Annotated in this window: 48 protein-coding genes (2 of these 48 cut by a window edge); 27 read left to right on the forward strand and 21 right to left on the reverse strand. The window is 70.1% G+C overall.

Features of this window, described 5'->3' with window-relative positions:
• The 5 genes from ACX80N_RS13285 to ACX80N_RS13305 form a co-directional block, all read left to right on the forward strand.
• Positions 1–306: the 3' portion of an ArsR/SmtB family transcription factor gene (locus tag ACX80N_RS13285; protein ID WP_459339861.1), read on the forward strand. 21 nt of this gene lie to the left of the window's left edge; 306 of the gene's 327 nt are visible here — the last part of the coding sequence; its start codon lies beyond the left edge, outside the window; the stop codon is at positions 304–306.
• Positions 307–430: 124 nt separating this feature from the next.
• Positions 431–1087 carry an ANTAR domain-containing protein gene (locus ACX80N_RS13290; RefSeq protein ID WP_459339780.1) on the forward strand — a complete coding sequence of 219 codons (657 nt, stop codon included), beginning with the start codon at positions 431–433 and terminating at the stop codon, positions 1085–1087.
• A 236-nt stretch (positions 1088–1323) separates the two neighbouring features.
• Positions 1324–2850 carry a SulP family inorganic anion transporter gene (locus ACX80N_RS13295; protein ID WP_459339781.1) on the forward strand — a complete coding sequence of 509 codons (1527 nt, stop codon included), beginning with the start codon at positions 1324–1326 and terminating at the stop codon, positions 2848–2850.
• 162 nt (positions 2851–3012) lie between these two features.
• Positions 3013–4356: a Na+/H+ antiporter NhaA gene (gene nhaA / locus ACX80N_RS13300; RefSeq protein ID WP_459339782.1), complete on the forward strand. Its 1344-nt coding sequence runs from the start codon at positions 3013–3015 to the stop codon at positions 4354–4356.
• A 135-nt stretch (positions 4357–4491) separates the two neighbouring features.
• Positions 4492–4656 (forward strand): hypothetical protein, encoded by a 165-nt coding sequence (locus ACX80N_RS13305; RefSeq protein ID WP_459339783.1) that lies wholly within the window; start codon positions 4492–4494, stop codon positions 4654–4656.
• A 119-nt stretch (positions 4657–4775) separates the two neighbouring features.
• Here ACX80N_RS13305 and ACX80N_RS13310 read toward each other — a convergent pair whose 3' ends face one another.
• Positions 4776–6191: an LCP family protein gene (locus ACX80N_RS13310; RefSeq protein ID WP_459339784.1), complete on the reverse strand. Its 1416-nt coding sequence runs from the start codon at positions 6189–6191 to the stop codon at positions 4776–4778.
• 528 nt (positions 6192–6719) lie between these two features.
• On the opposite strand from ACX80N_RS13310, the gene ACX80N_RS13315 reads away from it, so the two are divergent.
• A complete protein-coding gene (locus ACX80N_RS13315) occupies positions 6720–7919 on the forward strand; it encodes an AI-2E family transporter (RefSeq protein ID WP_459339785.1) in 1200 nt (399 codons plus the stop codon).
• An 83-nt stretch (positions 7920–8002) separates the two neighbouring features.
• Here ACX80N_RS13315 and ACX80N_RS13320 read toward each other — a convergent pair whose 3' ends face one another.
• Positions 8003–9565, reverse strand: coding sequence for an alanine/glycine:cation symporter family protein (locus ACX80N_RS13320; RefSeq protein ID WP_459339786.1), 1563 nt, complete (start codon positions 9563–9565; stop codon positions 8003–8005).
• Between the two features lie 336 nt (positions 9566–9901).
• Between ACX80N_RS13320 and ACX80N_RS13325 the strand changes: the two genes are divergently transcribed.
• Both ACX80N_RS13325 and ACX80N_RS13330 read left to right on the forward strand, forming a co-directional pair.
• Positions 9902–10426, forward strand: coding sequence for a DUF421 domain-containing protein (locus tag ACX80N_RS13325; protein WP_459339787.1), 525 nt, complete (start codon positions 9902–9904; stop codon positions 10424–10426).
• Between the two features lie 24 nt (positions 10427–10450).
• Positions 10451–11167 (forward strand): hypothetical protein, encoded by a 717-nt coding sequence (locus tag ACX80N_RS13330; protein WP_459339788.1) that lies wholly within the window; start codon positions 10451–10453, stop codon positions 11165–11167.
• A 68-nt stretch (positions 11168–11235) separates the two neighbouring features.
• Here the strand turns inward: ACX80N_RS13330 and ACX80N_RS13335 are convergent, their stop codons facing one another.
• Together ACX80N_RS13335 and ACX80N_RS13340 are read right to left on the reverse strand one after the other, a co-directional pair.
• The gene (locus tag ACX80N_RS13335; RefSeq protein ID WP_459339789.1) at positions 11236–12567 is read right to left on the reverse strand and encodes a DUF2254 domain-containing protein; all 1332 of its coding nucleotides are present in this window, start codon (positions 12565–12567) and stop codon (positions 11236–11238) included.
• Positions 12568–12745: 178 nt separating this feature from the next.
• Positions 12746–14506 (reverse strand): BCCT family transporter, encoded by a 1761-nt coding sequence (locus tag ACX80N_RS13340; protein WP_459339790.1) that lies wholly within the window; start codon positions 14504–14506, stop codon positions 12746–12748.
• Between the two features lie 372 nt (positions 14507–14878).
• Here ACX80N_RS13340 and ACX80N_RS13345 point away from each other — a divergent pair, with 372 nt between their 5' ends.
• Positions 14879–16078 carry an MFS transporter gene (locus ACX80N_RS13345; RefSeq protein ID WP_459339791.1) on the forward strand — a complete coding sequence of 400 codons (1200 nt, stop codon included), beginning with the start codon at positions 14879–14881 and terminating at the stop codon, positions 16076–16078.
• 34 nt (positions 16079–16112) lie between these two features.
• Here the strand turns inward: ACX80N_RS13345 and ACX80N_RS13350 are convergent, their stop codons facing one another.
• From ACX80N_RS13350 to ACX80N_RS13360, 3 genes are all read right to left on the reverse strand, one after another.
• Positions 16113–17660 (reverse strand): arsenic transporter, encoded by a 1548-nt coding sequence (locus ACX80N_RS13350; protein WP_459339792.1) that lies wholly within the window; start codon positions 17658–17660, stop codon positions 16113–16115.
• 111 nt (positions 17661–17771) lie between these two features.
• On the reverse strand, positions 17772–18194 hold the full coding sequence (locus ACX80N_RS13355) for an arsenate-mycothiol transferase ArsC (protein ID WP_459339793.1): 423 nt from the start codon (positions 18192–18194) through the stop codon (positions 17772–17774).
• Between the two features lie 55 nt (positions 18195–18249).
• On the reverse strand, positions 18250–18612 hold the full coding sequence (locus ACX80N_RS13360; protein ID WP_459339794.1) for an ArsR/SmtB family transcription factor: 363 nt from the start codon (positions 18610–18612) through the stop codon (positions 18250–18252).
• A gap of 175 nt (positions 18613–18787) precedes the next feature.
• Between ACX80N_RS13360 and ACX80N_RS13365 the strand changes: the two genes are divergently transcribed.
• Together ACX80N_RS13365 and ACX80N_RS13370 are read left to right on the forward strand one after the other, a co-directional pair.
• The gene (locus tag ACX80N_RS13365; protein WP_459339795.1) at positions 18788–19255 is read left to right on the forward strand and encodes an arsenate reductase ArsC; all 468 of its coding nucleotides are present in this window, start codon (positions 18788–18790) and stop codon (positions 19253–19255) included.
• A 46-nt stretch (positions 19256–19301) separates the two neighbouring features.
• Entirely contained in the window at positions 19302–20804 is a 1503-nt protein-coding gene (locus tag ACX80N_RS13370) for an NAD(P)-binding protein (RefSeq protein WP_459339796.1), read from the forward strand.
• A gap of 230 nt (positions 20805–21034) precedes the next feature.
• On the opposite strand, the gene ACX80N_RS13375 is transcribed toward ACX80N_RS13370, so the two are convergent.
• From ACX80N_RS13375 to ACX80N_RS13385, 3 genes are read right to left on the reverse strand one after another with little or no spacing between them, the layout of a single operon-like run.
• Complete coding sequence (locus ACX80N_RS13375) at positions 21035–22708, reverse strand: sensor histidine kinase (protein WP_459339797.1); 1674 nt, start codon at positions 22706–22708, stop codon at positions 21035–21037.
• A 30-nt stretch (positions 22709–22738) separates the two neighbouring features.
• The gene (locus ACX80N_RS13380; RefSeq protein WP_459339798.1) at positions 22739–22960 is read right to left on the reverse strand and encodes an SCO4848 family membrane protein; all 222 of its coding nucleotides are present in this window, start codon (positions 22958–22960) and stop codon (positions 22739–22741) included.
• A 49-nt stretch (positions 22961–23009) separates the two neighbouring features.
• Positions 23010–23507 (reverse strand): DUF2505 domain-containing protein, encoded by a 498-nt coding sequence (locus ACX80N_RS13385; RefSeq protein WP_459339799.1) that lies wholly within the window; start codon positions 23505–23507, stop codon positions 23010–23012.
• A gap of 257 nt (positions 23508–23764) precedes the next feature.
• Here ACX80N_RS13385 and mfd point away from each other — a divergent pair, with 257 nt between their 5' ends.
• Positions 23765–27364, forward strand: coding sequence for a transcription-repair coupling factor (gene mfd / locus ACX80N_RS13390; protein ID WP_459339800.1), 3600 nt, complete (start codon positions 23765–23767; stop codon positions 27362–27364).
• 118 nt (positions 27365–27482) lie between these two features.
• On the opposite strand, the gene ACX80N_RS13395 is transcribed toward mfd, so the two are convergent.
• From ACX80N_RS13395 to ACX80N_RS13410, 4 genes are all read right to left on the reverse strand, one after another.
• On the reverse strand, positions 27483–27770 hold the full coding sequence (locus ACX80N_RS13395; protein ID WP_105031451.1) for a hypothetical protein: 288 nt from the start codon (positions 27768–27770) through the stop codon (positions 27483–27485).
• A 35-nt stretch (positions 27771–27805) separates the two neighbouring features.
• A complete protein-coding gene (gene deoC / locus ACX80N_RS13400; protein WP_459339801.1) occupies positions 27806–28486 on the reverse strand; it encodes a deoxyribose-phosphate aldolase in 681 nt (226 codons plus the stop codon).
• 77 nt (positions 28487–28563) lie between these two features.
• Positions 28564–30303 carry a phospho-sugar mutase gene (locus ACX80N_RS13405; RefSeq protein WP_459339802.1) on the reverse strand — a complete coding sequence of 580 codons (1740 nt, stop codon included), beginning with the start codon at positions 30301–30303 and terminating at the stop codon, positions 28564–28566.
• Between the two features lie 127 nt (positions 30304–30430).
• Positions 30431–31231, reverse strand: a complete 801-nt coding sequence (locus tag ACX80N_RS13410) for a purine-nucleoside phosphorylase (protein WP_459339803.1) — start codon at positions 31229–31231, stop codon at positions 30431–30433.
• A gap of 191 nt (positions 31232–31422) precedes the next feature.
• On the opposite strand from ACX80N_RS13410, the gene ACX80N_RS13415 reads away from it, so the two are divergent.
• The 4 genes from ACX80N_RS13415 (at position 31423) to ACX80N_RS13430 (ending at position 36812) form a co-directional block, all read left to right on the forward strand.
• The gene (locus tag ACX80N_RS13415) at positions 31423–32823 is read left to right on the forward strand and encodes an NAD(P)H-quinone dehydrogenase (protein ID WP_105031455.1); all 1401 of its coding nucleotides are present in this window, start codon (positions 31423–31425) and stop codon (positions 32821–32823) included.
• 164 nt (positions 32824–32987) lie between these two features.
• The gene (locus ACX80N_RS13420; protein ID WP_105031456.1) at positions 32988–34400 is read left to right on the forward strand and encodes an MFS transporter; all 1413 of its coding nucleotides are present in this window, start codon (positions 32988–32990) and stop codon (positions 34398–34400) included.
• 217 nt (positions 34401–34617) lie between these two features.
• Positions 34618–36141: a serine/threonine-protein kinase gene (locus ACX80N_RS13425; RefSeq protein WP_459339804.1), complete on the forward strand. Its 1524-nt coding sequence runs from the start codon at positions 34618–34620 to the stop codon at positions 36139–36141.
• Positions 36138–36812, forward strand: coding sequence for a hypothetical protein (locus tag ACX80N_RS13430; RefSeq protein ID WP_459339805.1), 675 nt, complete (start codon positions 36138–36140; stop codon positions 36810–36812). The genes ACX80N_RS13425 and ACX80N_RS13430 overlap by 4 nt, the downstream gene beginning before the upstream one ends.
• An 89-nt stretch (positions 36813–36901) precedes the next feature.
• Here ACX80N_RS13430 and ACX80N_RS13435 read toward each other — a convergent pair whose 3' ends face one another.
• The 5 genes from ACX80N_RS13435 to ACX80N_RS13455 form a co-directional block, all read right to left on the reverse strand.
• On the reverse strand, positions 36902–38746 hold the full coding sequence (locus ACX80N_RS13435) for an acetyl/propionyl/methylcrotonyl-CoA carboxylase subunit alpha (protein ID WP_105031459.1): 1845 nt from the start codon (positions 38744–38746) through the stop codon (positions 36902–36904).
• A 107-nt stretch (positions 38747–38853) separates the two neighbouring features.
• Positions 38854–39486, reverse strand: coding sequence for a Maf family protein (locus tag ACX80N_RS13440; protein ID WP_459339806.1), 633 nt, complete (start codon positions 39484–39486; stop codon positions 38854–38856).
• Positions 39487–39562: 76 nt separating this feature from the next.
• Positions 39563–40105, reverse strand: coding sequence for an AMIN-like domain-containing (lipo)protein (locus ACX80N_RS13445; protein WP_459339862.1), 543 nt, complete (start codon positions 40103–40105; stop codon positions 39563–39565).
• Between the two features lie 174 nt (positions 40106–40279).
• On the reverse strand, positions 40280–41692 hold the full coding sequence (locus ACX80N_RS13450; RefSeq protein WP_459339807.1) for a dicarboxylate/amino acid:cation symporter: 1413 nt from the start codon (positions 41690–41692) through the stop codon (positions 40280–40282).
• A gap of 261 nt (positions 41693–41953) precedes the next feature.
• Positions 41954–43669: a DUF885 domain-containing protein gene (locus ACX80N_RS13455; protein WP_459339808.1), complete on the reverse strand. Its 1716-nt coding sequence runs from the start codon at positions 43667–43669 to the stop codon at positions 41954–41956.
• A 372-nt stretch (positions 43670–44041) separates the two neighbouring features.
• On the opposite strand from ACX80N_RS13455, the gene ACX80N_RS13460 reads away from it, so the two are divergent.
• On the forward strand, positions 44042–44464 hold the full coding sequence (locus ACX80N_RS13460) for a hotdog fold thioesterase (protein ID WP_459339809.1): 423 nt from the start codon (positions 44042–44044) through the stop codon (positions 44462–44464).
• 108 nt (positions 44465–44572) lie between these two features.
• Positions 44573–45841: a serpin family protein gene (locus ACX80N_RS13465; RefSeq protein WP_459339810.1), complete on the forward strand. Its 1269-nt coding sequence runs from the start codon at positions 44573–44575 to the stop codon at positions 45839–45841.
• 16 nt (positions 45842–45857) lie between these two features.
• On the opposite strand, the gene ACX80N_RS13470 is transcribed toward ACX80N_RS13465, so the two are convergent.
• On the reverse strand, positions 45858–46127 hold the full coding sequence (locus ACX80N_RS13470; protein ID WP_459339811.1) for an acyl-CoA carboxylase subunit epsilon: 270 nt from the start codon (positions 46125–46127) through the stop codon (positions 45858–45860).
• A gap of 14 nt (positions 46128–46141) precedes the next feature.
• On the reverse strand, positions 46142–47725 hold the full coding sequence (locus tag ACX80N_RS13475) for an acyl-CoA carboxylase subunit beta (RefSeq protein WP_105031661.1): 1584 nt from the start codon (positions 47723–47725) through the stop codon (positions 46142–46144).
• Between the two features lie 234 nt (positions 47726–47959).
• Between ACX80N_RS13475 and ACX80N_RS13480 the strand changes: the two genes are divergently transcribed.
• The 9 genes from ACX80N_RS13480 to ligA all read left to right on the forward strand — a co-directional run.
• Positions 47960–48826 carry an SDR family oxidoreductase gene (locus tag ACX80N_RS13480; protein WP_459339812.1) on the forward strand — a complete coding sequence of 289 codons (867 nt, stop codon included), beginning with the start codon at positions 47960–47962 and terminating at the stop codon, positions 48824–48826.
• A gap of 47 nt (positions 48827–48873) precedes the next feature.
• A complete protein-coding gene (locus ACX80N_RS13485) occupies positions 48874–49755 on the forward strand; it encodes a biotin--[acetyl-CoA-carboxylase] ligase (RefSeq protein WP_459339813.1) in 882 nt (293 codons plus the stop codon).
• Between the two features lie 3 nt (positions 49756–49758).
• Complete coding sequence (locus ACX80N_RS13490) at positions 49759–50364, forward strand: PH domain-containing protein (RefSeq protein WP_105031466.1); 606 nt, start codon at positions 49759–49761, stop codon at positions 50362–50364.
• Positions 50361–51719, forward strand: coding sequence for an adenylate/guanylate cyclase domain-containing protein (locus ACX80N_RS13495; protein ID WP_459339814.1), 1359 nt, complete (start codon positions 50361–50363; stop codon positions 51717–51719). Before ACX80N_RS13490 ends, ACX80N_RS13495 begins: the two co-directional genes overlap by 4 nt.
• Positions 51720–52110: 391 nt before the next feature.
• Complete coding sequence (locus tag ACX80N_RS13500; RefSeq protein WP_459339815.1) at positions 52111–53100, forward strand: PP2C family protein-serine/threonine phosphatase; 990 nt, start codon at positions 52111–52113, stop codon at positions 53098–53100.
• Entirely contained in the window at positions 53097–53951 is an 855-nt protein-coding gene (locus ACX80N_RS13505) for a hypothetical protein (protein WP_459339816.1), read from the forward strand. Before ACX80N_RS13500 ends, ACX80N_RS13505 begins: the two co-directional genes overlap by 4 nt.
• Positions 53932–55257 (forward strand): AAA family ATPase, encoded by a 1326-nt coding sequence (locus ACX80N_RS13510; RefSeq protein WP_459339817.1) that lies wholly within the window; start codon positions 53932–53934, stop codon positions 55255–55257. Before ACX80N_RS13505 ends, ACX80N_RS13510 begins: the two co-directional genes overlap by 20 nt.
• Complete coding sequence (locus ACX80N_RS13515) at positions 55254–56723, forward strand: hypothetical protein (protein WP_459339818.1); 1470 nt, start codon at positions 55254–55256, stop codon at positions 56721–56723. The genes ACX80N_RS13510 and ACX80N_RS13515 overlap by 4 nt, the downstream gene beginning before the upstream one ends.
• A gap of 53 nt (positions 56724–56776) precedes the next feature.
• Positions 56777–57671, forward strand: partial view of an NAD-dependent DNA ligase LigA gene (gene ligA, locus ACX80N_RS13520; protein WP_459339819.1) — the 5' portion only. 1418 nt of this gene lie beyond the right edge of the window; the window shows 895 of its 2313 coding nt (coding positions 1–895); its start codon is at positions 56777–56779; its stop codon lies beyond the right edge, outside the window.

Genomic DNA, 57671 nt, shown 5'->3' on the forward strand with positions numbered 1-57671 from the left:
GACGCACGCCGCCTCGAGGCGGGCGCGGCGACCTTCCGCATGCTCGCCGATCCCACCCGGCTCCATCTCCTCTGGCTGCTCACGCGCGGACCGGCCGACGTCGGCACCCTGGTCGGGGCGACGGGCGCGAACCGCACCGCCGTCAGCCAGCACCTGGCCAAGCTCCGGCTCTCGGGCCTGGTGTCCACGCGCAAGGAGGCCCGCAACGTGGTGTACAGCATCATCGACGGGCACCTGGCCCGGCTCGTCCTCGAGGGCATGAACCACGCGGACCACCGCGTGACGGGCGAGCCGGTCCACGAGTAGGACCCCAGGCGGCGGGCGACCGGGCGCAAGCGGAATCTGTGGGGCCTTCTTGCTATTCTTTCCAGCTGAACGGTGTTAAGAAGCCAGCGCCGTCCCAGCACGCTACGAATGGGTGCCGCCGCAGATGCATACACCCCCCGAGGAAGATTCCCCCACGGACCGACGGTTCGTCCCGCCGGTCGAGCTCTTCGAGCACTCGCCCACCGGCACGTTCCAGTACTACTTCGACACCGACGCCTTCCACTGGTCCGACGAGATGTTCGCCATCCACGGCTACGAGCCGGGCGAAGTGGTTCCTACCCTCGAACTCGGCATGAGCCACTTCCTGCCCGAGCTGCGCGAGCAGGCTGCCGCATACTGGGCGGAGGCCCAGCTGATCAGCGGCCCCCGGTCCACCTACCTCACCCTGCGCGACGCGCGCGGAGCCCAGCGTCAGGTGCTGATCGTGGGAGACCAGATCCAGCACGAGGACGCCGTGATCGGTGTGTGGGGGATCATGATCGACGTGACCAGTTCCGTCCGTGTGGACTCCCACCGGCTCGCCAACGAGGCCGTGGCGGCGTCGGTGCTGGGACGCGGTGTGATCGAGCAGGCCAAGGGCATCCTCATCGGGCAGACCGGTGTCACCGCCGACCAGGCCTTCCACCTCATCAGCCAGCGCAGCCAGGACACCAACCGCAAGGTCACCGCCCTGGCCCGGGAGATCGTCGACCGCGCGTCGAGCATCGCCGGCGACGACCAGGCCCTCCGGACCGCCCGGACGATCGTCGAATCCTTCTGACCCGGACGGACACCGCTGATCCCGGTGTATCGCGGTGTCGTCGATGTCCGGCGATCTGCCGGCCCCGGCGATCCCTGCGTGACGACATAGACTGAGGCGACTCCCGGAGCGTCCCGAAGTGTACGATCGCCGCGCTCCTGCGCGGATCCGAGGTACGACGGCGTACGTGCGAGTCCGTCCCCATGGGCCCCCACCCCGTCGTCTCCTGCACCCCCACTGCACGAAGGAACCCCACCATGTCTGCAGCCGTACCTCCCGCGACCCTCCGGGCGCCCACCCCCGTCGAACGCCAGTCCGTCGCCCGCACGCTGCGCAACCCCCGCCTGCTGAAGACCGAGGTCCTCGCCGGGCTCGTCGTCGCGCTCGCCCTGATTCCCGAGGCGATCGCGTTCTCGATCATCGCGGGCGTCGATCCGCGCCTGGGCCTGTTCGCCTCGTTCACGATGGCGGTCTCCATCGCCTTCCTGGGCGGCCGCCCGGCCATGATCTCCGCTGCGACCGGCGCGGTCGCTCTCGTGATCGCGCCCCTGGTCGCCAGTCACGGGGTGGACTACTTCATCGCCGCGGTCATCCTCGGGGGCATCTTCCAGGTCATCCTCGGCCTGGCCGGGATAGCGAGGCTCATGCGGTTCATCCCCCGCTCCGTGATGGTGGGCTTCGTCAACGCTCTGGCGATCCTGATCTTCATGTCGCAGGTACCGGAGCTCATCGGGGTTCCCTCACTGGTGTACCCGATGGTCGCCGTGGGACTCCTCATCGTCTTCGGGCTCCCGCGCCTGACCAGGGCGGTCCCCGCGCCCCTGGTCGCGATCGTCGTCCTCACCGTGTTCGCCGTCCTGGCCGACATCCTCGTGCCCACCGTCGGCGACAAGGGCGAGCTGCCCGAGAGCCTGCCGTCCCTGTTCTTCCCGAACGTCCCGCTCAACCCCGAGACCCTACGGATCATCGCCCCGTTCGCCCTGGCCCTCGCCGCCGTGGGCCTGCTCGAGTCCCTGATGACCGCGAAGCTCGTCGACGACATCACCGATACCCGCTCGAACAAGACCCGTGAATCCTGGGGCCAGGGAGCCGCCAACATCATCACGGGATTCTTCGGCGGCATGGGTGGCTGCGCGATGATCGGCCAGACCATGATCAACGTCAAGGCCTCGGGCGCCCGCACCCGGATCTCCACGTTCCTCGCCGGGATCTTCCTGCTCATCCTCGTCGTGGCCCTCGGCGACGTCGTAGCCCTCATCCCCATGGCAGCCCTGGTCGCGGTGATGATCTTCGTCTCCATCGCGACCTTCGACTGGCACAGCATCAAGCCCTCCACCCTCAAGCGCATGCCCAGGAGCGAGACCACCGTGATGCTCGCCACCGTGATCGTCACCGTCTGGACACACAACCTCGCGATCGGCGTGGGTGTCGGCGTGCTCGTCGCGATGATCGCCTTCGCCCGCCGGGTCGCCCACCTCGTGACCGTCGAGCGGACCGAGGACATCGTGGACGGAGACCGGCACGCGACCTACACCGTGAATGGCGAGCTCTTCTTCGCGTCCTCCAACGACCTCTATGCCCAGTTCGAGTACGCCACGGACCCGCACCGGGTCACCATCGACATGCACGGCTCCCACCTGTGGGACGCCTCGACCATCGCGGCCCTCGACGGCGTCCAGGAGAAGTACCGCACCCACGGCACCGACGTGGAGATCGTCGGCCTCAACGAGGCCTCCACGATGATGCGCGAACGCCTCGGCGGGAAGCTCGGCGCCGGTCACTGAGGCGGCACACCTCGGGTCTCACGTCCACTCCTCGCAGCGCGGTGTCCGACATCGGTCCGTCCCTCCTGGGCGGCTCGAGGTGGGTAGAGTAGGGAGAGGTGAGCCGGGAAGTCTGGTCGGCAGGTTCTGTCGTCGACCCCGATTCCCCCTAGGAGTTCCCCCATGACCGATAAAGCACCCGACCGCCCCGCCGCGCCTGCCGGGATCCTCGGCCGCGGCACCTACCCGGAAGCCCTGCGCATCGGCGAGATCCTGCGCAAGGAGACCGTGGGCGGGATCCTGCTCGTCATCGCCGCAGCCGTGGCGATCATCTGGGCCAACTCGCCCGCCGCCGAGAGCTACTTCGCCCTGCGGGACTTCCGCATCGGCTACGCGCCGTGGCACCTGGAGCTGAGCCTCGGCGCATGGGCGGCGGACGGTCTGCTCGCCGTCTTCTTCTTCCTCGTCGGTCTGGAACTCAAGCGCGAGTTCGTCGCCGGGGACCTGCGCAAGTTCTCCAAGGCGATCGTCCCCGTGGCGGCTGCCTTCGGCGGCGTCGCCGTGCCGGCGATCATCTACGCGGCCATCAACCTGACCAGCCCCGAGACCCTGCAGGGCTGGGCGATACCCACGGCCACGGACATCGCGTTCGCCGTCGCCGTGCTGGCCATCGTCGGTTCCCATCTGCCCAGCGCGCTGCGGATCTTCCTGCTCACCCTCGCCGTGGTCGACGACCTCCTGGCCATCACCATCATCGCGGTGTTCTACTCCGACGATCTGCATCTCACTCCGCTGCTGCTGGCCCTGATCCCGCTGGCACTGTTCACCGTGCTCGCACAGGTGTACCGGCGCTTCTTCGGGCTCAAGCCCGCCGCCGCCTGGTTCATCCTGCTCCCGCTCGGCTTCGCCACCTGGGCGCTCGTGCACGCCGGCGGCATCCATGCGACGGTCGCGGGCGTCCTGCTCGGTTTCGCCGTCCCCGTCATCCGCAGCCAGGCGAGCGGTGGACCCGGTGCGGGTCCCGGACTGTCCGAGATCTTCGAGCACCGCTTCCGCCCCCTCTCCGCAGGCTTCGCCGTCCCGGTCTTCGCGTTCTTCTCCGCCGGCGTCGCCATCGGCGGGTGGACCGGCTTCCTGTCGGCTCTGTCCGATCCCGTCACCCTGGGCATCATCGCCGGACTCGTGTTGGGCAAGCCCATCGGGATCGTGGGGACCACCTGGCTGCTGACCCGCCTCACCCGGGTCAACCTCGACGCCTCCCTGAAATGGGTCGACCTCATCGGGGTGGCCCTGCTGGCCGGCATCGGCTTCACCGTGTCCCTGCTGATCGCGGATCTCAGCTTCGGTGACGGTGGGACCACCAACGACCACGCCAAGGTCGGCATCCTCACCGCATCCCTGACCGCGGCCCTCCTGGCCTCCGTCATCCTGCGCATGCGCAACCGGCACTACCGCGTCCTCGAAGCCGAGGAGCGGGTCGACGCCGACGACGACGGCACCCCCGACGTCTACCAGGGCCGGTCATAGCCCGGCCCCGGCCCGCCCCACTCATCGAGCCGGACGATGTGGAGTCCGTCACTCTCTTGCCCCGGCCTGCTCCTAATGGGGCCTCGCGCCTGACCGGATGTACGAGAAGCCGGTGATCACGGACATACTGGACAGATGAAACCCCTGTTGATTGCCCTGGCCCTTGTCGCCCTCGTTCTCCTGATCGTCGGCATCGCCGTCGAGACCCTGAAGTTCCTGCTCTACATAGGACTCGTCGTCCTGGTTGCGTCGGCCGTCCTGCTTCTGCTGCAGCGCGTCCGGTCCCGAGCACACCGATAGGGGACAGCCCGCCCACGGCGTCGACGCGCACGTCGGGCTGCGGGTCCGACGATGATCGGAGGTTGCATCCCCTGGGGATGCAGCCTCCGATCTGCTGTCTGCTTCCTCCCGGATGAGACCTAACCGAAGGGGTTGGTGTCCTGGCAGGACACCTGGTCCGCCGTCTGGTTGACGGTGCCGGTCACGTCCGGCGCGGCCAGCTGGTCGAGACCGTCCTCGGCGTCGGTTCCGACGTAGATCTGAACTCCGTAGATCGAGTCGTCCGAGGAGACGGTCGTCACGGGTACCCCCAGTGCTGCGGCGACGGCTGCGGCCGCATCGGCGAAACCCTCGCTGTAGTAGATGCCGGTCACCGGGGTGGCTGGAGCGGGCATCGCCTGGGCGCCTGTGAAACCGGCATCGCGGAGCGCCTCGACCGCTGCAGGGACGAGCGCCGGGTCCGCCGTGCCGTCGGCGACGGTCACGGGTACATCACTCGCACTCGTGTCCTGGGGTGCTCCGGTGCTACCGTCCTCGTCCCCCGTGGGGGAGTGGTCTTCCCGCTCGTCCGAAACCGGGGTGGTGAGGTCGGCGCTCTCCCGCAGGACGGCGAAGAGCGCCGAGGCGGTCTGTCCGTCCAGTTGCAGGCGGTTCGGGTCCGCCGCGGGGACGGTCGGGACGGCGATGAAGTTGACGTCCGCAGGGTCGATGTCCTTGAGCCTGTCGGCGATGGTGACCATCGCGGGGATGGAAGCGAGGCCACTGTCGACCGTGAGATTGCGCGTCAACGCGTCGGCGATGCGAAGGATCCGTTGAGGATTGCGCAGCGTGCCTTCGTCCGTGACCTTGCGCGCCAGTGAACCGAGGAACGCCTGCTGGGCCTGGATCCGCCCGAGGTCGCCGCCGTCCCCGAAGGCTGCCCGTGCACGGAGGAAGGCCAGGGCCTGCTCGCCCTGCACGCTGGAGGTGCCGGCCGGCAGCTTCAGGCCTGACTTCGGTTCATCGACGGCCTCGGTGACGCACACGTCGACGCCCCCGACAGCGTTGGAGAGCTCTGTCACGGCGTGGAAATCGGCGAGCATGAAGTGATCCACCTCGAGTCCGGTCACCGCGTTGACGGTGTCGACCGCGCACCCCGGGCCCGCGTCCCGCATGGCGCTGTTGATCATGGCCCCGGGCCGGGCATCGAAGGCCTGCCCGCTCTGCTTGTCGGTGCAGGACGGGATGTCCACCAGGAGGTCCCGCGGGAAGCTCAGGACGTTGATCGTGTCATTGTCCTCGGAGATGTCGACGAGCATCATCACGTCCGATTGACCGTATCCCTCGGAGTCCTTCTCCGCGCCGTAACCATCGTTCGACCCGCTCCTCGTATCGGATCCCAGGACCAGGATCTGAAGGCGGTCCGTCCTGTCGTCCGTGACCCCCTCGGAGCGCTCGCCGCCTGCACTGAGGTCGAAGGAATCGACATTGGTGATCAACCGCACGGCCCAGAAACCACCGAACGCGACGACGGCGGCCACGGCCGTGATGACGACCAGCGACACCAGGCGCAGCATCCTGGGCCGCCTCGGAGGTCCAGGGACGGAACTTGCAGCGACGAGGGTTCCTTCTCCGGGATAGATCGGTGGGCGGGCGGCGTTGTGCACTGGCTCGCGGGTCAAACGGAGGTCCCTTCATCAAGTGGCAGCCCTGCACCAGGGAGTCGGCTGCAACCGGTCGCAGCCGAGCCCCTGGTGCAGGTGCGTACTCGGGCACGGTCCCCGGGGATACGGGCTCGACGGCCACGACCCGGTTGCGGCGTGGCCATCGGTGCCCCGGAGCAGTCGGCGGTCGGCCTGTCACGATAGCAGTCCCCACTGGACGCTCGCTGGGGATCAGGCCGGTCCCCGAAGCTCCAGGCCGTGGACTCATCCTCCACATCACGGCCGGCCATCGATCCTGTCACGGAACAGCAACCGAGGCCCCCATGAGGGAACCCGACCGACCATGCCTGTTAGCGTGGAACCGGTGAAATTCCCTCCCCGCACCCTGATGCCCACCGTGCTCACGATGACGGACCGGATCACCCCCAGGAGAGGTCAGGCATGACCGATGAGCAGGAGTCCTCCTCGTCCGGCACGGGCGAGGAGCAACGCGGAGCCACCTCCTCGCGGGCGATGCTGGAGCGCATCCGCGGGGGTGCAGTGCTCTCGGCCCTGACGACGACGACCGCCATTCTCGGGCGGGTACTCATCATCGCGATAGCGATCGCAGGAGTGATCTACCTCCTGTCCGAGCTGTGGGTGATCGTCCTCCCTCTGATCCTGGCCCTCCTCCTGTCCTCGATCCTCTGGCCCGTCAACAGGATCCTGCGCACGTTCCTGCCGAGAGCAGCAGCGGCAGCCATCGCCGTCCTGGGGCTCCTCGCGGTCATCATGGGTGTGGGGTGGACCGCAGCAGTCCTGTCCGTGGACGGGATCCGCGATCTCTCCGGCCGGGCTGTGGACAACGTCCGCATGCTGGGGGACTTCGCCGAGTCGCTGCCCTTCACCGTGCCCGACGTCGACGATCTCATCACGTCGGGACTCGCCTGGCTCCAGACCCACGCCGGTGCGATCCTGTCGCAGGTCTCCTCCGGACTGGGCACGGTCGGATCGATGACAGTGACAGTGCTGCTGGCCGTGGTCCTCACCTTCTTCTGTCTGAAGGACGGAGATCGCTTCCCCCGGTGGCTGCTGCGATGGACGACCGGGACGGTCTTCGTGCACATCGCGGAGGTAGCCACGAGGAGCTGGAGAACACTCTCCGCCTATGTGTCGTCGCAGGCCGCCGTGGCACTCGTGGACGCCGTGTTCATCGGTCTCGGGTTGTGGGTCCTCGGGGTGCCGCTCGCTCTGCCCCTGGCGGTCCTGATCTTCTTCGCAGGGTTCCTGCCCGTCGTCGGAGCCGTCGCGACCGGACTCCTTGCGACGCTCGTGGCCCTCCTGTCCGAGGGCTGGGTCACGGCGCTGGTCGTCCTGGGCATCGTGCTGCTCGTGCAGCAGCTCGAGAGCAACGTCCTGCAGCCGATCCTCGTGGGCAAGTCACTGGCGCTCCACCCGGCCGTGGTACTCACGGGAGTCACTGCAGGGGGCTCGCTGTTCGGCATCGTCGGAGCGTTCCTGGCGACGCCCATCGTCGCCGTCGCCATGGTGATGTTCCAGTACTCGAGGGAGCAGATGCTCGAACCCGCCGCCGTCGCCCACACCGACGCCGGCAAGGACCTGATCAGGACCGAGACGGAGGCCCAGGCATTCGAGGGGTAGACACGAGCGGAGGAGAACGTCGGTAGTGGGGATCAGGTCCACCGGTGGTGTCCTGCCACACCTGGTCCGGCAGGGTGTCGGTGCTACTTCTCGGGCTGCAGTTCGCCCTCCTCCAGTCCGAGGATGAGGAGCTTCCCGCTCTTGCGATCCGCGAGGTAGGCGCGCATCTCACGCTTGATCACGGGCAACAGGAAGTACACCCCGAGGAGATTCACGAAGGCGCAGACGAACAGTGCTGCGTCGGCGAAGCTGATGACCTGGCTGAAGGTGAGCACGCAGCCGGCGACGGTGAAGAACAGGAAGATGACCTTGTAGGTGAGCTCGGCGATCTTCCCGCGCCCGAACAGGAACTCCCAGGCCTTGAGCCCGTAGTAGGACCAGGTGATGAGGGTGGAGTAGGCGAAGAGGATGACGGCGATCGCGAGGACGATCGGGAACCACGGGAGGACGGTGGCGAAGGCGTCGGAGGTGAGGATGACGCCGTCGGGGGTGTCCCCTCCGCCCTGCACCTGGTCGATGCCGGCCTGGAGGCTGGGAGCCCCGGCGATGATGATGGCCAGGGCGGTCATGGTGCAGATCAGGACGGTGTCCACGAGCGGTTCGTAGAGGGCCACGAAGCCCTCGCTGACCGGGCGGCGGGTCTTGACGGCGGAGTGCGCGATGGCCGCCGAACCGACGCCCGCCTCGTTGGAGAACGATGCGCGCTGGAAGCCGACGATCAGGACGCCGAGGATGCCTCCGGCGATGCCCTGGGGATTGAAGGCACCGGAGATGATGGCCCCGAATGCTGCGGGGACCTGCTCGATGTTGGCGATGATGACGAACAGGCAGGCGAGGACGTAGACGCCGCCCATGGCGGGGACGAGGCGTGAGGTGGTGGCGCCGATCGACTTGATGCCGCCGAGGATGACGACCGCGACCAGGAACGCCAGGACGACCCCGAAGATCAGGGCCGCACCGGCGCTGCCGAGGAACCCGTCCTCACCGCCGGTGACGTTCTGCACCTGCGCGAACGTCTGGTTGGCCTGGAACATGTTCCCGCCGGCGAAGCCGAAGATGAGGATCGCGACGGCGAAGATTCCGGTCAGGATCTTGGCCGGGATGCGCCCGAGTTTCCGGAACGCGATGGGCAGGTACTTGAACGGGCCGCCGCTGATGGACCCGTCCTCGTGGACCTCGCGGTACTTGACGCCGAGCGTGCACTCGGCGAATTTCGTGGCCATACCGATCAGGCCGGCGCAGATCATCCAGAACGTTGCGCCCGGACCACCGAGCGCCATGGCCGCACCGACACCGGCGATGTTGCCCAACCCCACGGTCCCCGACAGGGCCGAGGTGAGGGCCTGGAAGTGCGGGACCTCGCCCGGGTCGCTCTTGGACGAGTACCGTCCCCGGACCACCTCGTAGCCGACCCTGAGCCCGCGCAGTTGCGGAACCCCGAAGTAGATCGTGCAGACCAGCCCGGCGAGGATGAGCCATGCCACGACGGCCGGGAAGCTGACATCACCGATGGTGATGGGGAAGAACACGATGCTCGAGAAGATCTCGGTCGGCTTCGCGAACGCGGTGTTGATGGCCTCGTCGACCGCGGCCAACCAGCCGACTTCGTCCGTCACGGCCATGGGAAAGAGTCCGGTGATCGTCATCCATCTACGGAACACCGCCACGGGCAGGAAGGCAACAGTTGGGCGGCTCCATTTTCGATGTCTCCCGTTATTGATCCGTTCGACCGCCTGCGCTCCGCCGGCGACGTTCGTATCGCGGCGGATCCTCCCGCGAGTACCTCCAGGGCGTCATCCCGTTCTCGTGATCCGGCAGTACAGCGGGAAGCGCTGCAGCGTAGTGTCGAGGACAGCGTCCCGGGTCTTCCCGCGAATCCCATTGGAGGAGAACCACGATGATCAACGCCAGCACCACCGCCGCCGGTGGTCCACCGGGCCTCGCGGCCGACCCCACCCCGATCAAGCCCGGGGGCCACGACGATGTGGTTTGACTCGTGGGCGGACATCCTCCGGGTCCTCATCGTCGGGGCGGTGTCCTATGCCACGCTCGTAGGAGTCCTGCGGCTCTCCGGCAAGAGGACACTCAGCCAGCTCAACGCCTTCGACTTCATCATCACCGTCGCGCTGGGCTCGACCCTCGCAACCATCCTGCTCAGCTCCGACGTCGCATATGCCGAGGGATTCGCAGCCCTCGTACTCCTGGCCGGACTGCAATTCATCGTCGCCTGGGTATCCGCGCGCTGGCCCGGCGCGCGTAAGACGATCACCACAAGACCCACAGCGCTCGTCGTGGACGGGCAATTGCAGCACCACGAGCTCCGCCGCAACCGCCTTACCGAGTCCGAAGTCCACCAGGCGGTGCGCAGCACCGGCTCCGGGGATCTGTCCTCCGTCGCCGCCGTCGTGCTGGAAACCAACGGCAAACTCAGCGTCATCCCCGCCAAGACGCTGGGTAGTGGCTCCGCCATGAGTGGCATCATCGGGTACCCCGGCGACGATCGATGATGCAGTCTCGATGAACGGACGCTGATGGACCACCGACCGATCGGGCAGGACACGGGCCTGCGCCGCGCGGAGGCCGTGGCAGCCCGCCTGGACAAGCCGATGGGCATCCTGGGTGTCATCTTCCTGTTCGTGGTGCTCGGGCAGATCCTGGCCACCAGCACCGGCATGATCCTCTTCTTCACCGTGGTGGGGTGGGTGTTCTGGACGGTGTTCGTCGCGGAGTTCCTGCTGCGGGCCTACATCGCCGGGTTCAGTCGGACGTTCTGGAAGAAGAACTGGTGGCAGGTCATCTTCCTCCTGGTGCCGTTCCTGCGTTTCTTCCGCGCGCTGCAGGCGTTGCGTTTCGTCCGCGTGGCCCGCTTCGCACGCTTCGGCGGCATCGTCTCCGCGGGTGTGCGCGGCTCGCGGTCCGCCGGGCGGCTCCTGTCGAGCCGCATCGGGTGGCTGGCAGCCGTGACCGCGGTGGTCATTCTCGCCTCGAGCCAGCTGCTGTACGCCACCGGCACGCATGGATCCTACGCAGATGCCCTCTTCGAATCCGCGATGGCAACGATCACCGGCACCGGGCTCACCCCGACGACGCCCTTCGCCCGCATCCTGCAGGTACTGCTCGCCGTCTACTCCGTCGCCGTGTTCGCCACCCTCGCCAATTCGCTCGGAGCCTTCTTCCTCCGCGGAACCGATCCGCCCCGACCCCGCCCGGATCCATCGAGCCCGCCCACACCGTCCGAACACGGGTAGTTGCGGGCGGGTACGCCGGCACACACGCCCGAGTGCCCCGGCAGGGCACAGCCCTCAGGGCCGGCGGATCATCGGCCCGGTTCGACGCCGGCAAGCCTGTCCGAGAGGTCCTGCCGGATCACGGCGTCCAGGGGTGAGCCACCGACCGCCGTCCGGACGCGCCCGATCTGTGTCCGGAGCGGCGCCGTGAGGTGGGTCAGGGAGCCTGCACCGCTGGCGCTGATGGTGATCTCCGAGAGCAGGTCGATGGTCCGGCCGGCAGCCCGCGGGTCGGTGAACGCGTAGGTGACGAGCTGATCCATGACCAGTTCGAGGAGCTCTGTGAAGGTCGGGAGCGTGAGGTGCACCCGCGCGGTCCCGTCGCCGTCGCGGAGCGTTCGTGATCCCGTGCACCGCGCGGTGAGGGAGCAGAGGATCGCGGAGATATGGCTGATGGCATGGACAGCCGTGGTGGGGTCGTTCACCCCGGGGGAGAGTGCCTTGTCGGTCACATCGAGCAGTTGCTGCAGCCCGAAGGACGGGTCCTGGCTCGAGGTGCGCTCGAAACCGGTCCTGAAGGCCGCGAGGACCGCCTCGACGACTTCCGCGCTCCGATCGTCGTCGAGCGGAGCATCACTCGTGCTCCATACCCGTCCGATGGGTACGCCCTCCACCAACGAGGCCCCCGGGGCGACGTCGACGGAGACGACCACGCCATGCCGCGCAGCGCCGGCGGTGAGGGCTTCCTCATCGACCCGGGTGAGGAACCCCGAGCTCGGCGCCCGCAGCGGCACTCCTCCGATGCGGGGGAGCTCATTGCCGGCAGGCAGGGGTCCCTGCTGGGGATAGATCCGCTCCAGTGTGCGGTCCGTCTCGCGGTGGACGTCGCGCAGCATGGTCTCCACACGGATCTGCCGTGCCAGGTGAGCCAGGAACAGGACGAGGCCGACGACGCTCGCGATCGTGAGCAGGAACGCCGTGGTGACGGCGATTTCCGGGACGAAGCTCGCGCCGGCACTGCTCTCCACCCGGATGCTCCTCAGCACGGTCAGGGAGAAGACGAACGTCCCGAGGAACAGTGCGAGCGTGTTGTGGACGAACCGGTCCCGGGTGAAGGTGCGGAGCAGGCGCGGGGAGAACTGGCTGCTGGCCAGCTGAAGGGTCACGACCGTCAGGGAGAACGTCAGCGAGGTCACCGTGATGGTCGAACTCGCGATCGTCTCCAGCAGCGACCGTGCTGCCTCGGGCCCTCCACCGAAGAGAACACCCGACACCGCAACCGGCAGGCTGTCATCCAGGCGCTCGTCGAGGAACGGAAGGAACTGCCCGAGCATCAGCGCGACAACGACAGCAGCCAAGGGCACCGGCCACAGCTGGGCCTGAAGGGACTCCCGAACAGACCTCCCGTCCACGTGGCTCACCTGAATCGCCCTCCTCGTGCCTGTTCGGCCCTCATCTGCCGACCCGCATGATCATCCGCCCACTATCGTGCCGACCCAGGGGAAGAAACGGAAGGAGTTCTGACGCCCTGACGGATCAGACGCGATGGGGCGGGCCTTTCCTGCTCGTGCCCATTCCGCGGCGGGCATGGCCCGGGCGCTACCGCCGCGTGTCGGAGTCCCCCGGTGCATCCGTGGGTTCGTGCTCCAGGGAGTAGTCCGCCAGGTGCTCCTGGACCTGCCGTTCGACCTGGTCCGACATCGATTCGCTCACCTGGTCGCTGACGCGGTCCGCCATCGCTGCAGCGGCAGCCTTCCGCTGTGCAGCCTGCCATGCCCGGTGCTCACCGTGGAACGCCCTGGCGGTGGCGACGCACATGAGGAGCATGACGACGCTGAAGGGCAGGGCGGTCAGGATGGCCGCGGTCTGGATGGAGCCGAGCCCTGTGTCGCCCACGAGCAGCAGGGCGATGGCGACGAGCGCTGCGAGTGCAGCCCAGAAGACACGGATCCAGTTGCGCGGATCGGGGTCACCGCCCGTGGAGATCATGCTCATCACCAGGGCTCCCGAATCCGCCGAGGTGATGAAGAAGATGGCGATCAGGAGGATGGCTCCGATCAGCAGGGCCGGACCGCCGGGGAGGTCGCCGAGGAGGCCGAACAGCGCGTTCTCGGTGTCCACGGAGCCGTCCTCGGCGATCAGCCCACCCTGCCCGAAGATCTCCCGGTAGATCGCGGAGCCACCCATGACGGAGAACCACAGGAATCCGAGCGTGGTGGGAACGAGGAGGACACCGGCGACGAACTCGCGGACCGTCCGCCCCTTCGAGATGCGGGCGATGAAGATGCCGACGAACGGCGCCCAGGACATCCACCAGCCCCAGTAGAAGGTGGTCCAGGACGCCTGCCACGCCTCACCCTCCGCTCCCGAGAACGCCAGCGTGTTGAACGTGAGGCCGATGACGTTCTGCAGGTAGTTGCCGATCGACTGGACGAACTCGCGGAGGAGGAACAGGGTGGGTCCGGCGACGAGCACCACGAGCAGCAGCACCGCGGCCAGCACCAGGTTGATGTTGGAGAGCCACTTCATCCCCTTCCCGACACCGGAGATGACCGACACGATGGTCAGCGAGGTGATGCAGAGGATCAGTCCCACCTGCGTCGCCTCGGTGGCCGCGAGGATGTTGGCGCTGTCGAGGCCGGAGGAGATCTGGAGGACGCCGAGTCCGAGGGACGTCGCGACTCCGAAGAGGGTCCCGACGAGTGCGACGACGTCGATCGCGTGACCCCAGCCGCCCCTGACGCGATCGCCGAGGAGCGGTTCGAGGGTCCAGCGGATGGAGATGGGCCGGCCGCGGCGGTGGACGGCGTAGGCGATGGAGATACCTACCACCACGTAGATGCTCCAGGCGTGGAGTCCCCAGTGGAGGAAGGTCTGCGTGATGGCCTGCTGCCCCAACTGGATGTCGGAACCGGTGGTTCCGGGACGAGGGCTCGCGAAGTGGTTCAGCGGCTCGGCCACGCCCCAGAACACCAGGCCGATCCCCATGCCGGCTGCGAAGAGGAGCGCGAACCAGGACATCGTGGAGAACTCGGGTCTGTCGTCGTCGCTGCCCAGGCGGATGTCGCCGTAGCGGCTGAATCCCACCCAGAGGGAGAACGCGACGAAGAAGGCCACGAGTGCCACGTAGTACCAGCCGAACGCGCCGATGACATTCTCCTGGATACCCGCGAACAGGGCGGATGCCGTATCGGGCGCGATGATGGCGAAAGCGACGAAGAGCACGATCAGCGCCGACGCAGGGACGAAAACCGGCAGCGCCAGGCGTGCCTTCCCTGCGGTGGTCGTGCCCGCTGCCCTGCTCGGACGCTGGGGCGGGCTGGTGGAAGCCCCTTCCCGTGGCTTGCTGCTCACGATCATGCTCCTTCTGACGTGTGTGGGCGATCCCGGTCATGCGTCATCCAGCACCGGGATCGCATCCGGGCCGCCATCCAGCGTAGCGAGCGGCTGTCCGCCAGGAGGAGTGCGCAGGGGCGTCGGTACCCGTCCGGGCACTGTGCAGACCCGTCCCCATCCGGCACCCGACCCCGTGATCCGTTGCCACGGCGGGGCTTCCGGGGGGCCCCGGCCGGGCAGGCCGGCCGGGCGCAGATGTGCGCGAATCGTTATGTGAACGCTCTGCTGCGCGGGCGCGGACAGCTCGGAACGGCGATGGCGGCCGTCATGCTCCGACGACGCACCGCGCACGGCTGTGATGGCGAAAGGCGCCGCGGGTAACCCTAGGGTTGTCGGGTGAGCGATGTAGAGCGGGACCGGCCGCGTGGGGGACTGGCGGCCATGTGCGCCGCCCAGACCACGAGCTGGGGTCTGCTCTACTACTCGTTGCCGGTGGCCCTGGTCCCGATCAGCCGGGACACCGGATGGTCCGTGCCGGCGATGACGGCTGCGTTCTCGGCCGGTCTGATCGTCTCCGCGTTCGCCGGTGTGCGGGTGGGCCGCACGCTCGACCGGACCGGGCCACGGCTCGTGATGACTCTCGGCAGCGTCATCGGCGTCGTGGCGTTGCTCCTGGTGGGTACTGCCCCGACCTTCGCGGTCTTCGCAGCCGCGTGGCTGGTCGCGGGGTTCGGGCAGGCCGCGGTGTTCTACCAGCCGGCGTTCGTGGTCATCACGCGCTGGTACGGGCCGCACCGGGTGCGGGCCCTGACGACGCTGACGCTGGTGGCGGGCTTCGCGTCGACGATCTTCGCGCCGCTCACCGCCGCCCTGATCGATGCCCTCGGGTGGCGCACCGCCTACCTCGTCCTGGCGGGCGTCCTGGGCGTGGTGACGATCCCGCTGCACTGGTTCTTCCTCAATGCGCACTGGTCCTCCGCACCCGCCTCAAACGCCGGGGCCGAGCCCCCGCAGGACGCGCGGGCGGTGTCGCGGAGCCGGCCGTTCCGTCTGCTGCAGGTCACGATGGCCCTCTCGACGCTCGCCCTGTTCGCGGTGACCTTCAACCTGATCGCCCTGTTCCTCGAGCGGGGGCTGAGTTACGGGAGCGCCGCGGTGGCCTTCGGCCTGATCGGGGTCGGGCAGGTGATCGGCCGGCTCGCCTACTCGGCCCTGCCCGCGGAGACGCCCGCCGTGACGCGGACCGTGGTGCTCACCGCCGCCGGGGCGGCCTCCGTCTGGGCGCTGGCCCTGATCCCCGGACCTGCAGCACTGCTCGTCGTCGTGGCAGTGATGGCGGGGATGGTGCGGGGCTGCAACACGCTCCTGCAGGCCACCGCGGTGGCGGACCGCTGGGGGACACGCGATCACGGGAGCCTCCAGGGCGTCTTCGCCGCGCCGGTCACCATCGTCGGGGCGCTGGCTCCCGCTGCGGGCCCGGCCCTGGCGTCCCTGCTCGGAGGGTATCCGGCCATGGCGGCAGCAATGGCCGTGCTCGCCACGATCGGCGTCGTCACCGCGTCGCGCACAGGTCCAGCCCGGCATCCGCCTGGTTGAGGGCTCCCTCCCGGTCCGTCCCCGAGAGCGGTGGTCAGACGCCGACGACGGCGAGCCAGCCGGCGAGGGCGACGAGGGTGACGAGGAGCACGGGGATGGTGAGGACGATGCCCGTGCGGAAGTACCGGCCCCAGCCGATGTGGATGCCCTTGCGGTCCAGGACGTGGAGCCAGAGAAGGGTCGCAAGGCTGCCGATCGGGGTGATCTTCGGACCGAGGTCGGAGCCGATGACGTTCGCGTAGATCATCGCTTCCTGCGTCAACCCGGCGGCACCGGCTGCACCGATGGCGAGAGAGGCGATCAGGACGGTGGGCATGTTGTTCATCAGGGACGCGAGGACCGCGACGATCACGCCGACGCCGAGAGCCGTGACGAGGACCCCGTTGGTGCTGATGGAGGAGAAGACGCCAGCGAGTTCGTCGGTCAGGCCCTGGTTCCGCAGCCCGTAGACGACCAGGTACATGCCGATGGAGAACAGGACGATCTGCCAGGGGGCTTCCTTGAGGATCCGCGGGACGGAGATTGTGCCCGGCAGTGCGCCTGACGCACTGACAGCCGCCGCTCCGCCGCCGACGACTGCTTCATCATCGCGGCTGGTCCCGCCGGCAGCGTGAGCGACCGGGGGAGTGCTTCCGGCCGTCGATCGGTGAGCCGCCCCGACGCTCTCGAGATCGAGCTCCTCAGCCCGGCCCGCGACCCCCGCCTCGCGAACGCCCGCTGCCTGAGCGGCTCCTGTGCGGAGTGATGCGCTGGCCGATGGGCGGGGGAAGAAGAAGGCGGGTTGGCGGGAGGCGACCAGCATGAGGACGACGGCGCCTAGACCGGCGACGGCCGAGAGAGGAATGTGCAGTGGTTCGGCGGCGAAGTACCCGATGAGCAGGACCCCGAGGACGACCCACCCGGTCCTGAAGGTCAGGGGATCCGCGATCGCCGACCCGGGGGTGGCGAGGACGGTGACGTCGTAGTGGCGGGGGATGACCTTGCGGAAATACAGGAACAGGACGCCGAGGCTCGCGGCGACCGACACGATCCCGACGGGGACCATGACGACCGCGTACCGGGCGAAGCCGATGTCGAAGAAGTCCGCGGTCACGATGTTCACGAGATTCGACACCACCAGGGGCAGGCTCCCGGCGTCGGCGATGAACCCGCAGGCGATCACGAACGCCAGCGACGCCCTGGCCGGGAACTTCAGGGCCAGGAGCATCTGGATGACGATCGGGGTGAGGATCAGCGCCGCCCCGTCGTTCGCGAAAACCGCGGCGATCACTGCCCCCAGCAGGACGATCAGGGTGAACAGCAACCGCCCGTTGCCCCGGCCCCATCGTGCGACGTGCAGGGCCGCCCATGTGAAGAACCCGGACTCGTCCAGGATCAGGGAGATGATCACGATCGCCACGAACGCGAAGGTCGCGTTCCAGACGATGTCCCACACGGTCGGGATGTCGGACAGGCTGACCACGGTGGTGAGCAGGGCCAGGGCGGCTCCGCTCAGCGCGGACCAGCCGATGCCGAGGCCCCTGGGCTGCCAGATGACCAGGGTCAGGGTGGCGAGGAAGATCAGGACAGCGACCACAGTCATGGTGGTAGGACTCCTTACAGGAGGAACACCCGTGAGGAGCTCACGGAAGAGAGAGGACAGGGGAGAGCTGAAAGTCGTCCCGGCGTCCGGGGCTGTGGCCGACCGGACGCGTTACGGGGTGGTGAGCGTTGCGTGGAGGGCGGTGACCCGGTCGAGGATGTCATCACGGACGAGGCGCATGCGTTCGATCCCGTCGATGCCGCGCTCACTGGGCTCGTCGGTCTCCCAGCGCTCGTACCGGGTCCCGTCGACCTCCTCGACCTGCGCCTCGGCCCCGAGGATCACGACGACGTCCGCAGTTCGCTGGTCCTCGACGGTGATCTGACGGGGGACGTTCCGGCTGATGTCGACCCCCACCTCGGCCAGGACCTCGGCGGAGAGACCGTTCACCGCGGAACCCGGCTTCGAGCCGGCCGACGCCGTCACCACGGAATCGCCGGCGATCTTGTGCATGAGGCCCGCCGCCATCTGGGACTTGCCCCCGTTCTTCACACAGACGAACAGGACGGAGGGCTTGTCGGCCTTGTAAGTCACAGGGATGCTCGATTCTTCGTAGCGGGCAGGCGTGTGAGCAGGAGGCGGGGGTGCGTCACCGGGCTTCGGTGAGCACGCCCGCGAGGGAGTCCAGGGCGCCGGGCACGATGGAGAAGTACGCCCAGACACCGCGCTTCTCGCGGTGCAGGATCCCGGCGTCGACGAGGACCTTCAGATGGTGGGACACGGTGGGCTGCCCCAGGTTCAAGGGCTCGGTGAGGTCGCACACGCACGCCTCGTTGTCGGCACTGGAGGAGATCAGGGAGACCAGGCGCAACCGGTTCGGGTCCGCGATCGCCTTGAACTGCTTGGACAGCTCCTCGGCCCGCTCGGCGCTCATCGCCGGCGCCCCGGACGGCACACAGCAGGGGCCCTCATCGACCGGGTCCGCGGTTCGGGGCTCGGAGATCGTCGTCATGCACCCAGCATACCCATGCATTGACAATCATCGATGTATTTCTGCATACTCGACATCGAAGCCAGTCGATCTCTCGCGAGAGCTGCGCAGGCGAGGTGCCGGCGAGCTGATCGACCCCAACCCATCACCCTGCCTGGCCGGATCTCCGGAACGGGGCGAGGACCGAAGGATCACCATGACCACCGAACGTGCAGCCGTAGCGACCACCGATCGGAAGAAGCCCTCGGTCCTGTTCGTCTGCGTCCACAACGCGGGCCGCTCCCAGATGGCTGCGGCGTACCTGCAGCATCTCTCCGAGGGACGTATCGAGGTCCTGTCGGCCGGGTCGCAGCCCGCCGACCAGGTCAACCCTGCCGCGGTCGAGGCGATGAAGGAGGAGGGCATCGACATCACGGCCGAGACCCCGAAGATCCTCACCCCTGAGGCCGTGAAGGCCTCCGACATCGTCGTCACCATGGGCTGCGGGGACGAGTGCCCGTACTTCCCGGGCAAGCGGTACGAGGACTGGGTGCTCGAGGACCCGGCCGGCAAGGGCGTCGAGTCGGTCCGTCCCATCCGCGACGAGATCAGGGGTCGCATCCAGCAGCTCATCACGGAGCTCCTGCCCGCCGCTGCGGGAACGACGGGCACGACGACGGCGTAGGTTCCTCCGGGATATCTACGCCACCGCTGCCACCGAGGGACTACACATGACCGACACCATCGCCCCCCATGCCACCACCGGTTCCACTGGAGCCGGCCCCACTGGTCGGTTCACCGATCTTCCGGTCGCCGTCATCGGGGCCGGCCCGATCGGCCTGTCCGCGGCGGCGAACCTCCTCGAACGCGGTCTGACCCCGATCGTGTTCGAGCAGGGCGAGAGCGTCGGGGCGGCGATCCGGCAGTGGGCGCACATCCGCCTGTTCTCGCCCTGGCAGTACGACATCGATCCTGCAGCCCGCCGGCTCCTCCAGCCCACCGGCTGGACCGAGCCCCGCCGGACCGCCCTCCCGTACGGGCGTGAAATGGTCGAGTCCTACCTCGAGCCCCTCGCAGCGATCCCGGCCATCGCCGGGACGCTGCATCTCAGGAGCACCGTCACCGCGGTCACCCGGCTCGGCATGGACAAGACCCGCACGAAGGGCCGCGACTCCACGCCGTTCCTGGTGCGTGTCACCTCACCCGAGGGCACCGCCGATCACCTCGTGCGTGCCGTCATCGACGCCTCCGGCACCTGGGGCCGGCCCAACCCCCTCGGTCAGGCCGGACTGCCGGCCACCGGCGAGGGGACCGTCGCAGACCTGATCACCTCCGCGCTACCCGACGTCGTCGGCACCGAACGGGAACGTTTCGCCGGCAGGACGGTCCTGGTGGTCGGGGCCGGCCACTCGGCCGCGAACACGCTGATCAACCTCGGCCAGGTCGCGAAGAACGAACCCGGCACCAGGATCCTGTGGGCGGTCCGTGGCAGCGGCTCGGCGCAGCGCCTGTACGGCGGCGGGGACCTCGACGGCCTGCCTGCCCGCGGAGCCCTCGGCAGCCGGCTCCGCACGCTGGTCGACGACGGCGTCGTCGAGCTGGTGACACACTTCACCATCACCACCCTCGAGAGCACCGGGCCGCGCCTGTCCGTGACGGCATCGACGCCGGACGGTCCCCGGACCGTCGAGGTCGACGTCCTCGTCCCCGCCACCGGGTTCCGACCGGACCTCGACATGCTGCGCGAACTCAGGCTGGAGCTCGACCCGGCCGTCGAGGCGCCGCGGGCCCTCGGACCCCTGATCGACCCGGAATTCCACTCCTGCGGGACCGTTCCGGCGCACGGAGCGGACGTCCTCGCCCACCCGGAGAAGGACTTCTACCTCGTCGGCATGAAGTCCTACGGGCGGGCGCCGACCTTCCTGCTCGCCACCGGATACGAGCAGGTCCGTTCCGTCACCGCGGCGATCGCCGGCGACACGGAGGCAGCATCCCGCCTGCAGCTCGAGCTCCCCGGGACAGGTGTCTGCAGCACCGACCTCGGCGGTTCCTGCGACACCTCCACCGCGTGGTCGCCCGCCTCTGGGACAGCCGGGACGGCCTGCGGAACCGGTGCAGCCACCGGCATTGCTGCCGCTACCGACGCCGATGGCGGGTGCTGCCCCGCACCGCAGCTCGTCACGCTCGGCCTTCCCACCGGAACCGTGGGGCGCTCCGGCGACTCCGACCACTGACCTCACCGCCATCGTCACCATCCGCCGACGCCGGCGACCACCCCGTCAGCGTTGCCGGAGACCCACTGGCGGTGACGCTGCAGAACCCTTGGACCTGTGAAGGCCCCGGCCGGGTGCCGGGGCCTCCCCTCAGGCGCGGACCGTTGCCGCGGTGGCGGAGGATGTGACGGCGGGATGGTCGGGGACGGCGATGCTGCGCCCCGCCGTCGCGGACTCTCCAGCTCGGTCCGTCAGCGGCCGTCCTGCGGGATCAGGATCGTGAAGCAGGACCCCTTGCCGCGTTCGCTCGTGACGCTGATCGATCCGCGGTGCTCGCTGACGATGGTCTTGGTGATCAGCAGTCCCAGCCCCACACCCGGCACCGACGACGTGCGGACCGACGGCGAGCGGAAGAAGCGGTCGAAGATCCGGTGGAGGTCCTCCTCCTCGATCCCGATGCCCGTGTCCTCGATCTCGACGACCAGGCCGTCCTCGCCCTGGCAGGCGTCGAGCGTGACGCTCCCGCCTCGCCGGTTGTACTTGACGGCGTTCGTGAGCAGGTTGTCCACGGCCTGCGCCAGGCGGACCGGGTCCACCACGGCGGGCAGGGACCGCGGCGCACGGTTCACGAGCCGCAGGCCGGCGCGGGCCGCCCGCACGGAGCCCGACGACGTCGCCTCGGCGAGGATCCTGCCCACATCGGTGGGAACGGGGTTGACCTGGAACGAGCCGGCGTTGATGGCGAGCAGGTCCTCGACGAGCTGCTCGAGCCGCACCGCGTTGCGTCGTGCCACCTCGAGGTGGGAGGACGCGACCCCGGGCAGATCGTCGATCTCCAGGGTCAGTTCGATGTATCCCAGGATGGACGTGAGAGGGGTCCGGAACTCGTGGGAGACATTGGACAGGAAGTCGTCCTTGGCCTGCAGCGCCAGGACCAGCTCGGTGACGTCGTGGAAGGACACCACCGTTCCGGCGAAGCTGCCGTCGTCGTCGTGCATGGAGGACGAGGAGATGCTGAGGGCGCGCTGGGATCGGCCGGTGCCGACCCACACCTGCTCGTCCTCGAGCTCCTCACCCAGGATCGCCCGTCTGACCGGCCGTACCTCCGGCGGGACGGGGGTGATCCTGTCCTCACCGAAGACCAGCAGGTCGGCCTCGCTCGGATCGTCGTTGCCGGACGGAGCCGCCGCGGCGTGGACGTCGCGCTGCCGGGCGTTCATGAGGATGTCATGGCCGTCGGCGTCGACGGCCAGGAGCCCCACGCTGACGGTGTCGAGGACCGTGCCGAGCAGGCGCTCGCGGGCCCGGCCGGCGGCGACGCTCTCACGCAGCGCGGCCTGGGAGGCTCTCAGGGCCTCCTGCCGCTGACGGCTCTCCTTGGTGAGCGCGTTGACGAACCATGCGAGCCCCGCGAGCATGAAGGGCAGCAGGATGGGGTCGATCAGGGCGTCGACCGTCACCGGCGTGTCGCCGAGCGCGAGCGGGATCCAGATGATCGCCAGCGACGCCACAGCGGTGACGGCGACGGCAGTGACCGTCCGCAGCCGGGAAGCGGCGATCCAGACCACGGGGAACGCGGCCAGGAGGCCCATGCCCGGGATGCTCTCGCCCGCGGCCGCGCGGGAGAGTCCGATCGCGGCGAAGTCCACCAGCGGCACGAGGATGACCCACCGCGTGGGGATGCGCTGCCACGGGAGCACACAGCACAGCGCCAGGACCAGGAGGTTGGCGGCCCAGCCGGCGAGGAAGACGCGCACCGAGATGAGCTCGTCCGCCTCGACCAGGCCGTGCAGCACGGTGAGGGTGAACGTGACCGTGAGGGCGAGTTCGCTGAGGATGATGCGCCGACGGTGCTGTGACCGCCGTGCGCCTCGACCTGTCTCCACCAGGCTTCCGGCCTCCGGTGCCCCTCCGCGGTCCGCCATGGTGAGATCCTAGTGCCCGGCTTCAGCCCCTCAGGCGAGGAGGGCGCGCACACCGATGACGGCGGTCGCCGCGCCGAGGATCATCGACGTCGAGATCAGCATGACGTGCACCGTGAGGAAACGCGTGGCTGCGCCCTTCTCATCGCGCGCCCGCGGGTCCTTCAGGACGCGGCGCAGGAAGGGCGGCCAGACGATCAGCGTCCAGACGCCGGCGAGAATCAGGATGAGGGCGAGGGGCGTGGGCAGTTGCATTGCGGGGGTGTCTTCCGATCGGTGTTCCTATGAGGCGGACGGCGTGCCGTCAGTGGCTCTCGAGCCACTTCCGCGCCTCGACGGCCTGCACGCTGAGCGCCTTGCCGATCATCGGCTCCGCGGCACCTGCGATCTTGCCGCCCAGGAACGGGATGGAGGACGTGACCGTGCCCTGGAGGTCGATCACGGTGTCGGTGCCCTGAGCGACCAGCCGCTGGACGGCCGAGACGTTCAGGGGGACGCCGGCGACGGTCATCTCCAGGGAGGCGGCGCGGGAGCCGTCCGCAGCGGGCGCCTCCCAGTGCTCGGTCTGCGTGACCGAGAGGGTCTCGCCGACGAACTTGCGGGCCATGTCCGGGAGCCGATCCGTGGGCATGGTGCGGACGGCGGTGAGCGTGAACGCGCCAGCGGTGTCGCCGTCGACCGTGAGCGACTCCAGTGCGCCGCCGACGTACTCGCTCATGTGACGCACGAAGCCCTCGTCGGTGAAGACGCCGAGCACGGTGTGGGTGTCGTAGGGGAGCGTGGTGGACGCGTTCAGTGCCATGGTTCCTCCGGGAAGTCGGCGCGCATGCCGCAGGAGCGGCAGCAGGGGGTCTCCCGGTAATCCTACGGCCTGACCCCTCCCGGCCCGCGTCCCGTCCGGCCGTCGGGAAAGCGTCAGGGCCCCTTGGTAATGTGGGGACGTCCCGGGAACGATTCGTCTTTCCGGGCTTTCGTGCTGTCTCCGCCTCGCTGCCGCCGTGCTTCCGCCGGGCGACGGGTCGGGGACGGAGGAACCCACGCCTGAGGAGTCCCGAACAGATGAGCCTTAACGGATTGCGCGCGGCGCTGGCCGAGGACGCGTCCTACGCACGCGTGAGGACCAATGCGTCGCGGTCGGTGGAGCAGCGCAGCGGGGACCTGGAGATCGGCGCGCCCGCCGGCCTGCGTGCACCGCTGATCGCCGAGATGGTGGACGGTCTCGCGGAATCCGGGCTCGCATCCGACAGCGCCGGTGCGGTGCCCGTGGTGCTGGCCATCACGGCCACCGGACGCGAGGCGGAGGATCTCGCCTCGGCCCTGCGCAGCTACCTGCCCGAGAGCGCCATCGAGGAGTTCCCCAGCTGGGAGACGCTGCCCCACGAGCGACTGTCGCCGCGCTCCGACACCGTAGGCCGCCGCCTCTCGGTCCTCCGCCGGCTCGCCCACCCGGAGGGGAACCCGGTCAAGGTCATCACGGCGCCCGTCCGCGCCGTCGTGCAGCCCCTGGTCGCCGGACTCGGCGATCTCGAGCCGGTGGCCCTGAAGGTCGGCGACGAGGTGGCGTTCTCCGACGTCGTGAAGGCGCTCGCCGACGCCGCGTACGCCCGTGTGGACATGGTGACGCACCGCGGCGAGTTCGCGGTGCGAGGCGGCATCATCGACGTCTTCCCGCCCACCGAGGACCACCCGATCCGCGTGGACTTCTTCGGTGACGAGGTGGACCAGATGCGCTGGTTCGCCGTCGCCGACCAGCGCTCGCTCACCACCGGGGAGCCGCCCGCGGCCCTCTACGCTCCGCCGTGCCGCGAGATCCTCATTACGCCATCGGTCATGTCCCGGGCGGCGAGGCTGCAGTCCGAGCTGCCGGCCGCGGCGTCCATGCTGGAGAAGATCGCCGGCGGGATCACCGTCGAGGGCATGGAATCCCTCGCTCCCGTGCTCGTGGACGCCATGGTGCCGTTCGCCGGTGAGCTGCCGCCCGGGTCGATCGCCGTCGTGATCGAACCCGAGAAGGTCCGCGCCCGCGCCCACGACCTCGCCGCCACGAACGAGGAGTTCCTCGCGGCCGCCTGGTCGACGGCGTCCGAGGGCGGCGCGGCGCCGCTGGACCTCGGCGGGAGCCTGGGCACGGACCTCCAGGAGGCGAGCTTCCGCTCGCTCGCCGACACCCGCTCCACGGCCCTGGCCAACTCCGTGGCCTGGTGGGGCATCACCAGCTTCGGTGCCGACGAGGAGCTGACCGACGTGGACAGCTTCACCCTCCACGCGCGGGAACCGCGCGGCTACCAGGGCGACGTCGCCGAGATGATGGACTTCATCGGCGGACGCGTGCGTGACCAGTGGCGCGTGGTCGTCGCCACCGAGGGTCCCGGCCCGGCCCAGCGCCTCGCCGAGCTCTTCCACGACAACGACATCCCCGCCAGCCGCGTCGACTCGCTCGAGGGCGCGCCGCAGGCCGGCATCATCGAGATCACGACCGCGTGCGCCGGCCGCGGGTTCGTGCTCGACGGTCTGAAGATCGGGCTGCTCACCGAGGCCGACCTGCTGGGCCGCACGAGTGCCGCAGGCACCCGCGACATGCGCAAGATGCCCTCCCGCCGCCGCAACGCCGTCGACCCCCTGCAGCTGAAGGAGGGCGACTTCGTGGTGCACGAGCAGCACGGTGTGGCGAAGTTCGTCGAGCTGATGCAGCGCTCCACCGGCGCCGGGCCCACCCGCACCACGCGTGAGTACCTGGTGCTGGAGTACGCGCCGTCCAAGCGCGGCGCCCCCGGCGACCGCCTGTTCGTGCCCACCGACCAGCTCGACCAGGTGACCCGCTACGTGGGCGGTGACGCACCGGCGCTCAGCAAGATGGGCGGCTCGGACTGGAGCAAGACCAAGAACCAGGCCCGCAAGGCGGTCAAGGAGATCGCCGGCGAGCTGATCCGCCTCTACTCCGCGCGCATGGCCTCCCGCGGCCACGCCTTCGGACCGGACACGCCCTGGCAGCGCGAGCTCGAGGAGGCGTTCCCGTACGTCGAGACGCCCGACCAGCTGACCACCATCAACGAGGTCAAGGCCGACATGGAGCGCGAGGTGCCCATGGACCGCCTCGTCTCGGGCGACGTCGGGTACGGCAAGACGGAGATCGCGGTCCGGGCCGCCTTCAAGGCCGTGCAGGACGGCAAGCAGGTGGCCGTCCTCGTGCCGACCACGCTGCTGGTGCAGCAGCACTTCGAGACGTTCTCCGAGCGCTTCTCGGGCTTCCCGGTCAGGGTCCGGGCGCTGTCGCGGTTCCAGACCGCGAAGGAGTCCCGGGAGACGGCCGAGGGGCTCACCTCCGGCGCCGTCGACGTGGTGATCGGCACGCACCGCCTGCTGTCGAAGGAGATCGCGTTCAAGGACCTCGGGCTCGTGATCGTCGACGAGGAGCAGCGTTTCGGCGTGGAGCACAAGGAGGCGCTGAAGAAGATGCGCACCAACGTGGACGTCCTCGCGATGAGCGCCACGCCCATCCCGCGCACCCTGGAGATGTCGCTGACCGGAATCCGTGAGACCTCCACGCTGGCCACGCCGCCGGAGGAGCGCCACCCCGTGCTCACGTACGTGGGCCCGTACACGGACAAGCAGGCGTCCGCCGCGATCCGCCGCGAGCTGATGCGCGAGGGCCAGGTGTTCTTCGTGCACAACCGGGTCTCGTCCATCGACCGGACCGCCGCGCACCTCAAGGAGCTGGTGCCCGAGGCGCGCGTCGCCGTCGCGCACGGCCAGATGACGGAGTCGCGCCTGGAGCAGATCATCGTCGACTTCTGGGAGAAGCGGTTCGACGTCCTGGTCTGCACCACGATCATCGAGACCGGTCTGGACATCTCCAACGCGAACACGCTGATCGTGGACCGCGCCGACTCCTACGGCCTGTCGCAGCTGCACCAGCTGCGCGGCCGCGTGGGTCGCGGGCGGGAGCGGGCGTACTCCTACTTCCTGTACCCGTCGGAGAAGCCGCTGGGCGAGGTGGCCCTCGAGAGACTGAAGGCCGTGGCGTCCCACAACGAACTGGGCGCCGGCATGCAGCTGGCCATGAAGGACCTCGAGATCCGTGGGGCGGGCAACCTGCTCGGCGGCGAGCAGTCCGGCCACATCCAGGGCGTCGGGTTCGACCTCTACATCCGCCTCGTCGGCGAGGCCGTCGCCACCTTCCGCGGCGAGGCCGAGGAGAAGGCGGCGGAGATGAAGATCGAGCTGCCGGTCAACGCCCACCTGCCGCACGACTACGTGCCGGGGGAGCGGCTGCGCCTCGAGGCGTACCGCAAGCTGGCCGCCGCCGTCACCGACGAGGCGATCGACGCCGTCGTCGCCGAGCTCGAGGACCGCTACGGTGAGCCGCCGGCCGCGGTGGAGAACCTCATCGCCGTCGCGCGCTTCCGGGTGAGCGCCCGGGCGCTGGGCCTGACCGACGTGGCGCTGCAGGGCAACTTCATCAAGTTCGCCCCGGCCGAGCTGCCGGAGTCCAGGCAGATGCGGCTCACGCGCATGTACCCGGGGGCCGCGGTGAAGCCGGCGCTCAACGCGGTGCTCGTGCCGAAGCCGAAGACCGCGCGGATCGGCGGTCGGGACCTCGTGGACGCCGAGATCCTGGGCTGGGCGAAGGACGTGCTGGAGGCGGTGTTCACGCCGTAGCGCCTGCACGGGTGCACCGGCCGGCTCCTGGCGGTGTCGGCGCGGAGCACCCGTGGGCGGAAACAGAAGAGGCCGTCCCCGCGGGGACGGCCTCTTCTGAATGTCCGGACGGGTACGGTCAGGAACTGACGCCCGCTGACGTCTCCTTCTCCTGCGTCTGCTTGCCCTCGGCCAGGTTGTAGCCGGTGTCGGCGCGGCCGAGGATGCCCTGCGGGACGAAGAACGCGATGAAGGCGAGCACGATGATCGCGGCCATCGGCCAGATGTTGTCGGCCGTGAACCAGGTCATCAGGTACATCCCGAGCAGGAACAGGCCGAACATGATCGCGAACACCAGGATGTTCCCGACGAGGTGGCCCTTGCCGGCGTGGGCGGGCGGGCCTCCGGCGTTGACTTCGTGTGACATGTCGGTCTCCTTGCGTGCGGGTGTCTGCTGCGCCGTCAGTAGCCTGCGGCGCCCTGTTCACCCTTAACGATAGCGACTCCCGAGCTCGCCCCGATACGCGTTGCTCCGGCGTCGATCATCGCGCGGGCACCCTCGAGCGAACGGACGCCGCCGGAGGCCTTCACGCCCAGGTCCGGGCCGACCGTCTTCCGCATGAGCGCAACGTCCTGAACCGTCGCGCCGCCGCCGTTGAAGCCGGTGGAGGTCTTCACGAAGTCCGCCCCTGCCTCGACGGCGGCTTGGCACGCAAGCACTTTCTGCTCGTCCGTGAGCAGCGCGGTCTCGATGATGACCTTCAGGATGGCACCCTGCTCGTGCACGGCGTCGGCCACGGCGAGGATGTCCGCGACGAGCGCGTCCTTCTCCCCGGCACGGGCGGCGGCCACGTCGATGACCATGTCGATCTCGTCGGCACCGTCGGCCACCGCGCCGCGGGCCTCGAAGACCTTCGACTCGGTGGTCGTGGCACCGAGGGGGAAGCCGATCACCGAGCACGTGAGGACACCGGTGTCCTTCACGGCCGTGCGGACGGTGCTGACCCAGAGCGGATTGACGCAGACGGACTTGAAGGAGTACTCGACCGCCTCGCTGCAGACGGTGAGGATCTGCTCACGGCTGGCGTCGGGCTTCAGGAGTGTGTGGTCGATGTAGGAGGCGAGGGAGACGTCGTTAGGCATGCTCCCATCCTTCCATGTCGCCCGGGGCCGGGGCGCCCTGACTCCCTGTCAGGCACGCCGCGGCATCGGGGACCGGGTCAGAGGCCGAGCGCCTCCGCGACATCGCGCTTCACAGCGTCGAGCCGTGCCCGCGCCGACTCCTTGGCGCCCTCGAGCTCGGCAGCGGATCCGACGGGCTCCACCACCTCGAGGTAGCACTTGAGCTTCGGCTCGGTGCCGCTCGGGCGGATGATCACCCGCGTCTCGTTCTGCGTCAGGTACAGGAGCCCGTCCGTGGGCGGCAGGAGCGCCGAACCCTCGGCGAGATCCTCGGCGACGCCCACGGGGGAGTCGGCGAACGACGACGGCGGGTTCTCCCGCAGCCTGTTCATCATGGCGCCGAGCAGTCCGAGGCTGCCGACGCGCACCGAGAGCTGGTCGGCGGCGTGCAGGCCGTGGACCAGGAAGGCGTCGTCGAGCAGGTCGAAGAGCGTGCGTCCCGAGGCCTTGGTGGCGGCTGCGAGCTCGGCCAGCAGCAGGCCGGCGGAGATGCCGTCCTTGTCCCGCACGAGTCCCGGGGCCACGCAGTACCCGAGGGCCTCCTCGTAGCCGAAGGCGAGGTCGTGGACGCGGGCGATCCACTTGAACCCGGTCAGCGTCTGGACGTGGTCGATCCCGGCGCCGGCCGCGATCCGCCCCAGGAGGCGGGAGGACACGATCGAGTTCGCGAAGACGCCGCTGCGGGCCGCCTCGGGGCCTCCGTCCCGCGTCGCCGAGGTGCGGCGGGACACCAGGTGCAGGCCGAGGAGCGTGCCCGTCTCGTCGCCGCGCAGCATGCGCCAGGTGCCCGTGGAGGGTTCGCGGGCCGCGAGTGCCACGCGGTCGGCGTCGGGGTCGTTGGCGATCACGAGGTCCGCGCCGACCTCCTCGGCGGTCTCCAACGCGAGGTCCAGTGCACCGGGCTCCTCCGGGTTGGGGAAGGCGACGGTGGGGAAGTCGGGATCGGGCTCGGCCTGCCGTTCGACGACGACGACGTCGTCGAACCCTGCCGCCGCGAGGACGGCCTGCGCCGTGTGCCCGCCCACGCCGTGCAGGGGGGTGAGGACGATCCTGAGGTCGCGGTCCCGGAAGGACGGATCGGCGAGGGTGGCGACGGAGGCCACGTAGTCGGTCTCGATGGACTCCGGCAGGACCGTCCAGCCGCCGGCCGCGAAGTCGATGTCGCCGACGGCGGCGATGTGCGCGGCGATGCCGGCGTCGTGGGGTGCCACGATCTGGACGCCGCGTGCGTCCTCCTCCACGGCCCGCCCGCCGAGATACACCTTGTAACCGTTGTCCTGCGGCGGGTTGTGGCTCGCGGTGACCATGACGCCGACCTCGCAGTCGAGGGCGCGGATGGCGTAGGCGAGGACCGGCGTCGGGAGCTCGCGCGGCATCAGGAACGTCTCGATGCCGGCGGCCGTGAAGATCGCGGCGGTCTCCTCGGCGAAGATCCGCGAGTTGTGCCGTGCGTCGAAACCGACCACCGCACGCGGCGCGTAGGCGCCGGCCGCGAGGTCGAGCGCGTGGGCGGCGACGCCCGCTGCGGCACGGCGGACGACCACGCGGTTCATGCGGTTGGGGCCGGCCCCGAGGGCCGCGCGCAGCCCGGCCGTACCGAACGCGAGCGGTCCCGCGAAACGGTCGCGCAGTTCCTGCTCGGACGCCGCCGCCGTCGCGTCACCGGACCGCACGTGCCCGATCAGGGTGCGGAGCTCCTCCGCCGTCTGCGGATCAGGATCCGCCGATGCCCAGGCATCGGCGGTGGCGAGCAGGGTGTCCAGTTCCGAGGTGGTCATGCGGGTCCCTTACGTGGGTCTGCGGGTCTGTCCCACGGGCGGCGGCCGGACTGCGACGGCGCCGACGCGCGGCAGGTGGCGGGTGCCGGGAGGTCGGGGGCGGGGTGAGCGGCGGGCGGGTGCCCGATCAGATGGCGGCGACGATGTCGGCCAGCAGGCGCGAGATGCGCGGCCCTGCCGCCTGACCGGCCTCGATGACCTCGGCGTGGCTGAGCGGTACCGGGCTAATCCCGGCGGCGAGGTTCGTGACGAGCGAGATGCCGAAGACCTCCATCCCGGCGTGGCGGGCGGCGATGGCCTCGAGCGCGGTGGACATCCCCACGAGGTCGGCGCCGATCCGCTTGGCGTACTGCACCTCCGCGGGGGTCTCGTAGTGCGGGCCGGTGAACTGCGCGTAGACGCCCTCCTCGAGGGTCGGGTCCACCGTGCGGGCGAGGTCACGGAGGCGCGAGGAGTAGAGGTCCGTCAGGTCCACGAACGTCGCGCCCTCGAGCGGGGAGGACGCCGTGAGGTTGATGTGGTCGCTGATGAGCACCGGAGTGCCGGGCTGCCAGTGCTCCTTGAGGCCACCGCAGCCGTTGGTGAGGATCATCGTCGTCGCGCCGGCGGCTGCCGCAGTACGCACGCCGTGGACCACGGCCCGGACACCCTTGCCCTCGTAGAAGTGCGTGCGCGCGCCGAGCACGAGGGCACGCTTGCCGTTGGGCGTGAGCACGGAGCGGATGGTCCCGGTATGGCCGACGACGGCGGGGGCCGAGAACCCGGGGATGTCCGCGGCGTCGAGGGTGTGCGTGGTCTCGCCGATCAGGTCGGCCGCCTCACCCCAGCCGGAGCCGAGGACGAGGGCGGTGTCGTGCCGGTCGATGCCGGTCGCGCGGGCGATGGAGCCGGCAGCGTCGCGGGCCAGGTCAAAGGGATCTGAAGTCACCGCTCCAACTTACCCTCTGCGCAAACGGCCGGACCACCGGGCCGGCGGCTGGCTACGGGGCCCTGATCGGCCGCGCGACCGGCAGTCGCCCGCCGTCGCGGACCTCCCGGTACCCGGCCCGGTGGCCCCGGCCGCACGTCCCGGCTCGTCGCCGTGCGGGGCGTGTCGGTGGCATGGGCGATAATCGGACGGTGACGAACCAACTCGACTTCAGTTCACTGCGTCTGGCGATCCTGGGCGGCGGGCCCGGCGGGTACGAAGCGGCCATGGTCGCGGCCTCGCTCGGCGCGAAGGTCACCATCGTGGAGCGCAAGGGCCTCGGCGGCTCGGCGGTCCTCACCGACGTCGTGCCGTCCAAGACCCTCATCGCCACGGCGGACACCATGACGCGCTTCACGGACGCGAGCGGACTCGGCGTGCACTTCTCCGCCGACAGCGCCGTCTATGCCGACCTCGACAAGGTCAACCAGCGACTGCTGAAGCTCGCACTCGAGCAGTCCTCGGACATCCGCGCCACCCTGGAGCGCCTCGGGGTGCAGGTCCTCATTGGCACCGGGAAGCTGCTGGACGACCACCGGCTCGAGGTCGAGGCCGACGGCGGGACCACCGTCGTGGAGGCCGACGCCGTCCTGCTCGCCGTCGGATCGACGCCGCGCGAACTGCCCAGCGCCATGCCCGACGGCGAACGCATCTTCAACTGGACGCAGCTCTACAACCTCCGCGAGATCCCCGAGCACCTGATCGTCGTCGGCTCCGGCGTCACCGGCGCCGAGTTCGCGAGCGCCTACAACGGACTCGGCTCGAAGGTCACGCTCATCTCCAGCCGCGACCGCGTGCTTCCCGGCGAGGACGCCGACGCCGCCGAGGTGCTCGAGAGCGTGTTCAAGAACCGCGGCATGACCGTGCTGTCCCGGTCGCGCGCCAACGCCGTGGACCGCACCGACACCGGCGTGATCGTGACCCTCGGTGACGGCAGCACGATCGAGGGCAGCCACTGCCTCGTCGCGGTCGGCGCCGTCCCCAACACCGCAGGGATCGGCCTCGAGGAAGCCGGCGTGGCCCTCAACGAGTCCGGCCACATCCAGGTGGACGGCGTCTCGCGCACCACGGCGCCCAACGTCTACGCCGCGGGGGACTGCACGGGCGTGTTCGCCCTCGCCTCGGTGGCCGCGATGCAGGGCCGCATCGCCATCGCGCACCTCATGGGCGACTCCGTCAGCCCCATCAAGCTCAAGCAGGTGGCCTCCAACATCTTCACCTCCCCGGAGATCGCCACGGTGGGCGTGACGGAGGAGGACATCGCGTCGGGCCGGTACCAGGGCGACGTCGTGAAACTCTCCCTGCACACCAACGCCCGGGCGAAGATGATGAACGTCAAGGACGGCTTCGTGAAGGTGATCTCGCGCAAGGGCTCCGGCACGGTGATCGGCGGCGTCGTCGTCGGGCCCCGCGCCTCCGAGCTGATCTTCCCCCTCGCGCTCGCGGTGACCAAGAAGCTGCACGTCGACGACGTCGCCAACACCTTCACCGTGTACCCGTCGCTGACCGGGTCCATCTCCGAGGCGGCGCGGCGCCTGCACGTCCGGCTCTGACGCTCTCCTGATCCGGGGCCGGTTCCCCGCGTCCAGCATGTGGACACGTTTATCCACGGGTTGGACGGCGGTGATCGAATATCTGGATCAACTGACGCGCGGGCGCCGTGCCGTGAGGTCCTGTGCACCTCGCGGCGGCGCCCCGTTATGAGAAAGCCGCAGCCATGACCTCCTCTACCTCCGCTGGTGCCAGCGGCACCACGAAACCGCTGAACTCGCGGGGGAAGGTGATCTTCGCCAGCCTCATCGGGACCACGATCGAGTTCTACGACTTCTACATCTACGCCACCGCCGCCGTGCTGGTGTTCCCGGCGCTGTTCTTCCCGAACCAGACCTCCGCGAACCAGCTCCTGAGCTCGTTCGCCGTCTTCGGCGTCGCCTTCGTGGCCCGTCCGCTCGGGTCGATCGTCTTCGGGCACTTCGGTGACAAGATCGGCCGCAAGGCCACCCTCGTGGCATCACTGCTGACCATGGGTATCGCAACGTTCCTCATCGGACTGCTGCCCGCCGCCACGAATCCGGGCTGGGTGTTCCTGGCGCCGCTGCTGCTCGTGGTGCTGCGGTTCCTCCAGGGCCTCGCGCTCGGCGGTGAGTGGAGCGGTGCCGCCCTGCTCGCCACCGAGAACGCGCCCGAGGGCAAGCGCGCCATCTTCGGCACGTTCCCGCAGCTCGGGGCGCCGATCGGGTTCATCCTCGCGAACCTGCTGTTCGTCCTGCTGAGCACCGCGCTCAGCCCCGAGGAGTTCCTCGAGTGGGGCTGGCGTGTGCCGTTCCTGCTGAGCGCCGTCATGGTGATCGTGGGCCTCTACGTCCGCCTGAAGCTGATCGAGAGCGCGTCCTTCCAGAAGGTCCAGCAGGAGGGCAAGGTCGTCAAGGTGCCGCTCGGCACCACGTTCCGCCTCCACTGGCGTGCGCTGATCCTCGGCACCTTCATCATGTTCGCCACCTACGTGCTGTTCTACTTCATGACGGCCTTCACGCTGACCTACGGGACGGCGCCGTCGAGCCTGGCACAGGCGCAGGCCAGGGCCGAGGCGGCCGGCAAGGAGTTCACTGCCGCGCAGGAGGCGGCGTTCGTGCCGGGCCTCGGCATGGCCCGGACGGACTTCCTCTGGATGCTGATCATCGGCGTCGTGTTCTTCGGCATCTTCACCATCGTCTCGGGCCCCCTCGCCGAGCGGTTCGGCCGTCGCAAGATGCTCCTCGCCACAACCGTGGGGATCGCCGTCTTCGGTCTGCTGTGGGCGCCGCTGTTCGGTGCAGGGACCGCCGGGGCGATGGCCCTGCTGATCATCGGATTCATCCTCATGGGACTCACCTTCGGCCCCATGGCCGCCGTGCTGCCCGAGCTGTTCCCCTCGAACGTCCGCTACACGGGCTCGGCCGTGGCCTACAACGTGTCGAGCATGATCGGTGCGGCACCCGCCTCCTTCATCGCGGTGGCCCTGTGGCAGGCAGCCGGCGGCAGTACCGTGCTGGTCGGTCTGTACCTCAGCGTCGCGGCCGTCCTCACGTTCATCGCGCTCTTCATCTCGAAGGAGACCCGCGACCGCGCGTACGAGGACAACGTCGCCTGATCCGCACGTCCAGTCCGACGGCGCCGCACTCACCCGGGTGCGGCGCCGTCGTCGTCTCCAGCGGCTGCACCTGCCGCCGTGTCCCGTCCGGTCCGTACGCCGCGGCCGGCTTCCCTCCCGCCCGTACACTGGAGAGCAAGGCGGCTAGGAGATCCCGGACTGCGCACGGGACCCGTGTGCCCGGAGCCGGCCCAACGGGGTAGTAGAAGCAGGTGGCATGGAGAAGCAGGCGCTGGCAGGGCGGTACGCACTGGGGGAGCGTGTAGGCTCCGGCGGCATGGCGGACGTCTTCACGGCCCGCGACACGAGGCTCGAGCGCAACGTCGCCATCAAGCTCTTCCGGCCCGGGACGGCCGACGGCCTCGAGCGAGGCTCCGCCGAGGCCCGCATGCTCGCAGGGCTCGACCATCCGGGCCTCGTCCGGATCCTGGACATGGACACCGGTGAGCACTCCGACGCCAGCGCCTACCTGGTCATGGAACTCGTCGAAGGCCCGGACCTCCGGGAGATGCTGAGGATCCGGGGGCCGCTCGACCGCGACGAGGTGCTGCTCCTGGCGCTGGACCTCGCGCGCACGCTCCAGTACATCCACGGCCGGGGCATCGTCCACCGCGACATCAAGCCGTCGAACATCCTCACGCGCCAGGCCGATCAGCAGAGCGGCGTGTTCCGCTATCTCCTCACCGACTTCGGCATCGCCCGGTTCTACGACGGTTCACGCATGACCGCCACCGGCCAGGTGATCGGGAGCGCCGCCTACTTCAGCCCCGAACAGACCCGCGGCGACGGCGTGGGGCAGCCGTCGGACATCTACTCGTTCGGGCTCGTGCTGATCGAGGCCCTCACGGGGGGCCGGGCGTTCCCCGGTACAGGCATCGAGAGTGCGCTTGCGCGCCTGCACCGCAGCCCGTCCATCCCTCATGCGGCCGGTCCCGAACTCGCCGCGCTCCTGGCGGCGATGACCCAGGACGCGCCCGCGGACCGCCCGGATGCCGCCGGACTCGTCCGGGCACTGACGGCCAGGGACCTCCAGCGGCACGACGACGGCCCTGCCACCACGGCCCTGTCCGCTTCGGCGGTTGCACCCGCGAGCACGGCACGTCCCGCGAACATGTCCCTACCCCTGTCCGAGACCCGAGCCGTCCCTCTGCCGGCCACCACGGCGCCGTCCGCCCCCGAGGCGCAGAGCACGGCCCTGTCGGCCACCACGGCGCTGCCCGCCTCCGAGGCGCCTACCACTGCCCTCCCCGCGACGCCTGCGTCACGGACCCGTCCAACCACCGGCCCTCCCACGAGGCCCGGTGTCACGGGGGTACCCGCCGGCTACGCGTCGCCCGCCGGTGGCGAGGCGAGCCGGGCCGACGGAGGTGCGACGGGTCCCGCCGATGCAGCGCCCCTGGTGGCCGGCGGCATGTCGGCTCGGGTCCAGGCGCCCGGATCAGGGCAGCTCTCCGCGTCACGGCCGGCCGGATTCGTGCCACGAGGCGATCGGGACGAGGCAACGGCCGATCGCTCCGGCAGCCTGCGGCAGGACGTGGCGGCGGTAGGCTCCTCGGCCGTCCGTCGTCGCGCTCTCCCATGGTTGATCGCGGTGCTCGCGCTGGTGGTCCTGGCAGCAGCCCTCTGGACCTTCACCGTCCTGTCCGGCGGTGACACTGCGCCCGACGTCGAACCGTTGCCCGCCGTGCCGGGGGAGACCGGCCAGAAACTGCAGGAACTCTACGAAAGCGTGCAGCGATGAACCGCAGCGGATGCCGCCTGGCGGCCCTGGGTGCTGCCGGGCTGTTGCTGACGGGGTGTGGCAGCGAGGTGATCGACGCCGCGACGGCCGGCGACCTCCAGGCCGAGGTGCGCACCATCGCGTCGACCGCTGCGGCGGGTGATCCCGCCGGAGCGATGCGGCTCGCGCAGGACCTGAAGGTCGACGTCGAGAATGCCCGGGCAGCCGGGGCGGTCACCGAGGAACGGGCCGTGCTGATCGGCATGCGGCTCGACGCCGTGATCATCTCGCTGCAGGCGGATCGGGCGCCGGCCGGTGACACGCCGACGGAGCAGCGGACTGCGCCGACCGAGGAAACGCTCGAGGAGCCGATCGAGGAGCCGTCGGAATCGCAGGCGCCGGCAGAGACGGTCTCTCCGGCGGAACCGACTCCGGTGTCACCTGTTCCCGCTCCGGTGCAGCCCGCACCCACCCCCGATCCGGTGCAGCCCGCACCCACCCCCACGCCCGAGGAGGACGCCGAGGACGGCGAGGATCCGTGGTCGGAGGATGCCGGTGAGGAGGCCGTGCAGGACGACCAGGACAGGGCAGCCGAGCGGGCGGCCGAACAGCAGCGCAAGGCCGAGGAGAAGGCTGCCGAGAAGGCGGAGAAGGCCCAGGAGTCAGGCAAGAAGGGCAAGCCCGACGGGTAGACCCGGCCGGACCCCACGGCTGTCACCGACGCGCCGGTCGGGCCCGGGACCGTCGTGCACCACTTCCGCAGGCACCAGCCTGCGCGGCGCTAGTCCCGGATGGTCGCGATGACGGAGCCGGCCGAGACGGTGTCGCCCGGGGCCGCCGCCAGCCCGGAGACCGTCCCCGTCCTGTGCGCCGTCAAAGGCTGCTCCATCTTCATGGCCTCGAGCACCACGATGAGGTCGCCCTCGGAGACCACGTCGCCGTCGGACACGGCGACCTTCACGATGGTGCCCTGCATGGGCGAGGTCAGTTCGTCGCCGCTGACGGCTGCCTTGCCGGCGCGGGCCCGCGAGGACTTCTTCGACTTGGCGGGAGCGCTCGCCTTGCCGTTCGTCGACGCACCGAGTCCTGCGGGCAGCACCACCTCGAGGCGGCGCCCGCCGACCTCCACGACCACGCGCTGGCGGGGGTCCTCCTCGGACGCCGGGTCCGCTGCGCCCTTCCAGGGCTCGATGGTGTTGGCGAACTCCGTCTCGATCCAGCGCGTGTGGACTGAGAACGGCCCGGCAGCGGGAGCGAAGGCGGGATCTGCGACGACGGCGGCATGGAAGGGCAGCACGGTGGGCATGCCCTCGATCACCATCTCGTCGATCGCGCGACGGGCCCGCTGGAGGGCCTGCTCGCGCGTGGCGCCGCTGACGATCAGCTTGGCGAGCATCGAGTCGAAGTTGCCGCCGATCACCTCGCCGGCCTCCACGCCGGAATCGACGCGTACGCCCGGCCCGGTGGGCAGCTTGAGGGTCTGCACGGTGCCGGGCGCGGGCATGAACCCGCGGCCGGCGTCCTCGCCGTTGATGCGGAACTCGAACGAGTGGCCGCGCACCTCGGGGTCGCCGTAGCCGAGCGCCTCTCCGCGGGCGATCCGGAACTGCTCGCGGACGAGATCGAGACCCGTCACCTCCTCGGACACGGGGTGCTCCACCTGGAGGCGGGTGTTGACCTCGAGGAAGGAGATGGTGCCGTCCTGGCCCACGAGGAACTCGCACGTGCCCGCGCCCTGGTAGCCGGCCTCCCGGAGGATCGCCTTGGATGCCTCGTAGAGGCGTGTGTTCTGTTCGGCGGAGAGGAACGGGGCGGGTGCTTCCTCCACGAGCTTCTGGTTGCGGCGCTGGAGGGAGCAGTCACGTGTCGAGACGACGACGACGTTCCCGTGATCGTCCGCGAGGCACTGCGTCTCGACGTGGCGGGGGGCGTCGAGGAACCGCTCGACGAAGCACTCGCCGCGTCCGAAGGCGGCCGTGGCCTCGCGCACGGCGGAGTCGAACAGTTCGGGGATCTCCTCGTGGCTGCGGACCACCTTGATGCCGCGGCCGCCGCCGCCGAAGGCCGCCTTGATGGCGATGGGCAGGCCGAACTCCCGGGCGAAGTCGATGACCTCCTGGACCGATTCGACGGGGTCCTTGGTGCCGGGTACGAGCGGGGCGCCGACGCGTTCGGCGATGTGGCGTGCCTGGACCTTGTCCCCCAGCTGGGCGATGGAGTGCGGGGACGGCCCGATCCAGGTGAGGCCGGCGTCGATGACGCGCTGCGCGAAGTCGGCGTTCTCGGACAGGAACCCGTAGCCGGGGTGGACGGCATCGGCACCGCTGCGCCGGGCGGCGTCGAGGATGCGGTCCGCCACCAGGTAGGACTCCGCCGCGGTCTCCCCGCCGAGCGCGAAGGCCTCGTCCGCCATCCGGACGTGCAGCGCGTCGCGGTCGGGATCCGCGTACACGGCGACCGACGCGATGCCCTCGTCCCGTGCGGCGCGGATGACCCGCACGGCGATCTCCCCGCGGTTCGCGACCAGGACCTTCGTCACCGGACGCTGCCGGCCGGCCTCCGTGGTGGCTTCGGGAGAGCTGCTGGCAACCGGGGACGCCGGTGGCGCGAGGGGGGACTGACTCATGGGGCGTGGACTCCTTTTTCTCAGTTCGGAGCCTAGCGGTGTTTGGTGGCTTCCGCCCATGGATCGTGCTGAAGGGGAGTGTTGTCCACTGTTCCTTTGTAGGGAACCTACAAGGCTGCGCCGTGCTCCCACAGATCGGTCACGGGGACGCCGGCGGAGTGGAGGAGGGCCCGCAGCGTGGAGATACTGAGCCCGACCACGGCGTGGGGGTCGCCGTCGACCCGCTCGATGAAGGCCCCGCCCAGGCCGTCGATGGTGAAGGATCCCGCACAGTGCAGGGGTTCGCCGCTGGCCACATAGGCCTCGACCTCGGCGTCGGACATCGCCCCGAAGTGGACGGTCGCGGAGGACACCGCGCCGATCGTGGCGCCGGATCCGCCGTCGCGGGTGTCCACGAGCCAGTGACCCGTGTGCAGCACGCCGGAGCGTCCGCGCATCCGGCTGATCCGCTCGATCGCGACGGCGGGCTCGTAGGGCTTGCCGTGCGCTTCGCCGTCGAACTCGAAGACGGAGTCGCAGCCGATCACCAGGGCGTCGTCGGCGTCGTCGAGGGACGCGACCGCCTCGGCCTTGGCACGCGCCAGCAGCAGGGCGGTGTCGTGCGGGTCGATCTCGCCGTAGGCGGCGACGACGGCGGGCTCGTCGACGTCGGACACCAGCACGTCATGCCGGATGCCGGCGTCGGCCAGGAGCTTGGTACGGGCAGGGGACTTGGAGGCGAGGATCAGGCGGGCCGTCATGTCCCCAGCCTAGATGCCGCACGTGAAGGTGCCTGCGCGGTCCCGTCCCAGCGCCGGGGCGGGACCGGCAGGATTCTCACCAGCGGTGTGCGACGTCGACCACCACCCTCGAACCGGCACCGGGTCCGGGTACCACGAAGACCCGCATGGGCAGCCGCCCGCGCACCCCGAGCCCGAAGGTCGTCTGGCCCTCGAAGCTGCCGGCCAGCGCTACCTGACGGAAGGTGGAGTAGCCGCGCACGTCGACGAGTTCGCCCCGGTCGGGTGGAGCGTACGTCGCTCGGCCGTCGTCGTAGGCGGGCGCGAGAACCGTCACGGCGAGCCGCGCACCGCCGCGCAGGGGGACGGTGAATCCGGAACCGGGCTGGGTGACGTGCTTGGTGTAGGCCACGCGGTAGCCAGCCACGGCCCCGCGGGTGTCGATGACGAGGCGGTCGAAGCACTCGTGCCGGCCGGACCGGACATCGACGATGAGGGCTGAGGAGTGGGTGGGAACGACCTTCTCGGTCGATCCCCATGTGATGCCGCAGTATGCGGCGGATACCGGCGGCGCCCCCGCGAGGCCGAGGCCTGCGGTGAGGGCGAGGGCGGCGAGTGTGGCGGAGAGTTTCTCCGCCATGCGCGAGGACTTCATGGCGCACCACCTGGTCGAGCTGGATAGGTGCATCAATGGTCCTCCCGCGGGGGAGGAAAAGCGCCGTCGAGGGGTGGTTCGGCGCCGAATCGTTAGCGACAGCTACGGAACGGCCCGCCCCGGTATGCCGGGACGGGCCGTCGGGTCACGTGCAGTCGGTCAGCGCGCCACGGAGGCGGAGATGCCGTCGTTCGGCGCGGAGGAGTCGACGCCGTCGAGGGTGCTGTCGTCCACGAACGGGTCGCCGGTGCGCGGCGCGTTGTAGAGGTCGAGGTCCAGCAGGCGCTCGCGCCGCGCGACGATCGTCGGCACGAGGGCCTGGCCCGCGACGTTCACGGCGGTGCGGCCCATATCGAGGATCGGGTCCACGGCCAGGAGCAGCCCGACGCCTGCCAGGGGCAGCCCCAGCGTGGACAGCGTGAGCGTCAGCATGACGACGGCGCCCGTGGTGCCGGCGGTCGCAGCCGACCCGAGAACGGAGACGAGCGCGATGAGCAGGTACTCGGTGAGGGTCAGGTCGATCCCGAAGAACTGGGCCACGAAGATCGCCGCGATGGCGGGGTAGATGGCGGCGCAGCCATCCATCTTCGTCGTCGCGCCGAGCGGTACGGCGAAGGACGCATAGCCGCGGGGTACCCCGAGGTTGCGTTCGGTGACCCGCTGCGTGAGCGGGAGTGTGCCCACCGAGGAGCGCGAGACGAAGGCCAGCTGGATGGCGGGCCATGCACCGGAGAAGTACTGGCGGACGGACAGGCCGTGCGCCTTGATCAGCGCGGGGTAGACGGCGAACAGGACGAGCGCGAGGCCCACGTACACGGCGAGGGTGAACTTGCCGAGCGAGCCGATGGTGTCCCAGCCGTAGACCGCGACGGCGTTGCCGATCAGGCCCACCGTGCCGAGCGGGGCGATCCGGATGATCCACCACAGGACCTTCTGGATGACGGCCAGCGCGGAGGCGTTGAAGGCCAGGAACGGCTCGGCCTGCCTGCCGACCTTCAGGGCCGCGATGCCGACGGCCACCGCGACGACGAGCACCTGCAGCACGTTGAAGTTCAGGGCCGTGGTCACGGAACCGGATTCGGCGACGGTCGAGGACGCCTGCAGGCCGAGGAAGTTGGCGGGCACGAGTCCCGTGAGGAAGGCCCACCAGCTGCCGGTGCTGCCCGTGTACTCCTCGGGCTGGGTCGCCCCGGTGCCGGCGCCGGGCTGGAACACGACGCCGAGCACGATGCCGATGAGCACGGAGATCAGCGCGGTGATCGCGAACCACAGCAGCGTCCGACCGGCGAGGCGTGCGGCATTGTTGACGGCCCGGAGGTTGGCGATCGAGCTGACGACGGCGGTGAAGATCAGGGGGACGACGGCGGCGCGCAGCAGGGCCACGTAGCTCGAGCCGAGCGTGGCGAGCGTGGTGCCGAGGCCGTTGGGGGTCGCCTTGGTGTGGCCCGTGTACTTGGCGAGGAGGCCGAGGGCGAGGCCGACCACGAGGGCGGCGATGATCTGCGGACCGAAGGAGGTCGCCCAGCGGGGCAGCCGGCGCCGCTGGGGCGGGGTACTGGTTTCTGTAGACACGCCCGAAACACTAGGGGCGGTTTATACACAGACGAAGCGGGAGTTGCGAAATGTTACCCGGCAGGTCGCCGCAGCCCTCCGTGACCCGCAGCGACCGCCGTCCGCCGTCGTCCCCGGTGGCCGGCCGCCGTCGTTCCAGGTTCATGGCCACCGGGGTGGTCACGACCCCGGGATCACGCGGAGTTGGAGGCACCTCGACGTGAGGACCTGGAACGACGGCGACGGGAGTCGGCGGCAGGAACGACGGCGGCCGGGCGACGGTCAGGCCACCAGGGCCCGCCGCAGTGTGTCGAGTCCCACGGAGCCGAGGTTCAGTGCGCGCGTGTGGAAGGCGCGGAGGTCGAAGGCGTCGCCCTCGCTGGTGCGCACCTCGTCGCGGATCTGCTCCCAGAGGCGCTGGCCGATCTTGTACGACGGCGCCTGTCCCGGCCAGCCGAGGTAGCGGGTGTACTCGAAGTCGAGCTGGCCCTCGCTGATGGCGATGTTGCGCTTCAGGAAGTCGTAACCCTTCTCCGGTGTCCAGGTGCCTTCGCCCCAGCGCTCGGGGACCTCCAGTTCGAGGTGCACGCCGATGTCGAAGACCACGCGGGCGGCACGCATGCGCTGGGCGTCGAGCATGCCGAGGCGATCGCCCGGATCGGACAGGAAGCCGAGTTCCTGCATGAGGCGCTCGGCGTAGAGCGCCCAGCCCTCGCCCTGGCCGGACACCCAGATGGCGTTGCGGCGCCAGGGGTTCAGCAGGGCCCGCTGGTAGGTGGCCGTCGCGATCTGCAGGTGGTGGCCCGGCACGCCCTCGTGGTAGACGGTGGTGGTCTCCTTCCAGGTGGTGAAGGAGTCCTCACCCTCCGGTACCGACCACCACATGCGGCCGGGGCGGGAGAAGTCGTCGCTCGGGCCCGTGTAGTAGATGCCGCCCTCGTTCGTGGGGGCGATCCTGCACTCGAGGAGCCGCATGACGTCCGGGATGTCGAAGTGCACCCCGGCCATGGCGTCGACGGCCCTGTCGGAGAGCTCCTGCATCCAGGCCTGCAGCGCGTCGGTGCCCTGCAACTGGCGGGCGGGGTCCTCGTCGAGGATGCGCATGGCCTCCTCGATCGTCGCGCCCTCGCGGATCTCGTTCGCCACCGCTTCCTGTTCGGCGATGACGCGGTCGAGTTCCTCGACGCCCCACCGGTACGTCTCCTCGAGGTCGACGGCTGAGCCGAGGAACACCCGTGACATCAGTGCGTAGCGCTCGCGGCCGACGGCGTCCTTCTCCGGCGCCGAGGGGAGGAGGTCGTCCTGCAGGAAGGAGGCGAGGCCGCGGTAGGCGGCACGCGCGGCGTCGGCGCCGGACCGGAGCTGCTTCCGCACGGGCTCGGGGAGTTCGGCGTCACCTGCATCTGCAGTGGCACCGAGGGCGTCGAAGAAGCCGCCGTCCTCGGCGTACTTGGTGGACTGCTCGACGACGACGGCCACCTGCCGGCGGGCGGCGACGAGGCCGCGCTCGCGACCGGCGCGCAGGGACGAGATGTACCCGTCGATCGCGCCGGGCACGTTGGCCATGCGGCCCGCGATATTGCCCCAGTCCTCGGCCGTGGCGGTGGGCATGAGGTCGAAGATCGCGCGGATGCTCTGGGCCGGGCAGGCGATGTTGTTCAGCTCGGCGTAGGAGAGGCCGGTCTCGTGGATCTCGAGGTCGAGCCCGAGCCGCTCCCGCATGGCGTCGAGCGTGACGACGTCGACGTCGTCGGCGGGCTGCAGGCCGTCCAGCCGGAGCAGGGTCTCCCGGGTTGCTTCCGCCAGGGCTTCGATGCCTGCCGGGGAGTAGTCCCGGTACTCCGTCTCATGGCCCGGGATGCCCAGCTCGGTGGCGAAGTCGGGCATGAGTTCGAGGAGTGTCCCGTAGTAGGACGTGGCGACGGCGTCGATCGCCGTCGACGGCCGGGTGGGCTGTTCGTCGGGGGACGGGGCGGGGGCTGGAGTGTCGTGGGTCACAGCCAGAGCCTATCGCCAGAAGGTTGCCGGAGGCCACCGGGTGCTCCCGCGTATCGTTCCCCGAGTCCGGTCGAGGGCAGCGTGCGTGGTCCGGTGCCGCCCGCCCGTGAGCTCCGTGCCGGGACGCGCTGGTCCGGAGGATGTCCGGATGGAACACTGCTCCTGGAGGAGCCCGACCAGCCGGCCGCCCGGCCGGGATCCCGCACCTGAACGGCCCGGGCGTGGGTCGCCTGGCCGGAGGACTCGCGACGTAGGGTGCAGGCAGGAGAGCCGTCCGGACGAACGGGGAGGTGCGGACCGAGCTGTACGCCCATGGGAACGAAGGCCCTTTTGAATGTCACCACGGACCACCCGACCGATAGGAAGTCATCGATGCCGCACACCCACCCGATCCTCGAGAAGGACCGCGCCTCCCAGTGGCTCGGCATCGACGTCGAGCGGGCCCTCTTCGGCGACGCGCAGATCTCCATGACCATCCGGGAGGAGATGGTGAACGGCTTCGGTATCGCCCATGGCGGCATCATCTTCGCCTTCGCCGACACGTGCTTCGCCATGGCCTGCAACGACCCGGACGGCGAGCCCGACGGCGCCTCCGCCACCATCACGGTGGCTTCCGGTGCCGACATCAACTTCGTGGCTCCCGCCTTCCAGGGCCAGACCCTCACGGCTGTCGGCAGGGTGATGAGCCGCACCGGGCGCAGCGGGATCTACGACATCCGGGTCACGGCGGGCAGCACCCTCATCGCCGAATTCCGGGGCCCCGGCCGCACCATCCCGCACGTACCGCCCCGCTGACGCCGGAGGACAGGGGGACGACCGCGCCGTGACCCGATCGTGCCCCTGCTCCCCATGGCCCTCGACAGGCAGCGCACCTACGGTGGAGGAACAAGCAAGGGGGAACTGATGAAGTACCGGCGCGAGCAGCAACGGCAGCCAGGGCGGATCAGCAGGACGGCGACCACGACGGCGGCCCTGGTGCTGCTGACCGCGTGCACCGCGTCGACGCCCGGGCAGCAGACGGCGCCCGTCGACCGAGTCGTCCAGCAGGGCGTCCGCCCGGAAGCGACGGACGCACTGCTGCGGTCCACCTTCCGCCTCGGTGCCGCGATGACCGCCGATCCCGCATCGAATCAGGTCACGAGCCCTCTCGGCGCGCTCTATGCCGTGTCCATGCTGCGGGCCGGCGCGGGGACGACGACGGCGGCGGAGATGGACGCCGTGCTCGGGCTCCCTGCCGAGCACCACGAGGCGATGAATGCCCTCCTCGCCCGGGTGCAGTACTTCGACGGCGATCCGGGAAGCGTCGACGAGGAGGATCTCCCCGAGAAGCCCGTGCTGCACCTCGCCAATGCGGTGTTCGTACCCGAGGGCGGAACGACCGGCGAGGGTTACCTCGAGACGCTCGCCCGCCACTACGGCGCAGGCGTCCATCCGGTGGACTTCGCGGACCCGTCGACTCCGGCACGGATCGACGACTGGGTGTCGGCCGAGACCGGAGGCAGGATCACGAAGGCACCCATCGAGGTGGGCGCGGGCACCACGCTGTCACTTCTCAACACCGTGTACTTCGCGGCGGCGTGGGACGAGCCCTTCGACCCCTCCGGCACCGTCGACCAGGATTTCGTCCTGGCGGACGGCAGCAGCGTGCACGTCCCGATGATGCACGGCACCAGGACGGTGCGCCACATCGAGGCGGAGGGCTGGACCGGGATCGATCTGCCGTACGGCGAGGGTTTCTCGATGCGGCTCATCCTGCCGGCGGAAGGATCACCGCCGGAGTGGACCGAACGGGAGTTGCTCGACATGGCGCTGCTGCTCGATGCGGCGGAGGACGTGCGGATGGAGCTGGCGCTGCCGACATGGGAGCACACGTTCGAGCAGGACCTCCTGCAACCGTTGGGCGCCCTCGGACTCGAGGAGTCCTTCGGGCCGGACCCGGACTACCGGAGGATACAGCCGGGGTCCTTCGTCGACGGAGCCGCCCAGGCCGCCAACATCACCGTGGCGGAGAAGGGCACGATCGCCGCAGCAGTGACGCAGCTGACGATGATGGCGAGTGCTCCGATGCCGCCCGAGCTGAGCATCACCTTCGACCGGCCCTTCGGATACCAGATCATCCACGAGGACACGGGACTCCCGCTGTTCATGGGAACGGTCGCCGATCCGCGCTAGCGGCTGCGCGCAGGCATCAGCGGACGCTGCGCCGCCAGGATCCAGGACCCGGCGTGGGGCCGAGCCTCAGCAGCGCCCGCCTGACCCACGAGCGCCCGTGGTTCGGTGCGTCGTCCGTCTCCGCGGCGCCCTCCAGGGCCACGACGACGGCGGTCAGTGCCGCGAGCTCCTCCTCGGTCGGGTTGCCGGACACGACCGAGAGGACGGCAGGGTTATCGGCAGGGACGCCGAGCGGGCCGTCGCCCGGCGCGGCCGCACCATCGGACACCCCGGGCGAGCCGGCCACTTTCCTCCGGCCCGTCACAGCGGGATGTTCCCGTGCTTCTTGACGGGGTTCGAGGCCCGCTTGTCGCGCAGGGCCCGGAGCCCACGCACGATCTGCAGGCGCGTCTCCGACGGGGCGATCACGGCGTCCACGTACCCGAGCTGCGCGGCCTGGTACGGGTTCAGCAGCTCCTCCTCGTACTGCTGCACCACGTCGGCGCGGGCGGCCTCGACGTCGCCGCCGGCCTCGGCCACGGCCTTGAGCTGCCCGCGGTAGAGGATGTTGACGGCACCCTGTGCACCCATGACCCCGATCTGCGCCGTGGGCCAGGCGAGATTCAGGTCGGCGCCCAGCTTCTTGGACCCCATGACGATGTACGCGCCGCCGTAGGCCTTGCGGGTGATGACCGTCAGCTTGGGAACCGTGGCCTCGGCGTAGGCGTAGAGCAGCTTCGCGCCACGCCGGATGATGCCCTGGAACTCCTGGTCCTTGCCGGGGAGGAACCCGGGCACGTCCACGAGCGTCAGGATGGGGATGTTGAAGGCGTCGCAGTGACGCACGAAGCGCGCGGCTTTCTCGGAGGCGTTGATGTCGAGGGTCCCGGCGAACTGCAGGGGCTGATTGGCCACGATGCCGATGGTGTGGCCCTCCACGCGGGCGTACCCGGTCACCACGTTCGGCGCGTACAGCGACTGCATCTCGAGGAAGTGGTTGTCGTCCACGATCGCGCTGATGACGGCGTGCATGTCGTACGGCTGGTTCGCGGCGTCCGGGATCAGCTCGTCGAGGGCGAGGTCCTCCTCGGTGACCTCCGGCTCCTCCACGAACGCCGTCAGCGGGGCCTCCGCCAGGTTGTTCGAGGGGAGGAAGTCGAGGAGCTCGCGCACGAACCCGATGGCGTCGGCCTCGTCGGAGGCGAGGTACGCGGAGGTGCCGGTGGTCGTGTTGTGCTGCCGCGCGCCACCGAGGGTCTCCATGTCCACGTCCTCGCCCGTCACCGTCTTGATGACGTCGGGGCCCGTGATGAACATGTGCGAGGTCTTGTCCACCATGACCACGAAGTCGGTCAGCGCGGGGGAGTACGCCGCGCCGCCGGCGCACGGGCCCATGATAAGGGAGATCTGCGGGACCACGCCCGAGGCGTGGACGTTGTTCCGGAAGATGTCGGCGAACATCGCGAGCGAGGCCACGCCCTCCTGGATGCGGGCACCGCCGCCGTCGTTGATGCCGATCACCGGGCAGCCGTTGCGCAGGGCGAACTCCTGCACCTTCACGATCTTCTCTCCGTTGACCTGGCTCAGCGAGCCGCCGTAGACGGTGAAGTCCTGGCTGTAGATCGCGACCAGCCGGCCGTCCACGGTCGCGTAACCGGAGACAACGCCGTCGCCCAGCGGCCTCTTCCGCTCCATGCCGAACGCGGTGGAACGGTGGACGGCGAGGGCGTCGAACTCCACGAAGGAGCCCTCGTCCACGAGCAGGTCGATGCGCTCGCGGGCCGTGTTCTTGCCGCGCGCGTGCTGCCTCTCGATCGCCTCGGGGCCGGAGGGCTGCTCGGAGAGCGCCTTGCGCCGCCGGAAGTCGGCGAGCTTCCCGGCCGTCGTGGTGAGGTCGGGCTGCAGGTCCTGGTGCATGGGTACTCCGGTCGGCGCGTGGCAGGGGCAGGCGCCGACGGCTGGAGGTTTCCGACAACGTGCGGCGCAATTCATCAAGTCTAGTGAGGTTCGAGGAGCTCGCCGTTGTAGGACGTCTACAGTTTCCCTCCCCATCGCTTAGCCGGCGGAGAGATGTTACCGACGGGTAACATCGGTGCGTCGCGGGACGGTCCCGGCGCCGCCGCTGTCTAGGGTGGAGCCATGACTGCACGCAATGAAGCTCAGCCCCGGACGCCGGGAGCCGGCGCCACGCTCGCCGGCCGCACCATCCTCATGTCCGGCGGGAGCCGCGGCATCGGCCTGGCGATCGCGCTGCGGGCCGCCCGCGACGGCGCGAACGTGGCCCTCATGGCCAAGACCGGCGAACCGCACCCGAAGCTCGAGGGCACCGTCCACACCGCGGCCGAGCAGATCGAGGCCGCCGGCGGCCGCGCCCTGCCGATCGTCGGCGACGTCCGGAACGACGACGACGTCCGCGCCGCCGTGGATGCCGCCGTGGGCACCTTCGGCGGGATCGACATCGTGGTCAACAACGCCTCCGCGATCGACCTGTCGAAGACACCGGACGTGGACATGAAGCGCTACGACCTCATGGCCGACATCAACGTCCGCGGCACCTTCATGCTCAGCAAGTTCGCCCTCGACGCGCTGAAGGGCTCCGCCAATCCGCACATCCTCACGCTCTCCCCGCCCCTGAACCTCGCGCCACGGTGGGCCGGCATGCATCTGGCCTACACGATGGCCAAGTACGGCATGAGCCTGACCACCCTCGGACTCGCCGAGGAGCTGAAGGACGACGGCGTGGCCGTGAACTCGCTCTGGCCCGCGACGCTCATCGACACGGCGGCCATCCGCAACATGCCGGGTGGCAGCCGGATGGTGCGGGCGGCACGGAGCCCCGAGATCGTGGCCGACGCCGCGCACGCCGTCCTCGTCCGCCCGGCCCGGAGCTGCACCGGCAACTTCTACACGGACGAGCAGGTCCTGCGCGAGGAAGGCGTCACCGACCTCACGGGGTACAGCCTCGGGGCCCCCGAGGATCAGCTGGTCCCGGACATCTTCCTCTGACCCCCGGCGCCGGGGGCACGGGTGCCGGTCCGGATAAGATCGATGCCATGTCCTCCCGCTACTCCAACCTCGAGCGCCCCGGCCTGGACCTCGGCGCGCTGAGGACGGCCCTGTGCATGCCGGCGGGCCCGTACGCGCGCCTCGACATCGTGGCGCAGACGGGATCCACCAACACCGACCTGGTGGAGCACGCGCAGCGGGAGGCCGCGGGCTGGCCGGACCTCAGCGTCCTCGGGGCCGAGGTGCAGACGGCCGGCCGCGGCCGGCTGGACCGTCGCTGGGTGGCGCCGGAACGGTCGTCGCTCTTCGTGAGCGTGCTCCTGCGCCCCTTCAACCGGCAGGGCCGGCCCGTGCCCACCACCGCCTACTCCTGGTTCTCGCTGCTCGCCGCCCTGGCGCTCGCCGAGAGCATCGAGGACCGCACCGAGATCGCACCGCAGCTCAAGTGGCCCAACGACGTCACGGTGGACGGCCGCAAGCTGGCCGGCATACTGGCGCAGTTCGTGCCCGGCGCCGGCGCGGAGCCGCCTGCCGTCGTCGTCGGGGTGGGACTCAACGTCAGCCTCACCGACGACGAGCTCCCCGTCCCCACCGCCACCAGCCTGCTCCTCGAGTACGCCGGCACCACGGACCGCAACATCCTCCTGAAGTCGTTCCTGCGCACGCTCGCCGACTCCTACCGCTCCTTCTGCGACGTCGACGGCGACGCCGCGGCGGCGTGGGACGACGGGCCGTCCCTGCACGCCCGCATCACCGCCCGCATGACGACCCTCGGCCAGGACGTCCGGGCCGAACTGCCCGGAGGCGCCCTGCTGAGCGGGCGCGCGCTGGCCCTCGACGCGCACGGGGCGCTGATCCTGCGCGACGACGACGGCGAACGGCACACCGTGTCGGCGGGCGAGGTCGTGCACCTGCGTCCGCAGGCGTAGGCCGTGCGGATCAAGCTGCTGCCGGGTGAACGGATCCTCGTGCGCACCCGCCCCAATCCGCTGCCGCTGGTCGGGCCGGTCCTCGCCGGGTTCGTCATCCTCGCCCTCGGCGGCTTCGGCCTCGGATACCTCGTGCACCGGCCCCTGCCGGGCCTCGCCGAGTGGCAGCCCGTCCTCGCGGCGGGCGCTCTCGTCGTCGTCGTGCTCCTGCTGCTGCGCGTGGTGGTGCGGCCCCTGATCCGCTGGTCCGGCCACCGCTACGTCCTCACCAGCATGCGGCTCATCCACCGGCGCGGCGTCACGCGGCGCACCGAGCACCAGATCAACCTGTCCGCCATCTCCCAGCTGCAGACGGAGCAGGGGCTGCTGCAGCGGATGGTGCGCAGCGGCACGCTCGTCGCCGACCTCGGCTTCGACCGCGTCCACGCCTACAGCGACGTGCCGCAGATCGCAACCTTCAAGGAGTTCGTGGTGCAGGCGATCAGCGAACTGCCCCTGACCCGCATGTTCGATGGTGTAGACATGGAAATCGACCCGCAGTACGCCCGCGGCGGCACGCCCGGGCACCAGACGTGGGCACGGCAGGAATGGAGGGGCGAGCAAGCGTGACAGTCGAGGACCGCCACGAGTCCGGGCAGTCGGCCGATACCCTCGCGGGCGCAGGGTACGACGACGTCCCCTCGGGCGCTGCCCGCGACGAGGACGGCGCTGCCCGCGACGAGGACGGCGCTGCCGACCCTTCGGACGAGGCCCCGGCCTTCGGCCCCGCGGACCCCGTGCCCGACACCACGCCTGATCCAGCCGCCGACCCCTCAGCGGCCGCCCCCGACGCCGCCGCCTCGACGGCCCCGAAGGCCGTATGGCAGCTCCAGTCCGACATGGCGACCGACGGCTCCCCGGTGCCGCCGGCGGCGAGTCCGGGAGAGCTGGACCGCGAGGCCATCCGGCGCCTCGAACGTGAACTCCTCGGCGCGGAACGCACGCTCAAGCGCCGCGACATCGCCGCGGGCGCCGGGGTGTCGCTGCTCTCCGCACGCAAGCTGTGGCGTGCCATGGGCTTCCCGAACATCGGGGACGACGACGTCGCCTTCACGGAGAAGGACCTCGGAGCGCTGACCACGATCATCGACCTCGTGCGCCAGGAGCAGCTCACCGAGGACGCCGCCATCTCGATCACCCGCGCCGTGGGCCAGATGACGGACCGCATGGTGGTGTGGCAGATCGAGGCCATCGTCGAGGAGATGGTGGCGCAGCGCGGGCTGACGGATGCCGATGCCCGCAAGACGCTCGTCTCCGAGCTGCCGGACCTGATCGACCCCCTCGAACGCACCCTCGTCTACGCGTGGCGCCGGCAGATGAACGCCGCCGTCCAGCGGCTCGCGCTGCGCGCCGAATCGGGCCTGCGCTCCAGCGAGGCGGGGCGCGACGGCGACGAGCAGGACGCACCGCTGCCGCTCGCCCGCGCCGTGGGGTTCGCGGACCTCGTCTCCTACACGAGTCTCTCGCGCCAGATGAACGAGCGCACGCTCGCCCAGCTCGTGCAGCGCTTCGAGAACAAGAGCGCCGAGATCATCTCCGTGGGCGGAGGGCGCCTCGTGAAGACGATCGGCGACGAGGTCCTCTACATCGCCGAATCCCCCGAGGCCGGGGCCGAGATCTCCCTGGCACTGGCCAAGGCGTTCTCCGAGGACGAGTTCCTGCCCTCGGCGCGCTGCTCCCTCGTCTGGGGGCGTGTCCTGTCGAGGCTCGGCGACATCTACGGTCCCACCGTGAACCTCGCCGCACGCCTCACGGCGCTCGCCGACCCGGGGGAGGTGCTCGTGGACTCCGCGACCGCTGCCACGCTGACGCACAACGAGAAGTTCGTCCTCACGCCCCACGAGCCCCGCCAGGTGCGCGGCTTCGGCGAGGTCCGGCCGGTCACGCTGGCGCGGGGCACGGGCACCGGGATCATCCTGGACTGACGGCGCCCGGCCCTGGCCGTATCCCTGGTGCGGCGCGGAACTGCCGGAGACCGCCTGCATGGGCGGCCTGCAGCATGACCACAGGGGAACAAGCGGCTCTTCGGTCTCGACCGCATCGCGTCGCAGCACAGGCTGGTCGGGGCCGGCCGCCGCGGTCACCGAGGTCAGCCGCCCCCGGCGTTCCTGGCCCCGTTCCCACGCCGGGCATGCACCGACCCGCGGGTGGTGCCTAACATGGATGGGGAAACCCAGCAGGGCAGAATGGGGAGATGATCGACGAGCTCATCGCATCCTGCGACCAAGGGCGCCCGGCGTCCGGGACCCATCCGCACGTCCGCATCGATGGCCGAGCACTGCCGGCCTCCAGTCGCAGCGTCCTGGTGGTGCGCCCGTGACCGATCACCGCCCGGGGGCCGCCGCACCCCGCGACGTGTGCCTGAGCTACGGCTTCGCGACCGACCGCGGACTGCGCAGGGAACTCAACGAGGACTCCCTGATCGCCTCCGAACCCGTCTTCGCGGTGGCCGACGGCATGGGCGGGCACGAGGCGGGCGAGATCGCCAGCGGCATCTGCGTCCGCACGCTGGGCGACAGTCCGATCATCGGACGCCACCTGCCGGAGTTCTCGGCCGCGGACCTCGAGGCACTCATCGAGGACGCCGACCGTGAGATCCGGCGACAGACGGGCGGCCAGGCCGGGACGACCCTCACGGGCGTGGTGCTCGTGCAGGAGGCCGGGATGCCCTACTGGCTCTTCTTCAACGTGGGGGACTCACGGACGTACCGCCTGAGCCAGGGCCAGTTCGGGCAGATCTCGGTGGACCACTCCGAGGTCCAGGAGCTCGTGGACCTCGGGACCATCACCTCCGAGGAGGCCCGGACGCACCCGCGTCGGCACGTGGTCACGCGTGCCCTCGGGACGGGCGACGACGCGGAGGCCGACTTCTGGCTCATGCCCGTCGAGGAGGGCGACCGCATCCTCATCTGCTCCGACGGTCTCAGCGGGGAGGTCACCGACGACGGCATCTACTCCGTGCTGAGCACCGTGCGTGATCCTCAGCAGGCCTGCGAGGAACTCGTCGACGCCACGCTCCGCTCAGGTGCCCGCGACAACGTGACCCTGATCGTCGTCGACGCGACCGGGGTGGGCGACGACGCGGAGACCCAGACCACGGCACCACGCGGTGGCACCTTCGCGGCCGACGTCGGACACGCCGTCGAGACGGGCACCCACCCCGCGCAGCCCGGCACTCCGCAGTCCGGCACTCCGCAGCCGGGTTCGTCTCCGGAGGACGGCCCGAGGCCCGCGGGCGCCCATGCGGTCTCCCTGGCGGACCTCGACGGCTTCTCGGGACAGCGGATCCCGGGGGATCAGGAATGACCGCCGGCCAGGTGCCGGCCTACTCCTATGTCCCGGGCGACTGGACAGTGCTCGTGCGCGGAAGCATCCTCGCGGCGCTGCCCGCCGGAACCGACCCGGCCATCATCGCGGCGGTCTGGGATGCCATGGACGACGACGTCGGAACCGCCCCGCTCCTGCCTCTCGTGATCGGCGGAGCCGGGGCGGAATCCGCCGCCATGCCTTCGTTCGCCCTCGCCTCGACCGCAGGACGCCTGCAGGTGATCCTGCGGGGACACGTGACCCTCACCGTCACCGGCTCCACCGGGTCCGCCACCTACTCGGGGGAGCGGGCCGTCACCTGGGCCGAACACCTGATCGAAGACGCCTTCTCCTCCTTCACGCTGACCTGCGGACCGGCAACGGGCTCGGAATCGTCGCTGCCGCTGGTCGGAGGCGCCGTACTCGCAGGCTCGATCAGGGCCACCCCGGCCGGTTCCGGCGCCGGCGCGCCGGCACGTGCTGCCGCTGATGCCGGCCTGCAGCAGGCACGTGCCACACGCTCTGACCGAGGGGCGGGCAGCGCGACCCTGCCCGCCGTGCCCCTCGCGGAGCCGGGAGGCGTCGGCATGATGGACCCCGAGCTCGAAGCCGAGCCGTCCCCGGCCGTCGGCGAGCAGCTCACTGCGCCCCCGGCGCACGCTGCAGCCGACCCCGCGGACGGCGACGATGACGCAGCCACCGGTCCGGGCCTCGTCGTGACAAGTGTCCCGGCCGATGTCGCCGATCCATCCGTGGCGTCCGCCGTGGAGCCGCTCGCCCCGGAGACGTCGGCCCCGGACATCGAACCTCAGAAGGAAGGCAGACCCACTCATGGCCGAAGCACCGAATGATGCGATCGTGGCAAGCCTCCGCAGGGCGCTGGAGGCGAACCCGGACGACGCCGTGCTGAGGCTCCACCTCGCGCAGACGCTCCTCAGCGGAGGGGATCCCGCCGGTGCCATCACGGAGGCGAGCGTCGCGCTGCGGTCGGACCCGGGGAACGGGCAGGCACTGGGACTGCTCGCGGCGGCGGCCACCGCGCTGAGCACGCCCCCGGCGTCCGCCACGCCCGGTGCGCCGGCCGCACCCGTCGCTCCGGCCGGATCCGCAGCCCCGCCTGTACCCGCAGCGCCGGCCGTCCCGGCAGCCCCTCCCGAGCCCGGCACCTTCGACTGGGAGCAGGCCGAGCACGAAGTGGGCAGCACGGTGCCGCCGCCGTTCGTGGAGCGCGTCCCGGTCGGCCCCCTGGCCGACGACGACGCGGCAGCGCCGGTGGAGGTAGCCCGCGAGACGGTCACCCTGGCCGACGTGGGTGGCCTCGACGACGTTAAGCGCCGGCTCGAGGAGTCCTTCCTCGCCCCGATGCGCAACGCGGAGGTGGCGAAGGTCTTCGGCAAGTCACTGCGCGGCGGGCTGCTGCTGTACGGGCCGCCGGGCTGCGGCAAGACCTTCCTCGCCCGCGCCGTCGCTGGCGAGCTGGGCGCCACCTTCATGTCGGTGTCCATGACCGACGTGATCGGCCCCCACATCGGCGAGACCCAGAGGAACCTGAAGGCGGTCTTCGACGAGGCCCGCGGTCAGGCCCCCACGGTGCTCTTCATCGACGAGATCGACTCCATCGGGATGCGGCGCGGCGCCCTCTCCGGTGGGGGTGCCGCCTGGCTCCGGCAGATGGTCAACGAACTGCTGATGCAGCTCGATTCGATGAGCGGGGACAACGACGGCCTGTACGTCCTGGCGGCGACCAACAACCCGTGGGACCTCGACGAGGCGCTGCTGCGGCCCGGCCGCCTGGACCGCACCATCCTCGTGAGCCCCCCGGATCCGAGCGCGCGCGCCTCGATCCTGCGCCACCATCTGCGGGACCGGCCCATCGCGGGCATCGACGTCGAGCACCTCGCCTCGGTGACGGACGGCTTCTCCGGCGCCGACCTGGAGCATCTGGCCGTCACCGCGGCAGAGAAGGCCATGATGCAGTCCATCGCCCAGGGGTCCATCAGCCCGATCACCATGGACCACCTCGGTACCGCGCTGCGCGAGATCAAGCCGAGCACCGTGGCCTGGCTCGAATCGGCCCGCAACGTGGTGAGGTTCTCCAACGCGAACGGCCGCTACGACGACCTCGCGGCGCTGCTGAGCGGCAAGAAGCGCCGGTGAGCGAGGTCGTCGACCTCGACGTCCTGTCCAACCGCTTCACGATCCTCGCCGCCCAGCAGCGCGGCCGCGACGCGATCGACCTGCTGGAGCCCCAGGCGGCCTTCCACGGGGACGAGCCCCTCTACTGGGTGCTCCTCGGGAGGGCGTTCGCGATGGAGCATCGGTTCCTCGACGCCGAACACGCCGCACGCCGGGCGGTGAGCCTCGAGCCGGGGGCTGCCGCGACGCAGCTGACGCTCCTGCTCGCGCTCATCGGCCGGCGGCGGGCCGACGAGGCCGTGGACCTCGGCTGGTACATCGTCGAGCACCACGCTGAGGAGTACGAGGCCCACTACTGGCTCAGCCAGGCGCTGCTCGCCCGACGGCGTGACCACCAGGACCTCGTCGTCGCCCACCAGGCCGCGCGGCACGCGCTCTCGCTGAACGCGGACGCCGACGCGTTCGCCCAGGCAGCACAGACGGCGTCCCTCCTCGACGACGACCGCGAGGCCCGGGCGCTCCTGGCCGCCGGACTCGCGCAGTTCCCGCAGGACCGCGACCTCCTCCTGCTCAGCGGGCGGATCAGGGGCGGGGAGACGGTCGTAGGGTCGCGCGAGGAGCTCGTCGGGGGGATCCTGCGGCAGAGCCCGCTCGACGCCCCCGCCGAGGCGGACCTCGCCTCCGGTCCGCTGCGCTGGGTGCGCACGCACCTGTTCCACCTCTGGTACCACGTGCTGGGTTTCGCCCTGCTGGCGGTCGTCCTGCTGCCGGTACCCGTGCTGCTCGGGGTCGCCCTGCTGGCCGGAGGGATCCACGCCGCGCTGGTCGTCCGGAGCTACAGGCGGCTGGAGGCCGTCCTTCCCGGGGGCTACCTGCGGGAGCAGCTGACGGACCCGGTGCGCGGCAGGAACAGCGCCGCGGCACTCGTGGCAGCCGCCGTCCTGGTCCTCGGAGGCACGGTCCTCGCCGCCCTCCACCCGGACCTCGGCCCCGGCGCCGGCGACGGGATCCTCGTGCTGGCCGCCGTCGTCCTGGCCGGGGGACTGCTCTCGGTCCAGCGGGCGCTGGCCCGGCTGGCCGTGGCAGGGCATCCCGAGGACCGCCGGCGGCAGGACTACCACCTCATCCGCTTCGGGGACAACGCGTCGTCCCAGCGGAGCTACTGGCTGGCCGCACTCGCCGGGATCGTCCTCGTGATGGTCACGGCGAGCACCGGGGGCGATGCCACGGCCGGGGCCGGCATGCTGTCCGTCGGGATCCTGTGGGCCGTCAAGACCGTGGACCTGGCGGTCCACTCGCGGGCGGTGGCCGGTGGCGACAACCCCTGGGTCACCGGTGCGGCACTGAGCCGGCCCGGGCGGGGCAGGCAGACGGTGCGCGGCCGGCTCCTCGGTGTGCGGTTCCTGCTGGTCATGTTCCTCGTCAGCTGCTTCACCTGCCTCCTCGGCTTGGGCATCTTCATCGGCGGCTTCATCGAGGGCTCCTAGCGTCCCTGCCACGACGGTGGCCCGTGTCAGGGCCGTAGGGCAAGATATGGAAAGTGACCACAGGAACCGAAGACGCAGCCCGGACCGCCGGATCGGAAGACCGTCGACTGCCGACCGACGAGGTCCGGGCGGAGTACGCGCAGCTCGCCGAGGAGATCCGCAGGCACCGGGCCGCCTACTACCAGGACGCCGCCCCCACCATCTCGGACGCCGAGTTCGACACCCTCTTCCGGCGGCTCGAGGAGCTGGAGGCGCTCCACCCCGAGATCGTCGCCAACGACTCGCCGACGCAGGAGGTGGGCGGGGAGGTCTCCTCCGCCTTCGCCCCGGTGGACCACCTCGCCCGCATGTACAGCCTCGAGGACGTCTTCTCCCTCGACGAACTGCGGGCCTGGCTGGACCGGGCCTCCGCCGGCGTGGAGCAGCGCAACCCCGGTGCGACCGTGAGGTGGCTGACCGAACTCAAGATCGACGGCCTGGCCGTGAACCTGCTCTACCGCGACGGTGAGCTGGTCCGAGCCGCCACCCGGGGTGACGGCGTGACAGGCGAGGACATCACGCACAACGTCCTCACGATCGCCTCCATCCCGAAGCGTCTCGCGGGCAGCGACCACCCCGAGGAGGTGGAGATCCGCGGTGAGGTCTTCTTCCCCACGAAGGAGTTCGCGCAGCTCAACGAGCGGATGGTCGCCGCGGGCAAGGCGCCGTTCGCCAACCCGCGCAACGCCGCCGCCGGGTCGCTGCGGCAGAAGGACCCGGCCATGACGGCGGAGCGCCCGCTGGACATGTACGTGCACGGGATCGGGGCGCGCACCGGGCTGGCTGCGGAGACGCAGTCCGGGACCTACGACCTCCTCACGGCCTGGGGGCTGCCGACCTCCCCCTACTACAAGGTCCTCGCGACGCAGGACGAGGTGTTCGACTTCATCGCGCACTACGGCGAGCACC

This window comes from Arthrobacter sp. MDT2-16 (assembly GCF_054510925.1).

What these genes read in the sequence shown, in the direction of transcription:
- ACX80N_RS13290 (WP_459339780.1), top strand. Translation starts at nt 431, where the DNA reads ATGCATACACCCCCCGAGGAAGATTCCCCCACGGACCGACGGTTCGTC.
- ACX80N_RS13295 (WP_459339781.1), top strand. Translation starts at nt 1,324, where the DNA reads ATGTCTGCAGCCGTACCTCCCGCGACCCTCCGGGCGCCCACCCCCGTC.
- nhaA (WP_459339782.1), top strand. Translation starts at nt 3,013, where the DNA reads ATGACCGATAAAGCACCCGACCGCCCCGCCGCGCCTGCCGGGATCCTC.
- ACX80N_RS13305 (WP_459339783.1), top strand. Translation starts at nt 4,492, where the DNA reads ATGAAACCCCTGTTGATTGCCCTGGCCCTTGTCGCCCTCGTTCTCCTG.
- ACX80N_RS13310 (WP_459339784.1), bottom strand. Translation starts at nt 6,191, where the DNA reads ATGCTGCGCCTGGTGTCGCTGGTCGTCATCACGGCCGTGGCCGCCGTC.
- ACX80N_RS13315 (WP_459339785.1), top strand. Translation starts at nt 6,720, where the DNA reads ATGACCGATGAGCAGGAGTCCTCCTCGTCCGGCACGGGCGAGGAGCAA.
- ACX80N_RS13320 (WP_459339786.1), bottom strand. Translation starts at nt 9,565, where the DNA reads ATGACGATCACCGGACTCTTTCCCATGGCCGTGACGGACGAAGTCGGC.
- ACX80N_RS13325 (WP_459339787.1), top strand. Translation starts at nt 9,902, where the DNA reads ATGTGGTTTGACTCGTGGGCGGACATCCTCCGGGTCCTCATCGTCGGG.
- ACX80N_RS13330 (WP_459339788.1), top strand. Translation starts at nt 10,451, where the DNA reads ATGGACCACCGACCGATCGGGCAGGACACGGGCCTGCGCCGCGCGGAG.
- ACX80N_RS13340 (WP_459339790.1), bottom strand. Translation starts at nt 14,506, where the DNA reads ATGATCGTGAGCAGCAAGCCACGGGAAGGGGCTTCCACCAGCCCGCCC.
- ACX80N_RS13350 (WP_459339792.1), bottom strand. Translation starts at nt 17,660, where the DNA reads ATGACTGTGGTCGCTGTCCTGATCTTCCTCGCCACCCTGACCCTGGTC.
- ACX80N_RS13360 (WP_459339794.1), bottom strand. Translation starts at nt 18,612, where the DNA reads ATGACGACGATCTCCGAGCCCCGAACCGCGGACCCGGTCGATGAGGGC.
- ACX80N_RS13365 (WP_459339795.1), top strand. Translation starts at nt 18,788, where the DNA reads ATGACCACCGAACGTGCAGCCGTAGCGACCACCGATCGGAAGAAGCCC.
- ACX80N_RS13370 (WP_459339796.1), top strand. Translation starts at nt 19,302, where the DNA reads ATGACCGACACCATCGCCCCCCATGCCACCACCGGTTCCACTGGAGCC.
- ACX80N_RS13375 (WP_459339797.1), bottom strand. Translation starts at nt 22,708, where the DNA reads ATGGCGGACCGCGGAGGGGCACCGGAGGCCGGAAGCCTGGTGGAGACA.
- ACX80N_RS13380 (WP_459339798.1), bottom strand. Translation starts at nt 22,960, where the DNA reads ATGCAACTGCCCACGCCCCTCGCCCTCATCCTGATTCTCGCCGGCGTC.
- ACX80N_RS13385 (WP_459339799.1), bottom strand. Translation starts at nt 23,507, where the DNA reads ATGGCACTGAACGCGTCCACCACGCTCCCCTACGACACCCACACCGTG.
- mfd (WP_459339800.1), top strand. Translation starts at nt 23,765, where the DNA reads ATGAGCCTTAACGGATTGCGCGCGGCGCTGGCCGAGGACGCGTCCTAC.
- ACX80N_RS13395 (WP_105031451.1), bottom strand. Translation starts at nt 27,770, where the DNA reads ATGTCACACGAAGTCAACGCCGGAGGCCCGCCCGCCCACGCCGGCAAG.
- deoC (WP_459339801.1), bottom strand. Translation starts at nt 28,486, where the DNA reads ATGCCTAACGACGTCTCCCTCGCCTCCTACATCGACCACACACTCCTG.
- ACX80N_RS13405 (WP_459339802.1), bottom strand. Translation starts at nt 30,303, where the DNA reads ATGACCACCTCGGAACTGGACACCCTGCTCGCCACCGCCGATGCCTGG.
- ACX80N_RS13420 (WP_105031456.1), top strand. Translation starts at nt 32,988, where the DNA reads ATGACCTCCTCTACCTCCGCTGGTGCCAGCGGCACCACGAAACCGCTG.
- ACX80N_RS13425 (WP_459339804.1), top strand. Translation starts at nt 34,618, where the DNA reads ATGGAGAAGCAGGCGCTGGCAGGGCGGTACGCACTGGGGGAGCGTGTA.
- ACX80N_RS13430 (WP_459339805.1), top strand. Translation starts at nt 36,138, where the DNA reads ATGAACCGCAGCGGATGCCGCCTGGCGGCCCTGGGTGCTGCCGGGCTG.
- ACX80N_RS13435 (WP_105031459.1), bottom strand. Translation starts at nt 38,746, where the DNA reads ATGAGTCAGTCCCCCCTCGCGCCACCGGCGTCCCCGGTTGCCAGCAGC.
- ACX80N_RS13440 (WP_459339806.1), bottom strand. Translation starts at nt 39,486, where the DNA reads ATGACGGCCCGCCTGATCCTCGCCTCCAAGTCCCCTGCCCGTACCAAG.
- ACX80N_RS13445 (WP_459339862.1), bottom strand. Translation starts at nt 40,105, where the DNA reads ATGGCGGAGAAACTCTCCGCCACACTCGCCGCCCTCGCCCTCACCGCA.
- ACX80N_RS13460 (WP_459339809.1), top strand. Translation starts at nt 44,042, where the DNA reads ATGCCGCACACCCACCCGATCCTCGAGAAGGACCGCGCCTCCCAGTGG.
- ACX80N_RS13465 (WP_459339810.1), top strand. Translation starts at nt 44,573, where the DNA reads ATGAAGTACCGGCGCGAGCAGCAACGGCAGCCAGGGCGGATCAGCAGG.
- ACX80N_RS13480 (WP_459339812.1), top strand. Translation starts at nt 47,960, where the DNA reads ATGACTGCACGCAATGAAGCTCAGCCCCGGACGCCGGGAGCCGGCGCC.
- ACX80N_RS13485 (WP_459339813.1), top strand. Translation starts at nt 48,874, where the DNA reads ATGTCCTCCCGCTACTCCAACCTCGAGCGCCCCGGCCTGGACCTCGGC.
- ACX80N_RS13505 (WP_459339816.1), top strand. Translation starts at nt 53,097, where the DNA reads ATGACCGCCGGCCAGGTGCCGGCCTACTCCTATGTCCCGGGCGACTGG.
- ACX80N_RS13510 (WP_459339817.1), top strand. Translation starts at nt 53,932, where the DNA reads ATGGCCGAAGCACCGAATGATGCGATCGTGGCAAGCCTCCGCAGGGCG.